General features: G+C 61.3%; 41 protein-coding genes and 1 tRNA gene (1 of these 42 only partly in view). 24 read left to right on the forward strand and 18 right to left on the reverse strand.

Features of this window, described 5'->3' with window-relative positions:
• Positions 1–647: the final stretch of a DEAD/DEAH box helicase gene (locus tag AC1RJW_RS27420; protein WP_493047702.1), read on the forward strand. The gene continues 2,692 nt to the left of window position 1, outside the view; the window shows 647 of its 3,339 coding nt (coding positions 2,693–3,339); its start codon lies off the left edge, out of view; it ends in the stop codon at positions 645–647.
• An 89-nt stretch (positions 648–736) separates the two neighbouring features.
• Here AC1RJW_RS27420 and AC1RJW_RS27425 read toward each other — a convergent pair whose 3' ends face one another.
• On the reverse strand, positions 737–2,155 hold the full coding sequence (locus AC1RJW_RS27425) for a heavy metal sensor histidine kinase (RefSeq protein ID WP_493047703.1): 1,419 nt from the start codon (positions 2,153–2,155) through the stop codon (positions 737–739).
• Entirely contained in the window at positions 2,152–2,862 is a 711-nt protein-coding gene (locus AC1RJW_RS27430) for a heavy metal response regulator transcription factor (protein ID WP_493047704.1), read from the reverse strand. Before AC1RJW_RS27430 ends, AC1RJW_RS27425 begins: the two co-directional genes overlap by 4 nt.
• Before the next feature lie 138 nt (positions 2,863–3,000).
• Between AC1RJW_RS27430 and AC1RJW_RS27435 the strand changes: the two genes are divergently transcribed.
• Both AC1RJW_RS27435 and uraH read left to right on the forward strand, forming a co-directional pair.
• Positions 3,001–3,495, forward strand: coding sequence for a GlcG/HbpS family heme-binding protein (locus AC1RJW_RS27435; protein WP_493047705.1), 495 nt, complete (start codon positions 3,001–3,003; stop codon positions 3,493–3,495).
• A gap of 10 nt (positions 3,496–3,505) precedes the next feature.
• On the forward strand, positions 3,506–3,913 hold the full coding sequence (uraH, locus tag AC1RJW_RS27440) for a hydroxyisourate hydrolase (RefSeq protein WP_070291935.1): 408 nt from the start codon (positions 3,506–3,508) through the stop codon (positions 3,911–3,913).
• A gap of 7 nt (positions 3,914–3,920) precedes the next feature.
• Here uraH and AC1RJW_RS27445 read toward each other — a convergent pair whose 3' ends face one another.
• Positions 3,921–4,619: a glutathione binding-like protein gene (locus AC1RJW_RS27445; RefSeq protein WP_326456790.1), complete on the reverse strand. Its 699-nt coding sequence runs from the start codon at positions 4,617–4,619 to the stop codon at positions 3,921–3,923.
• A gap of 189 nt (positions 4,620–4,808) precedes the next feature.
• Between AC1RJW_RS27445 and AC1RJW_RS27450 the strand changes: the two genes are divergently transcribed.
• Positions 4,809–5,234, forward strand: a complete 426-nt coding sequence (locus tag AC1RJW_RS27450; RefSeq protein WP_493047706.1) for a hypothetical protein — start codon at positions 4,809–4,811, stop codon at positions 5,232–5,234.
• A gap of 1 nt (position 5,235) precedes the next feature.
• Here the strand turns inward: AC1RJW_RS27450 and AC1RJW_RS27455 are convergent, their stop codons facing one another.
• Positions 5,236–6,882: a methyl-accepting chemotaxis protein gene (locus AC1RJW_RS27455; protein ID WP_493047707.1), complete on the reverse strand. Its 1,647-nt coding sequence runs from the start codon at positions 6,880–6,882 to the stop codon at positions 5,236–5,238.
• Between the two features lie 289 nt (positions 6,883–7,171).
• Between AC1RJW_RS27455 and AC1RJW_RS27460 the strand changes: the two genes are divergently transcribed.
• Together AC1RJW_RS27460 and AC1RJW_RS27465 are read left to right on the forward strand one after the other, a co-directional pair.
• The gene (locus tag AC1RJW_RS27460) at positions 7,172–7,600 is read left to right on the forward strand and encodes an EamA family transporter (RefSeq protein ID WP_086139382.1); all 429 of its coding nucleotides are present in this window, start codon (positions 7,172–7,174) and stop codon (positions 7,598–7,600) included.
• 73 nt (positions 7,601–7,673) lie between these two features.
• Positions 7,674–8,039 carry a hypothetical protein gene (locus AC1RJW_RS27465; protein ID WP_034781254.1) on the forward strand — a complete coding sequence of 122 codons (366 nt, stop codon included), beginning with the start codon at positions 7,674–7,676 and terminating at the stop codon, positions 8,037–8,039.
• Here the strand turns inward: AC1RJW_RS27465 and AC1RJW_RS27470 are convergent.
• A complete protein-coding gene (locus AC1RJW_RS27470) occupies positions 8,033–8,470 on the reverse strand; it encodes a hypothetical protein (RefSeq protein WP_493047708.1) in 438 nt (145 codons plus the stop codon). The genes AC1RJW_RS27465 and AC1RJW_RS27470 overlap by 7 nt on opposite strands.
• Positions 8,471–8,662: 192 nt before the next feature.
• Between AC1RJW_RS27470 and AC1RJW_RS27475 the strand changes: the two genes are divergently transcribed.
• Entirely contained in the window at positions 8,663–9,481 is an 819-nt protein-coding gene (locus tag AC1RJW_RS27475; RefSeq protein WP_493047737.1) for an AraC family transcriptional regulator, read from the forward strand.
• Positions 9,482–9,529: 48 nt separating this feature from the next.
• Here the strand turns inward: AC1RJW_RS27475 and folE are convergent, their stop codons facing one another.
• Together folE and nudC are read right to left on the reverse strand one after the other, a co-directional pair.
• On the reverse strand, positions 9,530–10,096 hold the full coding sequence (gene folE, locus AC1RJW_RS27480; RefSeq protein ID WP_034754386.1) for a GTP cyclohydrolase I FolE: 567 nt from the start codon (positions 10,094–10,096) through the stop codon (positions 9,530–9,532).
• A 74-nt stretch (positions 10,097–10,170) separates the two neighbouring features.
• Positions 10,171–11,010 (reverse strand): NAD(+) diphosphatase, encoded by an 840-nt coding sequence (gene nudC, locus AC1RJW_RS27485; protein ID WP_493047709.1) that lies wholly within the window; start codon positions 11,008–11,010, stop codon positions 10,171–10,173.
• Between the two features lie 291 nt (positions 11,011–11,301).
• Between nudC and AC1RJW_RS27490 the strand changes: the two genes are divergently transcribed.
• The 5 genes from AC1RJW_RS27490 to AC1RJW_RS27510 all read left to right on the forward strand — a co-directional run bounded on the left by AC1RJW_RS27490 (position 11,302) and on the right by AC1RJW_RS27510 (position 19,788).
• A complete protein-coding gene (locus AC1RJW_RS27490; protein WP_493047710.1) occupies positions 11,302–13,635 on the forward strand; it encodes a catecholate siderophore receptor Fiu in 2,334 nt (777 codons plus the stop codon).
• A gap of 384 nt (positions 13,636–14,019) precedes the next feature.
• Positions 14,020–15,333, forward strand: a complete 1,314-nt coding sequence (locus AC1RJW_RS27495; protein ID WP_493047711.1) for a dicarboxylate/amino acid:cation symporter — start codon at positions 14,020–14,022, stop codon at positions 15,331–15,333.
• A gap of 108 nt (positions 15,334–15,441) precedes the next feature.
• Positions 15,442–16,434, forward strand: a complete 993-nt coding sequence (locus tag AC1RJW_RS27500) for a porin (protein WP_493047712.1) — start codon at positions 15,442–15,444, stop codon at positions 16,432–16,434.
• Positions 16,435–16,544: 110 nt separating this feature from the next.
• Complete coding sequence (locus AC1RJW_RS27505) at positions 16,545–18,452, forward strand: sensor histidine kinase (RefSeq protein WP_493047714.1); 1,908 nt, start codon at positions 16,545–16,547, stop codon at positions 18,450–18,452.
• Positions 18,445–19,788 carry a sigma-54-dependent transcriptional regulator gene (locus tag AC1RJW_RS27510; protein ID WP_493047715.1) on the forward strand — a complete coding sequence of 448 codons (1,344 nt, stop codon included), beginning with the start codon at positions 18,445–18,447 and terminating at the stop codon, positions 19,786–19,788. Before AC1RJW_RS27505 ends, AC1RJW_RS27510 begins: the two co-directional genes overlap by 8 nt.
• Here the strand turns inward: AC1RJW_RS27510 and AC1RJW_RS27515 are convergent, their stop codons facing one another.
• Positions 19,789–20,526 (reverse strand): metallophosphoesterase family protein, encoded by a 738-nt coding sequence (locus AC1RJW_RS27515; protein ID WP_493047716.1) that lies wholly within the window; start codon positions 20,524–20,526, stop codon positions 19,789–19,791.
• The gene (locus tag AC1RJW_RS27520; protein ID WP_493047717.1) at positions 20,523–21,089 is read right to left on the reverse strand and encodes a GNAT family N-acetyltransferase; all 567 of its coding nucleotides are present in this window, start codon (positions 21,087–21,089) and stop codon (positions 20,523–20,525) included. Before AC1RJW_RS27520 ends, AC1RJW_RS27515 begins: the two co-directional genes overlap by 4 nt.
• A gap of 165 nt (positions 21,090–21,254) precedes the next feature.
• Between AC1RJW_RS27520 and AC1RJW_RS27525 the strand changes: the two genes are divergently transcribed.
• Complete coding sequence (locus tag AC1RJW_RS27525) at positions 21,255–22,103, forward strand: porin family protein (protein ID WP_493047718.1); 849 nt, start codon at positions 21,255–21,257, stop codon at positions 22,101–22,103.
• 6 nt (positions 22,104–22,109) lie between these two features.
• Here AC1RJW_RS27525 and AC1RJW_RS27530 read toward each other — a convergent pair whose 3' ends face one another.
• Positions 22,110–22,616 (reverse strand): hypothetical protein, encoded by a 507-nt coding sequence (locus AC1RJW_RS27530; protein ID WP_493047719.1) that lies wholly within the window; start codon positions 22,614–22,616, stop codon positions 22,110–22,112.
• Positions 22,617–22,872: 256 nt separating this feature from the next.
• Between AC1RJW_RS27530 and AC1RJW_RS27535 the strand changes: the two genes are divergently transcribed.
• Together AC1RJW_RS27535 and AC1RJW_RS27540 are read left to right on the forward strand one after the other, a co-directional pair.
• The gene (locus AC1RJW_RS27535; protein ID WP_493047720.1) at positions 22,873–23,790 is read left to right on the forward strand and encodes an ABC transporter ATP-binding protein; all 918 of its coding nucleotides are present in this window, start codon (positions 22,873–22,875) and stop codon (positions 23,788–23,790) included.
• Positions 23,791–23,799: 9 nt separating this feature from the next.
• Positions 23,800–27,381: an ABC transporter permease/M1 family aminopeptidase gene (locus tag AC1RJW_RS27540; RefSeq protein ID WP_493047722.1), complete on the forward strand. Its 3,582-nt coding sequence runs from the start codon at positions 23,800–23,802 to the stop codon at positions 27,379–27,381.
• Between the two features lie 87 nt (positions 27,382–27,468).
• Here AC1RJW_RS27540 and AC1RJW_RS27545 read toward each other — a convergent pair whose 3' ends face one another.
• Together AC1RJW_RS27545 and AC1RJW_RS27550 are read right to left on the reverse strand one after the other, a co-directional pair.
• Positions 27,469–27,867, reverse strand: coding sequence for a hypothetical protein (locus AC1RJW_RS27545; RefSeq protein ID WP_493047723.1), 399 nt, complete (start codon positions 27,865–27,867; stop codon positions 27,469–27,471).
• Positions 27,868–27,879: 12 nt separating this feature from the next.
• Positions 27,880–28,221, reverse strand: coding sequence for a hypothetical protein (locus tag AC1RJW_RS27550; protein WP_493047724.1), 342 nt, complete (start codon positions 28,219–28,221; stop codon positions 27,880–27,882).
• 43 nt (positions 28,222–28,264) lie between these two features.
• On the opposite strand from AC1RJW_RS27550, the gene AC1RJW_RS27555 reads away from it, so the two are divergent.
• Positions 28,265–28,681 (forward strand): hypothetical protein, encoded by a 417-nt coding sequence (locus AC1RJW_RS27555; RefSeq protein WP_493047725.1) that lies wholly within the window; start codon positions 28,265–28,267, stop codon positions 28,679–28,681.
• Here AC1RJW_RS27555 and AC1RJW_RS27560 read toward each other — a convergent pair.
• Positions 28,678–29,157, reverse strand: coding sequence for a DUF1203 domain-containing protein (locus tag AC1RJW_RS27560; RefSeq protein ID WP_493047726.1), 480 nt, complete (start codon positions 29,155–29,157; stop codon positions 28,678–28,680). The two genes, AC1RJW_RS27555 and AC1RJW_RS27560, sit on opposite strands and share 4 nt — an antisense overlap.
• A gap of 193 nt (positions 29,158–29,350) precedes the next feature.
• Positions 29,351–29,866, reverse strand: a complete 516-nt coding sequence (gene ssb / locus AC1RJW_RS27565) for a single-stranded DNA-binding protein (RefSeq protein ID WP_034754418.1) — start codon at positions 29,864–29,866, stop codon at positions 29,351–29,353.
• Positions 29,867–30,247: 381 nt separating this feature from the next.
• Between ssb and uvrA the strand changes: the two genes are divergently transcribed.
• On the forward strand, positions 30,248–33,097 hold the full coding sequence (gene uvrA, locus AC1RJW_RS27570) for an excinuclease ABC subunit UvrA (protein WP_493047727.1): 2,850 nt from the start codon (positions 30,248–30,250) through the stop codon (positions 33,095–33,097).
• A gap of 103 nt (positions 33,098–33,200) precedes the next feature.
• Positions 33,201–34,379 carry a hypothetical protein gene (locus AC1RJW_RS27575; protein WP_493047728.1) on the forward strand — a complete coding sequence of 393 codons (1,179 nt, stop codon included), beginning with the start codon at positions 33,201–33,203 and terminating at the stop codon, positions 34,377–34,379.
• A gap of 206 nt (positions 34,380–34,585) precedes the next feature.
• Here AC1RJW_RS27575 and AC1RJW_RS27580 read toward each other — a convergent pair whose 3' ends face one another.
• Entirely contained in the window at positions 34,586–36,457 is a 1,872-nt protein-coding gene (locus AC1RJW_RS27580; RefSeq protein ID WP_493047729.1) for a phosphoenolpyruvate carboxykinase (GTP), read from the reverse strand.
• Between the two features lie 328 nt (positions 36,458–36,785).
• Here AC1RJW_RS27580 and AC1RJW_RS27585 point away from each other — a divergent pair, with 328 nt between their 5' ends.
• Positions 36,786–37,799 (forward strand): D-2-hydroxyacid dehydrogenase family protein, encoded by a 1,014-nt coding sequence (locus tag AC1RJW_RS27585; protein ID WP_493047730.1) that lies wholly within the window; start codon positions 36,786–36,788, stop codon positions 37,797–37,799.
• Here AC1RJW_RS27585 and AC1RJW_RS27590 read toward each other — a convergent pair.
• Complete coding sequence (locus AC1RJW_RS27590; protein ID WP_493047731.1) at positions 37,787–38,560, reverse strand: L-asparaginase; 774 nt, start codon at positions 38,558–38,560, stop codon at positions 37,787–37,789. The genes AC1RJW_RS27585 and AC1RJW_RS27590 overlap by 13 nt on opposite strands.
• Before the next feature lie 151 nt (positions 38,561–38,711).
• Between AC1RJW_RS27590 and AC1RJW_RS27595 the strand changes: the two genes are divergently transcribed.
• The 3 genes from AC1RJW_RS27595 to AC1RJW_RS27605 all read left to right on the forward strand — a co-directional run bounded on the left by AC1RJW_RS27595 (position 38,712) and on the right by AC1RJW_RS27605 (position 43,275).
• Positions 38,712–39,197: an asparaginase domain-containing protein gene (locus AC1RJW_RS27595; protein WP_034781194.1), complete on the forward strand. Its 486-nt coding sequence runs from the start codon at positions 38,712–38,714 to the stop codon at positions 39,195–39,197.
• 201 nt (positions 39,198–39,398) lie between these two features.
• Positions 39,399–40,076, forward strand: coding sequence for an FxDxF family PEP-CTERM protein (locus AC1RJW_RS27600; RefSeq protein WP_493047732.1), 678 nt, complete (start codon positions 39,399–39,401; stop codon positions 40,074–40,076).
• Between the two features lie 475 nt (positions 40,077–40,551).
• The gene (locus AC1RJW_RS27605; RefSeq protein ID WP_493047733.1) at positions 40,552–43,275 is read left to right on the forward strand and encodes a TonB-dependent receptor; all 2,724 of its coding nucleotides are present in this window, start codon (positions 40,552–40,554) and stop codon (positions 43,273–43,275) included.
• Between the two features lie 133 nt (positions 43,276–43,408).
• Here AC1RJW_RS27605 and AC1RJW_RS27610 read toward each other — a convergent pair whose 3' ends face one another.
• Together AC1RJW_RS27610 and dinB are read right to left on the reverse strand one after the other, a co-directional pair.
• Positions 43,409–44,305, reverse strand: a complete 897-nt coding sequence (locus AC1RJW_RS27610) for a recombination-associated protein RdgC (RefSeq protein WP_034754435.1) — start codon at positions 44,303–44,305, stop codon at positions 43,409–43,411.
• 116 nt (positions 44,306–44,421) lie between these two features.
• Complete coding sequence (gene dinB / locus AC1RJW_RS27615; RefSeq protein ID WP_493047734.1) at positions 44,422–45,606, reverse strand: DNA polymerase IV; 1,185 nt, start codon at positions 45,604–45,606, stop codon at positions 44,422–44,424.
• 162 nt (positions 45,607–45,768) lie between these two features.
• On the opposite strand from dinB, the gene AC1RJW_RS27620 reads away from it, so the two are divergent.
• A complete protein-coding gene (locus tag AC1RJW_RS27620) occupies positions 45,769–47,919 on the forward strand; it encodes a S9 family peptidase (protein WP_493047735.1) in 2,151 nt (716 codons plus the stop codon).
• A gap of 109 nt (positions 47,920–48,028) precedes the next feature.
• Positions 48,029–48,104 (forward strand) — tRNA-Val (locus AC1RJW_RS27625).

The following is a 48,104-nucleotide window of genomic DNA, read 5'->3' on the forward strand; positions in this document are numbered from 1 at the left end:
GCCCCCTGCGCGTGCACCGCCGCTGCGTGGAACCGATGTTTTCGCTGGCCAACAGCATCGCGTATGAGGACAAGATGGTCTACGGGCTGGCCGAGCGCACGCCGCCGGCCGGCGCGCGGGGCCTGACGCGGGGACCGAGCCGCTGGATCGACGCTCTTGGTCCCGTCAGCTACAAGCAGGTGGTGCCGGTGCAGCTCGATTTCGTGCTGGAAGTGTTATTGAAACTGTATCGCCGCGACGGCAAGCTGCCGGACATGTATGTGATCACGCCGTTCAAGGCCGTGCGCAACGAATTGCGTTCGCGCATCATGGACATGGACTGGGACCGCCGCCTCGGCTACGGCAAGGCGCCGACGGCGCGCGAATTGCGCCAGTGGAGCAGCCAGATGGTGGGCACCGTGCACACCTTCCAGGGCAAGGAACAAAGCGTGGTGATGCTGGTCCTCGGCGCCGACGACAGCACGGTGGGCGCCGCGCAATGGGCGGCGGCCACGCCGAATTTGCTCAACGTGGCCCTCACGCGCGCGCAGCATTATGTGTACATCGTCGGCAATCCGTTGCTGTGGGGCCAGTTGCCGCATTTTGCGCCCGCGTGCGCACAATTGCCGCATACGGGCATGCATGAGTTTTTGGTGGAGATGGGCTGATTGGCAGGCGCAGGTCGGATTAGCGCTTGAGCGCGTAATCCGACAACATTGTTGGCCGCTCTTGTCGGATTACGCGCGGCTACGCCCCGCTAATCCGACCTACGTTGCTGCACCGGGAAAACCAAGGTAAACGTCGTGGCGGCCGCGTCGGACGCCACGCTCGCGCTGCCGCCATGCAATTGCATGATGGCCGTGACGATGGCCAGCCCTAATCCCGTGGAGGCGGCCGAGTCGCTGCGGGCCGGGTCGGCGCGGTAGAAGCGTTCGAACAGGTGGGGCAAGTGGCGCGCGGGGATGGCGGGGCCAAGGTTGCTTACGCTCAATTCCACGCCCTCGTTCGTCGCGTGCGAACGCAACAGAACAGTGCTGCCCGGCGCCGCATGGCGGATGGCGTTCGACAGCAAATTGCCCAGTGCGCGGCGCAGCAGTTGCGGCTCGGCCGTTACCGTGCCGCTGCCGTGGCAGGCCAGCGCCAGCTCGCGCTCTTCAGCCAGGCCTTCAAAGAAATCGGCCAGGCGCAAGAACTCGTCCTGCACGGGCAAGGTCTGCTTGACGATCACCATCTCTTCCTGCTGCGCGCGCGCCAGAAACAGCATGCTGTCGATCATGCGCGACAGCCGCTCCAGCTCCTCCACATTCGACGATACCAGCTGTTCATACTCGGGCGCGCTGCGGGGGCGGGCCAGCATGACCTGGCTTTGTCCCAGCAGATTGGTGACGGGCGTGCGGAATTCATGCGCCAGGTCGGCGGAAAACTGCGACAGCCGCGCGTACCCCTCCTGCAGCCGTGCCAGCATGGCGTTCAGGGCCTGGATCAGGGGCAACAGTTCCGACGGCGCGCCGCGCGCCTCCAGTTGTTGCTCCAGCTTGCCCGGCCGTACCAAAGCCGCATGGGCGGCGATATTGCGCAGCGGCCGCAATCCCCGCAGCAGCATCACGCTGGCCAGCAGCGCCGCCACCAGCGCGCTGATGGCGACGGACACGACAATCTGCCAGCGGTAGGCGGCAAACATGGCCGTGCGGTCGCCGTAGACCCGGGCGACGAAAATATCGGCCATCTGTGCGGGATCGCCGATGCGCGCGCTGGCCGCCACCACCCGGGCCGGATAACCGTCGCGGCTGGTCCAGCTGACGATGGCGGCAGCCGTCACGGGCGCATCGACGGCCACGGGAACAGCATGCACGACGTTCTCGCCGTTCGGATTGACATCGATCAAACGCGTGCCATCGGCCCGCACGATGCGCACCAGGGAATTCTCCTGTCCACTCATGGTGTCGCGGAAATACTGGGGCCGCTCGCGAATGATGTCCAGGGTGCCCGCATTGCCGAGTAATTGCTGAATCTGCCGCAATTTTCCCAGCAATAAAATATCGTCGCGGCGCTCGATTTCCACCACAAATGAACGGTACAGATGCATGCCCAAGCCGGCCGAGACGAGCGCCACGATCAATACAAACACAAGCGTGACGCGCAGGGTCAGCGAGCGGCGGAGTTGCGCCAGCTTCATGCGGCGGCGCCGTTGTCAGGCACCGTGGGCGCGCGCAATTCGCAGACATAGCCCATGCCCCGCAAGGTGTGGATCAGCTTGGGTTCGAACGGATCGTCGAGCTTGCTGCGCAGGCGGCGGATGGCCGCATCGATGACGTTGGTATCGCTCTCGAAATTGATGTCCCACACTTGCGAGGCGATGATGGAGCGCGACAGGACTTCGCCCTGGCGCCGCGCCAATAAATGCAGCAAGCCAAATTCCTTGGCCGTCAGGGTGATGCGCTGGCCTTGCCGGCTGACCTTGCGTTTCATCACATCGATTTCCATGTCGCCGATGCGGATGACGTCATCTTCACGGGGCGGCCCGCGCCGCAGCAGGGTGCGGATGCGCGCCACCAGTTCGGCAAAGGCGAACGGTTTCACCAGGTAATCGTCGGCGCCCAGTTCCAGCCCTTTGACGCGGTCCTGCACCTCGTCGCGCGCCGTCAGAAAAATCACGGGCACATCGGCGCCGCCCTCTTGCAGGCGCAACGCGCGCAGCACTTGCCAGCCATCCATGATGGGCAGCATGACGTCAAGCACGATCAAATCGGGCGCTTCCGTGCTCGCCATGTGCAAGCCGTCGCGGCCATTGCGCGCCAGGCTCACCGTAAAGCCGGACTCGGCCAGGCCGCGCAGCAGATAGTCGCCCGTCTTCGGTTCGTCTTCAATGACCAGGATGCGCATGGCGGCTTTCTATGGGGAATATAAGACCATTCTACGCCTCGCGCCGGGCACCGCGGATGATAAAAATGTCATGCGGCGATCATCTTCTCGTAGGGCAACACTGGCCATACTGGCGCCATTCTTTTCCATGGAGGCCAGATGAAAACCCTGATGTTCGGCAGTACCCTGCTGTGCCTGCTGGCCAATCCCAGCTACGCGCAATTGCGCAAGGTCAATGACCTGTCGCTGGCGGCGGCCAACAAGCTGGCCGATGCGGCCATCGCCGCGTGCCAGGCGCAAGGCCGGCATATCGCCGTGAGCGTGCTCGACCGTGGTGGCAATCTCGTGACCGTGCAGCGCGCCGATGGCGTGGGGCCGCACAACACGGAAGCGAGCCGGCGCAAGGCCTACACGGCCCTGTCGACGAAAAACGATACCCAGGCGCTGGCCCTGGCCGCGCGCGGCAATCCCGACATGGCCAATTTGACGACCGTGCCGGAACTGTTGCTGCTGGGCGGCGGCCTGCCCTTGCTGGCCCAGGGAGAGGTGGCGGGCGCCATCGGCGTCGCCGGCGGCGGTGGCGCCCTGCAAGACCGGGCCTGCGCCCAGGCTGCCCTGGCGGCCATGCCCGAACTCGATCTCCCCTCACCCTGAAAGCAACACGATGACCTATCTGAAAAAAATCACCGCCGCCCTGGCCTTCGCCAGCCTGTCCAGCATGGCGCTGGCCGCCAATCCCTTGAGCGTGCACATCCTCGACCTGCAGAGCGGCCAGCCGACGGCGGGCGTGACGGTCACGCTGGAACAGAAAAAAGGTGACGCTTGGCAACAATTGGGCAGCGCCGTGACGAATGCGCAGGGGCGCATCGCGGCCATGTATCCGGAGAATCAACCCATGCAGGCGGGCGACTACCGCATCGTCTTCAAGACGGGCGAACACTATGCGCGGTTGAAACAGGAAACATTCTTCCCGGAAATCCCCGTGCAATTCCACGTGGAAAAGACCGAGCAGCACTACCACATACCGCTGCTGCTCAGCCCTTTCGGCTTTTCCACGTATCGGGGAAATTGACCGTTGCTCAGCCCAGCGTCTTCGCCGTCTGTCCGAACAGCACGCTTTTCGCGTCGCCGCTGACGGTGGGCTGCACGTTGATCTCGGCCGCGCGCGCATACGCGCGCACGGTGGCGGGACGGGCGGCGATGGCCGCGAACCAGCGCGCCAGGTGCGGGAAGTCTTCCAGCTTCTGGCGCTGGCGCGCGTGCGGCACGATCCACGGGTAGATCGCCATGTCGGCGATGGAATAGCTGTCGCCGGCCACGAATGCGCGGTCCGCCAGGCGCTTGTTCAGCACGCCATACAAGCGGTTGGTTTCGTTGACGTAGCGCGTGATGGCGTAATCGATGGGTTCGGGCGCATATTGCACGAAATGGTGGTTTTGCCCGGCCATGGGGCCAAGGCCGCCCATTTGCCAGAACAGCCACTGCATGACTTCGGCGCGACCGCGCACGTCGGCCGGCAGGAATTGCCCGCTTTTCTCGGCCAGGTATTGCAGAATCGCGCCCGACTCGAACAGGGACAGGGGCGCGCCGCCATCGGCCGGCGCCTGGTCGACGATGGCAGGGATGCGGTTGTTCGGTGCGATGGCGAGAAACTCGGGCTTGAACTGCTCGCCCTTGCCGATATGCACGGGAATGATGTTGTAGGGGATGCCCGCTTCTTCCAGGAACATCGTCACTTTGTGCCCGTTGGGCGTGGTCCAGTAATACAGGTCGATCATCGTGGTCTTTCCAGGTAGATGAGTAGGGGCAGGCGCACTTGGCAGAACTATTGTCGCGCCGCAACTGATATGCATGGATATAATGCCACGTAAGCGGAAAACAAGACGGCGCCCCGGCAGCGCAAGCATGCACCAGCGCCGTCACGCAGGCATCCCGACATTCCAGAGCACAAACAAAGAAAGCCGACCATGCGCAAACTCCTGATCGTCACGCTGTCCGTCCTGCTGTCAGGCTGTGTCCAGGACTTCGCCATCTACATGTTCGATGGGCAAGACCATTCCCTGACCGTGCGCCGCCAGCAGCGTTATTTTTGGCAAGATACCGTGGAAGTGCAGCTGATGGCGACCAACCTGCCGCAATGCCAGCGCCTGCATACGCTGTCGACGGATGCGCCGGCCGACATCAAGGTCGAGCTGTTCGCGGCCGGCGATGGCGTGTGGAATATCCGCATGGGCAAGCAGCTGTGGCAGGCGGAAACGAAGACCTGCAATGAGCTGACGGAAATGGAAAACGACCCGAAAGCCGACCTGGGCCAGCCGGTCGGGCAATTCGTGGTCGTCGATGACAAGCTGGAATTCGAACCGGCGCCGCCAGCAGCGGCGCCAGCCCAGTAAATCAGCGCGCCGCCAGGCTGCGCAGGGGCTTTTTCGCCACGGCGCGTGGCGCGCCAGCCGAGCTTGCCGCCAGGCGCGGCGCCGTTCCCGGCTCCTGCGCCGACAGTTTGAAGCGCGCCACCAGTTGCGCCAGCACGGCCGCCTGGTCCTGCATGCTCGACGCCGCTGCCGCCGCCTCTTCCACCAGCGCCGCATTTTGCTGCGTCACGCTATCCATCTCCGTGATCGCCTGGTTGACGTGGCCGATGCCCGTGCTTTGCTCGTGCGAGGCGGCCGTGATGTCGGCCATGATGTCGGTCACGCGCGAGACGCTGGCCACCACCTGATCCATCGTCGTACCCGCCTGGGCGACCAGGGTGCTGCCGGCCGCGATGCTGTCGACGGAAGCGCCGATCAGTTCCTTGATTTCCTTCGCCGCGCCGGCGGACCGTTGCGCCAGGTTGCGCACTTCGGACGCCACCACGGCAAAGCCGCGGCCCTGCTCGCCCGCACGCGCCGCTTCCACGGCCGCGTTCAGGGCCAGGATATTCGTCTGGAAGGCGATGCCGTCGATGACGCCGATGATGTCGACGATCTTGCGCGACGAAGCGTTGATGGTGTCCATGGTGCCGATCACTTGCGCCACCACGGCGCCGCCCTGGCGGGCTACGGCGGAAGCGGACTGCGCCAGTTCATTCGCCTGCACGGCGTTGCCCGCGTTCTGCGTCACGGTCGAGGTCAATTCCTCCATCGAGGCTGCCGTTTCTTCCAGGGAACTAGCCTGCATTTCCGTGCGCGCCGACAAGTCCATATTGCCGCTGGCAATCTCGCTCGATGCCGTGGCGATCGTCTCGGCACTGTGGCGGATTTCGCTGATCGCGTCGACCAGGTTGGCCTGCATGGTTTTCATCGCGTACAGCACGCTGTGGCGGTCGTTCGCATGCGTGCGCACGTTGCCGCTCAAGTCGTTGTTTGCGATCTTTTCCGCCACGTCGGCCGCATATTCAGGGTCGCCGCCCAGCGCATGGCGCAGGCTGCGGTTGATCGCCACGACGACGGCGGCCAGCAGCGCGCACACCAGCAGCAGCACGCCCAGCGAGGTGATCAGCGACTGGCGGAAGGCCGCGTCGATATCGTCCATGTACACGCCCACCACCAGGGTCCAGGCCCATGGCTTGTAAGCCACCACGCGGCTCATCTTCGGTTCCGGATTCTTCTGGCCGGGACGGGGGAAATAATAGTGGACGAAGCCCTTGCCCGCATCGCTCTTGCCGACGGCAACGATGTCGCGGTACAGATAGGTGCCGTTGGCATCTTTAAAATCCGACATGTTCTTGCCATTGGTTTGCGGCGCGGCGGGATTCATCACGACGACGGCATCGAGGTTGATGATGGACAAATAACCGGTCTCGCCAAAGCGCATACTCTTGATGACGGCGGTAGCCTGCTTTTGCGCTTCTTCCTTCGTCAGGGCGCCGCTGGCGGCCAGGTCGCCGAACATCTTGACGGCGCCCAGGCCCAGGTCGGCGGCATTGCTCAGGTCGGCGCTGCGTTCTTCGATGCGGATATTGCGAATTTCCAGGGCGTTGTAGACAAAAATAACGGTGATGCACAACAGGCTGCAAATCAGGGGAATCCATAACTTCTGCTGGAACGTCAATTTCTTCATGCTGTGTCTCCAACTCTCTATTGTGCGGCGAAGGGGCGTGGCCCGCTTCCAGCTCTGCAGGCCAGGAATGCGGCGGCGACGGTGCTCTGGCGGCACCGTTCAGACGTCTCCAGCATACGCTTGAACGACCGATATTTACAATGCCGGGAAGCAATGAATTTTGCCCGGTGTTGTTAATGCGTTGCGACAATTGATGAGAATTGATGTTGCGTTGCAATAAAAAAGGGGCCAGCGGCCGCCTTTCTTTTGCGCTACAGTCACTGCAGTTCCTTACCGCGCAGGAAGTCCCATGTCGACCACGTTTACCTGGCAAGGCTTTGCCATCCTGTCGGCCGTGTTTGCGGCCCTGACGGCCATCCTGGGCAAGCTGGGCGTGGCCCATCTGAACAGCAACATGGCCACCCTGATACGCACGGGCGTCATCCTGCTGGTCACGGCGGCCATCATCTCGCTGCGCGCGGAGTGGCAGCGCCCCAGCGGCGGCAACTGGGTGGGCTGGACCTGCCTGATCGCCTCGGGCGTGGCCACGGGGCTGTCGTGGCTGTGCTATTTCCGCGCGCTGCAGCTGGGCCCCGTCTCGCTGGTGGCGCCCGTCGACAAGCTCAGCGTGGCACTGGTGATGCTGGCCGGCTGGCTGGTGCTGGGCGAGCCGTTCACCCTGAAAGCGGCGGCCGGCGGCGGCTTGATCGTGCTCGGCTCGCTGATTTTGCTACTCTGAGGCATTCCATGGCACGCGGCGGCGCGCCTGTGTCAGAATGCACACCGCATAGACCGAATCACGAAAGAACAGCATGACCAAGAATGAAGCCATGAAACGCATCAACGACCGCCTGGGCAAACCCACGCTGACGGACAAGAACACGCATTTTGCCAGCGTTGCCAGCTATGGCACGGACGAAGGCTGGTGGCTGAAGATCCCCTTCCTGACGTTCAAGCAGGAATTGCACTTCATCCTCAACAACGAAAAGACGAAAAGCTTCCAGCACCTGAAAATCGGCGCCAACCAGATCCTCAGCCCGGGCATGAAGTTCCGCAGCACGGGCGGCGCCGCCGACGCCTTCATGTCGGCCTCGGCGCCGAAACGCCTGGTCGACTTGCTCGACGGCGGCAGCAAGTACAACTTCACAAAACATTTCGTCAACGATTATCGCTACTGATGCATGGCTGTGCTGCCGTTGCCTGACGGCAGCTGCGGCGGCAGCCACGCCCTGATCAAATGCCGGGCGATGTCGAGCGCGTCGTCGCGGCTGGTGCCGAAATGCAGGGGATAGCCCCAGAACTGGCCGAACATGACGGCAAAGGCCTTGCCGGCCAGACGCTTGGCCGCGCTCGGTTCGACCAGCACCATGCCCTGGATGTACGCGCGCAGGGCAGCCTTGTGCCGCTTCATCCACAGCACGGCGCGCTTGCGCTCTTCCTGCGGATGGTCATGGCCCTCCTCGTCCAGGCCTTCTTCGCTGAGGATGACAAACGCCTGCTGGCGCGCCAGCAGGGATTCGAACTGGGCGAACAAGGCTTCGTCGTGGCGCTCTGCGGCAGGATCGCGGCGCATCCAGACGAGGGGGAAATCGGTGATATCGAGTTGCATGGGGACTCCTTCAAGGGGGTTGCCGTTCCTCCTGGCCTTCATCAGAACTCTGGCGGCGGCGGTTGCCGTTGAAGCGGGGCTGCGGATAGCCATACGATACCGGTGACGGTGCCCGACGTCATTGCATACAATAGCCACAATATTGTTCAATCCAGCCAAAGTATTCCCATGCCCCATCCTCTCTTGCCCAGCATGCTGACGGCCCACCTGGGTCTGGACGACGATGCCTCCATCCTCGATTTCGACGTCGACGGCGTGCTGCGGCCCCTGCTGGCCGTGGGCCTGGCCAGCGTGCCCGAGGATGCGGAGCAGGCGCCGCACCAGCACCGCAAGGGGCAGCTGCTGTACGCCACGCGGGGCGTGATCCATTGCGAAGTAGAAAGTGGAGTGTGGATCGTGCCGCCCCAGTGCGCCGTCTGGATACCGGGCGGCCTGATGCATTCGGCGCAGGGCGTGGGCGAGGCCGAGTGCTACTGCCTGTTTATCGAGCCGGCCACGGCGCCGGCCTTGCCGGCCGTCTGCTGCACCGTGGCCGTCTCGCCCCTGCTGCGCGAACTCATCACCAAGGCGGCCGGTTTTCCCACCCTGATCGCGCTGCAGGGCGCGCAGGAACGCCTGGTGGCCACCCTGCTCGATGAATTGGCGGTCGCGCCCGTGGAAGACTTGCATCTGCCGATGCCGCGCGATGCGCGCCTGCGCCGCCTGGCCGCCCTGCTGCTGGCGCAGCCCGCCGATAAAGGCACCCTGGCCGAGTGGGCCGGCCGCATCGGCATGAGCGAGCGCAGCATGACCCGGCTGTCATTGGCGGAAATGGGCATGAGCGTGGGCCGCTGGCGCCGGCAACTGCACGTCATCCTGGCCTTGCAACGGCTGGCGCAAGGCCACAGCGTGAAAGCGGTGGCGCTGGAACTCGGTTATGAAAACACCAGCGGTTTTGTCACCATGTTCCGCAAGGCGGTAGGCAAGCCGCCGGCCCGCTACCTGGCGGAACAGGAATCGGGACGCGCATGAAAAAAGGCGGCATATGCCGCCTTCGTCCCGCATCGTCGCTTAAAACAATCAGCTTTCGCGCGCCAGGGCCAGGAATTCCGTGCGCAGCGCCAGATTCGGCTGCATCTCGCCCAGCATGGCCGAGGTGATGGTTTCTTCGCCCGGCGTGCGGATGCCGCGGCTTTCCATGCACAGGTGACGGCAGCGCACGACCACGCCCACCGATTTCGGTTCCAGCACTTCCATCAGCGCGTTGGCGATCTGCATCGTCATGCGTTCCTGCACTTGCAGGCGCTTGGAGAAGCAATCGACGAGGCGCGTCAGTTTCGACAGGCCGACGATCTTGCCGTTGGGCACGTAACCGATGGTGGCCTTGCCAAAGAACGGCGCCAGGTGGTGTTCGCAATGGCTGTAGACGGGGATGCCGCGCACGACGATCAGTTCGTTGTACTGTTCCGCGCCATCTTCAAAGGCTTTCAGCAAGTCCACAGGATCCTGGCCATAGCCGGACGTCCAGTGCTTCCACGCCTTGGCCACGCGCGCCGGCGTTTCCAGCAAGCCAGGACGCTGCGGATCTTCACCAAAGCTGCTGATCAGCCGGCGCCAGTCGTTTTCGGAGAATTCTTCTTGAGACATGCTAAACCACCCTAAAATTTTCAATTGCCGCCAGTATATAGAAAATGCGGCAGGCTGCCTGAGCAGCCTCTGGTTTACGGCTGCGCCGGCGGCCGGTGCGCGCCCACCAGCAGCGCCGAGATCGACACGCTCGAACTCGCTTCCGGCCACGCATCGCCGGGGCCGAACCAGCGCGCCTCGGCGATCTCGTTCTCGTCGAGGCGAATCTCGCCATCGAGATAATCGGCCGTAAACGCGATCATCAGCGAATGGGGAAATGGCCAGGACTGGCTCATGAAGTACTGCAGGTTGTGCACGCGCAAGCCCACCTCTTCCATCACTTCGCGGTGCACGGCTTCCTCGATCGATTCGCCCGCCTCCAGGAAACCGGCCAGCGGACTGAAGCGCTGCGACGGCGAATTTTTATGCATGGCCAGCAGCACCTGCTCGCCCTTGCGTATCAGCACCATCATGGCGGGCGAGATGCGCGGGTACGCCAGCATGCCGCAGGCGGCGCACGTAAAACAGCGTTCGCCGCGCGTGCGCTGCATGGGCGTGGCGCAGACGCCGCAATGGCGGTGTGTGCGCGCCCACTCTGCCAGCTGCACGGCGCGGCTGGCCAGGCCCAGGAAGGTATCGTCGACGGCATTGAACAGCGAGCGCATGCCGTGATACGCCAGGGGGCTGTCGGCGGGCAGCAATTCCGCATCCGTCCAGACGGTCTGGCAATAGCGGCCCTGCCACCAGCCCACGGGCTGGGCGCGGCTCAGGTCGATACCGAGCGCGGCCGCCTCGGCGGCCGTGGGCAAGAGCAAATCGGGTGTACGCAACAGCAGGCGTCCGCGGTGAAAGACGAAGGCGAGCGTTTCGGTGGCGGCCGGGGCCGGTTCAGGCGTGTCGATCAGGGGGACGAAGGCATCGGGAGTCTGGAGCATGCTGGAGGTCGCTTGTAAAGGTTGCTCATCATACTCCGGCCGCCGGATGCCTGCGCGCGTAGCAGCGACTGGGCCGCAAGGCAAGCATTCATGCGGCATCACAGTGTTTTTTTTGCGGTACGCTTAATTCGTTGCGTAAACGAGACTGATAACGATTCTCATTTACGAATTAGTGCCCAATAATTACAATGTCTGCCAACCCGTCCATCGCCAGTCACTTGCCCGCGTGCCACCGCACCGCCGCGCAGCGCCAGCCAGGAACCACTACCCTGACCTTATCGAGAGAGCAAGATGGCAATCAAGAGCCGCAAACACGCCCCAACCCGTTTCAACCAGCACATCGGCGCCGCCCTGGCCGTGATGCTGCTGCCCGTCGCCGCCCAGGCGGCCGACCCGGCCGGTCAAAGCGCCCCGGCATCGCAGCAAACCCTGAACGAAATCAAGGTCGTGGGCTCCAAGGAAAATGATTTCAAGGCCGAAAAAGCCTCGTCGCCAAAATACACGGAAGAGCTGGTCAATACGCCGCAAACCATCGTCGTGATCAAGAAGGAATTGATCGAACAGCAAGGCGCGCTGACCCTGACGGACGCGCTGCGCAACACGCCGGGCGTGGGCACCTTCTTCCTCGGCGAAAACGGCAACACGAACACGGGCGACGCCGTCTACATGCGCGGCTTCGATTCGTCCGGCAGCATCTATGTCGATGGCGTGCGCGACGTGGGCTCCATCTCGCGCGACGTCTTCAACATCGAACAGATCGACGTATTGAAGGGCCCGGCGGGCACCGATAGCGGCCGCGGTTCGCCGACCGGCTCGATCAACCTGGTCAGCAAGACGGCCACGATGGAAAACAAATTCAATTCCCTGCTGACGGCGGGCAGCGGCAAGCAGAAACGCGCCACGGCCGACTGGAACCGCGTTCTCGACAGCGACTCGGGCACGGCATTGCGCCTGAACCTGATGACGCAGGACAGCGGCAACCCGGCGCGCGATGAAGTCACCAACAAGCGCTGGGCCTTCGCGCCCACCGTCACCTTCGGCATCGGCAAACCGACGCGCATCACGGCCAGCTACCTGCACGTGGACCAAAACAATGTGCCCGACGGCGGCGTGCCGACCATCGGCTTGCCAGGCTACTCGACGCCGGACACCATCACGAAGACGAACCCGGTCATCCGCACCTTCCTGAATGGCGCCGCCAAGGTCGATCCGAAGAATTTCTACGGTTCCACGTCCGACTACGACAAGGTCAAGGCCGACATGGGCACCTTGCGCATCGACCATGATTTCTCGCCCACCGTGCAAATTCAGAACACCACGCGCTATGGCAAGACCAAGCAGGATTACCTGCTGTCGGCCTTCATGGGCAGCACCGCCAACCTGAAGACGCCGGTCGCCACCGATCCGTCGACCTGGACCCTGGCGCGCTCGCTGCGCACCGTCAAGGACCAGGAAAACACGATTCTGACCAACCAGACCGTGGTCAGCGCGCAATTCGACACGGGCGTGCTGAAGCACTCCCTGGTGGCCGGCGCCGAATTCACCAGCGAAAAGCAGACCAACTACAGCTATGTGCCGGCCAGCCTGGGCACCTTGCCGGACGCCAATCTGTACCACCCGAACCCGCGCGATCCCGTTACCGGCCACAAGCCCGTGCGCAGCGGTGCCTTCACCGAAGGCGAAGTCAACACGCAAAGCCTGTATGTGTTCGACACCGTCAAGTTCGGCGACAAGTGGCTGTTCAACGGCGGCGTGCGTTTCGACCACTTCAACACCACGTATGACGCCGTCACCCTGCAAACGGCCGTGACGGCGCCCGCGGTGCAGCCATTGCCAGTGGGCACGCCAATTCCGACCCATCTGACCCTGAGCGACACCTTGGCCAACGGCAAGATCTCGGCCATGTACAAGCCCACGCCGGACAGCAGCGTGTATGCCTTGCTGGCCACGTCGAAAGCGCCGCCTGGCGTCAACTTCGCCCTGAGCAGCGGCGCCAGCAGCGCGCAAAACCCGAGCTATGACCCGCAGGAAACCCTCACCAAGGAAATCGGCACCAAGTGGGACTTCCTGAAGCAAAAACTGTCGTTCTCGGCCGCCGTCTACCAGACCACCGTCAAGAATGAAGTGGAACAGGATCCTGTGATCCCCACCATTTACTATCAAACCGGCAAGAAACGCGTGGAAGGCCTGGAACTGGGCGTGGTGGGCGAGATCATGCCGAACTGGCTGGTCAGCGCCGGCTATACGCGCATGAATACCAAGGTCGAGTCGGGCAAGGTCGTCACGGCCAGCGGCGTGAATAACCTCAGCTACACGCCAAAACAGGCGTTCACCAGCTGGACCTCGTACACCCTGCCCTTCGGCCTGAAGATCGGCGGCGGCGCACGTTACGTGGGTGAAATGCTGCGCGGCACCGATGGCGCCGTCGGCACGCCGGCCCGCGTGGATGCCTACTGGGTCTTCGACGCCATGGCAACGTACACCGTCAACAAGAACCTGGACTTGCAGCTGAACGCCTACAACCTGGCCGACAAGACCTATGTGGCGGCCATCAACAAGTCCGGCTTCCGCTACACGCCAGGCCAGCCCCGTTCGTTCAGCTTGACGGCGAATATCAAGTTCTAACGTCAAGAGAACACACATTGCGCCACATCAAGCCCCTCTTCGGAGGGGCTTTTTTATTGTCCTGATAATCTTGCCTTTTTGGCGTACCGCCACCCTGCCGCGACTAGCGTATGAAAAGTCATACAGCGATGCGCTTGCGCGTCCAATATTTCGCGCAAAGGTGCAAAGTTGCAACATCTAAGCAACAAAAAAGCCTCCTCAAATCAACAACTTAAGAAGTTAGGTCCCAAATTCCCATTTCAGGCATATCCTTTGCTATGTACAGGTTTTGCTGCAAATAATCGCTGGCACGCAAGGGCTTGTTTTTGAGAAATATTGACTCCAAGCTTGAGTTGCTCGCTATCAATAATCCGCTCACAGCGGCGTTTCACCGGAGGAGTCAAAATGAAAAAGAAACGGCCATTAACCCTGTACATCCTGATTGCCATGATCCTCGGCATTGCTGTAGGTTATGGATGCAACACCGCCTTCCCTGATGCCAAGCTCAGCGCTCAAATCGCTGGCAATATTTCCATCGTTACCGACGTCTTCCTGCGCCTGATCAAGATGATCATTGCGCTGCTGGTGTTCTCCACCCTGACGGTCGGCATCGCCCACATGGGCGACGGCAAGACGGCGGGCCGCATCGGCCTGAAAGCCATGTGCTGGTTCGTCGTCGCCTCGCTGGTGTCGCTGGCGCTGGGCATGGTGCTGTCGAACCTGATGCAGCTGGGAACCAACCTGGGCTTGCCATTGCCGGACGTACACGCTTCAACGAATTTGAAAACGGCCGCCTTCACCTTGAAAGATTTCTTCACGCACCTGGTGCCGAAGTCGCCGATCGAGGCCATGGCCAACAATGAAATCCTGCAAGTGCTGGTGTTCTCGATCTTCTTCGGCGGCGCACTGGCCGGCCTGGGCGAGTCGGGCAAGACCCTGACGGCCGTCGTCGACCAGCTGGCGCAAGTCATGCTGCGCATCACCGGCACCATCATGAACCTGGCCCCGCTGGCCGTGTTCGCCGCGATGGCCTCCGTCATCACCACGCACGGCCTGGGCGTGCTGGTCACGTTTGCCAAGTTCATGGGCGGCTTCTACCTGGGCCTGATGTGCCTGTGGGCCCTGCTGATCGGCGCCGGCTTCGTCGTCATCGGCCCGCGCATCTTCAAGCTCGTCGGCCTGATCCGCGAACCCTTCCTGCTGGCATTCTCGACGGCCAGCTCGGAAGCGGCCTATCCAAAACTGCTGACGGCGCTCGACCAGTTCGGCGTGGACCGCAAGATTTCCAGCTTCGTGTTGCCGATGGGCTACTCCTTCAACCTGGACGGCTCGATGATGTACTGCACCTTCGCCGTACTGTTCATCGCGCAAGCCTACGGTATCGACCTGTCGATCGGCACGCAGATCACCATGCTGCTGCTGCTGATGCTGACCTCGAAAGGCATGGCCGGCGTGCCGCGCGCCTCGCTGGTGGTGATTGCCGCGACCCTGAACCAGTTCAATATTCCGGAAGCGGGCCTGCTGCTGCTGATGGGCGTCGACCAATTCCTCGACATGGGCCGCTCGGCCACCAACGCGGTCGGCAATGCCGTCGCCACGGCCGTCGTCGCCAAGTGGGAAGGCGGCCTGGCCACCGAGGAAGAAGCGGCCGCGGCCAACGCGGCCAACCAGAACACGGAAAGCCATTGGGGCGAAGCGGATCACGCTAGCAAAGCCTGATAGCGCCATGGCCCGCCACAAGCGGGCCATTTATTTGTTGTCCATGTTGAGTAACAAGCAGTCAGGTAGTGCGATCAGTAGTCATTCCAACTTATTAGAGAGATTTTCATGAAAAAAGTCCTGTTTACCCTGCTGACCCTCGGCGCAGCCTCCACCGGCGCCATGGCCCAATCGAGCGTGACCGTCTACGGCGTGGCTGACGCCGGCCTGGTGTTCGACAAGGATGCGGCCGGAGACCGCCTGAACCGCGTCGCTTCCGGCGTCGCCTCGGGCTCGCGCATCGGCTTCAAAGGCAAGGAAGACCTGGGCGGCGGCCTGGCCGCTACCTTCGTGCTGGAAAGCGGCTTCAATATCGACACCGGCACCTCGGGCCAGGGCGGCCTGCTGTTCGGCCGCCAGGCGTATGTCGGCCTGACCGGCAGCGCCGGCGCCGTCACCCTGGGCCGCCAGTACTCGCCGTACTACCTGGCCCTGCGCGACGTGGCCGATCCGTTTGTCATCGGCCTGGCCGGCACGGCATCGAACCTGATGGTGACGAATATCCGCGTCGATAACATGGTGCAATACACCACGCCGACCTGGAGCAAACTGTCGGCCGACCTGGCGTACGGCTTCGGCGAAGTGGCCGGCGACAATGCGAAAAACCGCAGCATGGGCGGCGCCGTGCATTACATCGATGGCCCGCTGAACGTGACCCTGACGCACCACCGCAAGGAAAATGCGCTGGCGACCCAGCAAACGCGCAACACCCTGCTGGCCACGCGCTATGACTTTGGCGTCGTACAAGGCAACTTCGGCTACGCCGACAACCGCGCCCTGGACAACAGCAAGAGCAACGACATCCTGGTCGGCTTCAGCGCCCCGTTCGGCGCCACCAAGCTGGTCGCCTCGTACATCCGCCACAACGACAAGAGCAACCTGAACCGTGATGCCCAGCAGTGGGCCATCGGCGCGTTCTACGCCCTGTCCAAGCGCAGCGACCTGTACACCGGCTATGGCCACATCAGCAACAAGAACGGCGCCACCTTCGTCGTCGGCAATGCCACCGACAATGGCACCGGCAACAGCGGTTTCAACCTCGGTATGCGTCACACGTTCTAATCACGGCTCACGCTAGCGCAGGCCGCCGGATGCATGTCCGGCGGCTTTTTTTATGTTGAGACACATCAAGATGCGATACTGTGGGTTCTTGCAAGTTGGCAGCTGATTTTATGAATAGCAGTAACAAACCCACCCTTTCCTGGCGCCAGCGCCTGTCGCAGCGGTCGGGCCGCGAAACGCTGGCCTGGGGCGTGGTGCTGGCCGCCTGCCTGGCCACCGTCTGGCTCGTGTATTTCTGGACGGAACGCATCGCCATCGGCAAGCTGCAGGCGAGCGGCGCGCAGCGCCTCGAGGTGTATGTGAGCAGCCTGGAAAATGCACTGGAGAAATACGACTTCCTGCCCAAGACCCTGGAGCTGAACCGCGACGTGATCCGCCTGCTGCAGCACCCGGAAGACCCGGTGCTGGTCGACACGGTCAACCATTATCTCGAGCAGATGAATGCCCAGGCGAAATCCTCGACGATTTTCATCAGCAACCTCGACGGCAACACGCGGGCCGCCAGCAACTGGCAGCAGTCCGACAGCTTTATTGGCGACAACATCTCGTTCCGCCCCTACGCCCAGGATGCCTTGCGCGGCACGCCGGGCCGCTTTTATGGCGTGGGCACGACGCGGCTGGAGCCCGGTTACTTCTTTGCCCACGGCATCTACCAGAATGGCCACATGCTGGGCCTGGCAACGGTGAAGGTGAACCTGGAAAACCTGGAAAAACGCTGGGTGCAGGGCGCCGACAAGGTCATGCTGGCCGATGAGCATGGCGTGATCTTCCTCAGTTCCATGGCGGACTGGAAATACAAGACCCTGGCGCCCCTGTCGCCCGCCATCGTCGAAGAACTCAACCGCACGCGCCAGTATTATTCGAAGCAGCTGGAAGCCATTCCTTTTGTTTCCGACCGCCAGCTGGGCAACGGCGCGCGCGTGATCAGCGTGCGCGAGCAGGAACACGCCGACACGCCGCCGAAGACCAGCTCGAGCGTCATGACGCAGATCAAGCTCAAGTCGCCGCAAGGCTGGACCTTCATTTACCTGTCCGACCTGGCCCAGGCCAAGGCCAGCGCGCGCGCGGCGGCCGCCTTCTCGTGCGTGCTGCTGGGCTTTTTCATGCTGCTGTTCTTTTACCTGCGCCAGCGCCGCGCGGCCGTGGCGCAAAAACTGCGCGCCCGCGAAGACCTGCAGCATGCCTACGACAACCTGGAGGCCATGGTCGAGGAACGCACCTCGGAACTCAATGCCATGACGCAAAGCCTGAGCCAGGAAATCGAGGTGCGCAGCAAGGCCGAGCAAAAGCTGCACATCACCCAGAATGAACTGTTCCAGGCTGGCAAGATGGCCGTGCTGGGACAGATGTCGGCCAGCATCACGCATGAACTGAACCAGCCGCTGACGGCGCTGCGCACCATGTCCGACAATGCCGTCATCCTGCTCGAGCGGGGCCGGCTCGACGACGCGCGGCGCAACCTGGCGAAGATCTCGCAAATTGCGGCCAGGATGGGGACCATTACGGGCCAATTGAAGATTTTTGCGCGCAAGTCGACGACCAGCCTGACCTCCGTCTCGATTCCCACGGCGATCAGCAACGCCCTCTTCCTCGTCGAGCGCCGCCTGCAGGTGGAAAATGTGCGTTTCACCCTGCAACTGCCGCCCGAGGACATCTTTGCCATGTGCGAAAGCAACCGCCTCGAGCAGGTGCTGGTCAACCTGTACGCGAACGCGCTCGACGCCATGAATGGCAGCGACGTGCGCAGCCTGCGCGTGGCCGTCGAATGCACGCCCGGGCGCGTGCTGATCCACGTGGCCGACACGGGGCCGGGCCTGTCGACGGAAGTGTATGAACACCTGTTTGAACCGTTCTTCACGACCAAACCGCAAGGCCTGGGCCTGGGACTGGGACTGGCCATTTCCGAACAGATCACGCGCCAGTTCGGCGGCGTGCTGCGCGCCGAGAACGCCCCCGGCGGCGGCGCCATCTTCACCATCGAACTACAGATTGCAACGCAGGAGGAAAAACATGTTTGACGGCTTGAAGGTCTTGCTGGTCGAGGACGACCCCACCGTACGCGAGGGCAGCGAGCAGGCACTGCAGCTGGCCGGCCTGGACGTGCTGGCCTTCCACTCGGCCGAGCTGGCCTATAAACTGCTGACGCCCGATTTCCCCGGCATCGTCGTGAGCGACGTGCGCCTGCCCGGCATGAGCGGCCTGGAATTGCTGCAAGCGGTCAAGACGCTCGACGCCAACCTGCCCGTGATCCTCGTCACGGGCCACGGCGACATCACCATGGCCGTGCACGCCATGCGCACGGGCGCCTACGATTTCATCGAAAAACCGTATTCATCCGACCAGCTGGTCGACGTCATCCTGCGCGCGCTGGAAACCCGGCGCCTGACCCTGGAAGTGCACAGCCTGCGCCGCCAGCTCGAGGACGGCGGCGGCATCGAAGCACGTTTATTGGGCAATTCCGTGGCGATGCGCGACATACGGCGCCTGATACTCGACGTTGCCGACGAACCGGCCGACGTGCTGATCTATGGCGATACGGGCACGGGCAAGGAAATGGTGGCCCGCTGCCTGCACGACTTCAGCCACCGCCGCAAGCACAACTTTGTCGCCGTCAACTGCGGTGCGATTCCCGAAAGCATATTCGAAAGCGAAGTCTTCGGCCACGAACCGGGCGCGTTCACGGGCGCGGCCAAGCGGCAGGTGGGCAAGATCGAGCACGCGGACCAGGGCACGTTCTTCCTCGACGAAATCGAAAGCCTGCCCCTGTCCCTGCAAGTGAAATTGCTGCGCGTGCTGCAGGAACGCTATATCGAGCGCCTGGGTTCGAACGTGCCCACGCCCGTCGACGTGCGCGTCATCGCGGCGGCCAAGCTGGACCTGGAAGACTTGTCGCAGCAGCAGAAATTCCGCAGCGACCTGTACTACCGCCTGAATCTGATCGTGCTGCACCTGCCGCCGCTGCGCGAACGGCGCGAAGACATTCCCATCCTGTTCGAGCACTTCGTGCTGGCCGCCGCCGCCCGCTACAACCGCGCCGCGCCCGTCGTTTCCAGCGCGCAGATGCGCAACCTGATGGCCCATTCCTGGCCCGGCAATGTGCGCGAATTGCGCAATATCGCCGACCGCTTCGTGCTCGGCATCGCCGGCGGCGCCTCGAGCCTGCTGGCGAGCGGCCAGGCCAGCCCGCTGTCGCTGGCGGAGCAAGTGAACGGTTTCGAACGCGCCCTGATCGAACAGGAACTGCGCGCATATTCGGGCAACGTCAGCGAAGTAAGCACGGTATTGGGTTTGCCGAAGCAGACCCTGTATCACAAGATGCAGAAGTACAACCTGGTGGCGGAAGAGTTCCGCTAATCAGCCGACCCGGCCCGTGCGCAAGGGCGTGACCCAGTCGGGCCGGCCGTTGGCCAGCGCCAGCCGGGCCGCCTGCTCCCAGTCATATTCCACGGCGTGCCACTGCGCCGTCCAGGCGCCATCCGTCCCCTGTTCGGCGATGGCATAGCGCGCGTGCGGCGTGCCGTTTTCCATCACATGCGGATAACCGTGGTCGTCGTCGTAGGCTTGCAAGCCCACGCTGCCCGGATTGACGATCAGCCGTCCATCGGCCAGACGCACCTGGCGCGGCATGTGCGTGTGGCCGCACAGGATCAGGGCCGCGTCGGCCGCGCCGGCGCGTTCGGCCACCTCCTGCGGCGTGGCGGCGCGGCTGCCTTGCGGCGTGACGCTGTCGAGAAAATACACGAGATCGCTTGTCGGCGTGCCATGCACGAGCAGCACGTCTTTGCGCAAGCGCAAGGTGGCGGGCAGCGCCGCGATCCAGTCCAGTTGCTCCGGTAACAGTTGCGCGCGCGCAAAAGCGTCGGACACGCCCATGCGGGCCGGGTCGCCGAACAACTGGCGCTCGTGGTTGCCGCGGATGGTGGGCAAGCCGAGCCCCATCAGGCGCGCCGCCGTGGCACGCGGCTGCAGATGGCCCGAGACGATATCGCCCAGGTTGACGGTCACGTCCACGTCACGCCGGGCGATGTCGGCCAGCACGGCCTCGAGCGCATCGAGGTTGCCGTGGATATCGGAAATGGCGGCGATTCTCATATTCCCTCCTGTGCGCACCATTCTGCGCGCGTCAGACGATACAGGCAATGCGTGCGCAATGCGTGTCCTGGCGGCAGGGCCGGATGCTCGAAGGTGGCGGCATCGCGGCGCATGCCCAGGCGCGCCATCAGGGCGCTCGAGCGCACGTTGGGCAAGGCCGTGAACGAGACGATCTCCGGCAGTTGCAAACGCCCGAAACCGGCCTGCAGGGCGGCGCGCGCCGCTTCCTGCGCGTAACCTTGTCCCCAGTAATCGAACGCCAGGCGCCAGCCGATTTCCACGCATGGCGAGCACGGCAATTGCGCGTCGGGACTATGCAGCCCCGTCATGCCAATGAAGGCATTGTTTTCACGCAAGGTTACCGCCCATAAACCCCAGCCCCGCCCGGCGATCAGGCTGCTGCAGCGCCGCGCCATGGCGTCGCTGGCGTCGCGCGACAGGGCCGCCGGGAAATATGCCATCACGCGGGGATCGGCATTCAGCGCCGCGAATGGTGGCAAGTCGCTGTCGCGCCATTGGCGCAGCAGCAAACGCGGTGTCGCCAGCTCGATGATTGCTTGCATCGTTTTCTTCTTCTCTAACCAGGTCTTACATACGGTAGGACAAATCCGACGGTAATTTGCGCCGTGCGGCTACGTAATCCAAAAGTAACAATTGCTACCATTTCCTCATTGCACTGTTGCCCAAAACGTCGCGACAGTTTTCACTTTATTTTGAGGAGTTAGCCCATGTCTGTCATGTCCGTGTCCGCCCGCCTGTCCCCGCCACGCCCGCACCACCTCGCCTTGCGCGGCGCCATGATGCTGGGCGTGCTGGGCATTGCCACGGCGGCGGCCACGGCGCGGGCCGAGCCATCGCCCGCGCTGGACCGTGTCAGCATCTCGGTGGGCGCATTTTCCGCCGATCCGCGCATCAATATCGGCGCCGACACGCAGTTTGGCCGCATCGACGCGCCCGAATCGAAGCAAAGCCATACGACCATCCCGCGCATCAAGGCGGACTTGCTGATCGGCGACCGCCATGGCCTGGCATTCGACTACTACCGCTACGACAAATCCTACACGCCAAGCCTGACGGGCGAGACCATCATCAATGGCCAGCCCGTCACGGGCACGGCGACGGCGAATGCCGATCTGAAGCTGGACCTGGCCAAGCTGGCCTATAAATGGTGGCTGGGCAGCGGCAACGACACCTTCGGCATCGGCCTGGGCGCCGCCTACTACCACGCCAGCCTGAACGGCACGGCCACTGGCATCGTCAATGGCGAAACGGCCACGGCACGCGACTCCATCGGCGAACACGCGTTTGCGCCGCTGCTGGAAGTGGGCTGGCGCCACGCCTTCACGCCGGACTTGCGCATGTATGCGGAAGCGTCGGGCATCAAGAAAAATGGCGGGCGCATCAACGGTCACATCTACGGCGGCAATGTCGGCGTGGAATGGTTTCCGTTCAAAAATATCGGTTTCGTGGCCGATTACGGCATCTCGAAAATCAAGCTGCACCGCGACAGCGAACGCGATGCCGACCTGAACATCCGCCTGACGGGACCGTCGGCATATGTGAAAGTACGCTTCTAAACGGGCTCAGGCTGCCGGTTTCAGCAAATAGAGCTGAAACTGCGGCAAGTCCGGAGCGTCGTACGCCTCGACCCTGGCAAACGGCAGGCGCGCAAACGCCTGCCGCCAGAACGCATTCGCATGCGCATCGGCGCGGAACATCGCCACCAGCCACGTCTGCGCACTATCGAGCAGCACGCGCCGCACCACTTCCAGCGCCAGCCCCCGGCGCCGGTATTTCTGCAAGATGAAAAAGTCGCTGAACTCCTGGACCGGCAGCGCGCCCGCCATGCCGGGTTCCGTGACGAAAAAGCCCGCCAGCGCGCCATCGACCTCGATCCAGACGGCTGCATGTCCGGGCGCATGCACGTACTCGGCCAGCCCGGCATCGCACACATCGTAGCGGCCGTCGGCCAGCACGTCTTCGCCGCTCCAGGCCGTATTCTCGTAGCAGTACAGCTGGAACAGCCGCGCCAGCGCCCCTTCTTCGTCGGGCGCAACGGCGCGCAATGTCATGTTCGGTGCAACTGGCATGGTCCCCTCTTTCCGACGCCTGGCGTCGCTGAAAATGGCGAGTGTAGCACCACGTCACTCATCCCTCTCTCCTGCATTCCAACCCCGCATTTCCACCCCTGGTCGCAAAAACATTAATTTTCTTCCAATTGGTTATATATTATTGTTTTTGAGTAACATCCGCCATCGCGGCTGAAAAACAAGGGTGATCCCCTTCCACAGACCGGCAGACACGTATCTGCCGGCTTTCATACCCAAGCTCTGGAGAGTGCTGCACATGCTATCGATCAAACAGCTGAACAAAACGTATGCCAATGGCGTCAAGGCCATCAACAATGTCAGCCTGGACATTCCCAACGGGATGTTCGGCTTGCTGGGACCGAATGGCGCGGGCAAGTCCTCGCTGATGCGCACCATCGCCACCTTGCAGGATCCCGATAGCGGCAGCATCCACTTCGATGGCGCCGATGTGCTCAAGGACAAGGCCGGCTTGCGCCGCCAGCTCGGCTATTTGCCGCAGGATTTCGGCGTGTATCCGAAGGTCAGCGCGGAAACCCTGCTCAACCACTTTGCCGTCTTGAAAGGCTTGACGGAAAAGGGACCGCGCAAGGAAGCAGTGGAAGCCTTGTTGCAGCAAACCAATCTGTGGGAAGCGCGCAAGCGCAACCTGGGCACGTATTCGGGCGGCATGCGCCAGCGCTTCGGCATCGCCCAGGCGCTGCTGGGCGCGCCGCGCCTGGTGATCGTCGACGAGCCGACGGCCGGCCTGGACCCGGACGAGCGCAACCGCTTCCTGAACCTGCTGGCGAAGATCGGCGAGCAGGTGGTGGTGATCCTGTCGACGCACATCGTCGACGACGTGACGGACCTGTGCCCGCGCATGGCCATGATCGTCAAGGGCCAGGTGCTGGTGCAGGGCGAGCCGCAGGCGGCCATCGACACCTTGCACGGCAAGGTCTGGCGCCGCAGCGTCAGCATGGACGAGCTGGCGCAATACCAGCAAACCTTGAACGTGCTGTCGACGCGCCTGGTGGGCGGCAAGCCACAGATCAATGTGTTTGCCGACAGCCAGCCTGACAGCGGCTTCGCGCAGATCGCCGCGGACCTGGAAGACGTGTATTTCTTGCACGTGCGCAACGCTGCCCGCAGCGGCGCTGCCGCTCCCGCCGCCGCGCCGGCCGCCGTCGCAGCGTAAGGGGCCGCCATGTGGAAGGAATTTTTCAAGTTTGACCTCGGCTACCAGCTGAAACAGCCGCTGCTGTGGATATTTGCCGTCATCCTGGCCCTGATGGCCTTTGGCGCCAGCAGCAGCGATTCGATCCAGATCGGCGGCGCCATCGGCAACATCAACCGCAATGCACCCACCGTGGTGGCGCAGCTGCTGACGATGTTCAGCCTGCTGTCGATGTTGCTCATCACCATCTTCATCGCGGGCGCCGTGCTGCGCGACAGCGAAGTGGGCATGGCCGACATGCTGTTCGCCACGCCCATGCGCAAGTGGGATTACCTGTTCGGCCGCTTCGCCGCCGGCTTCGTCGCCTGCCTGGTGATCTTTGCCGCCATTGCCCTGGCGCTCATGCTCGGTCCCCTCATGCCCTGGGTCGACCCGCAGCGCGTGGGCGCGTTCTCGCTGCATGCGTATGCGTGGAGCTTCGCCGTGATGGTGATTCCGAACCTGCTCTTCATCGGTGCCCTGCTGATGCTGCTGGCGGCCACGACGCGCTCGATGCTGCTCGTCTACGTGGGCGTGCTGGGCTTTTTCGTGCTGTGGGGCATGGCTGGCGCCTTTACGCGCGACATCAACAACGAATGGATCGCCGTCCTGCTCGACCCCTTCGGCATGCGCGCCCTGGGCCGCATGACGCGCTACTTCACGTCCGCCGAAGCGAACGCGGGCCTGCCGCCGTTCTCCGGCTTCCTGCTGGCCAACCGCCTGCTGTGGCTGGGTATCACGGCCGTGCTGTTCGCCGCCACCGTGCTCCTGTTCAAGCCGCAGCGCACGGGCACGGGCAAGCGCCTGTTCGGCAAGCACAAGGCCGAGCCCGCCGCACCGGCCATGGCGGCGCCGCTGCACCTGCCGCGCACCCTTCCCACCTTTACCCCGGCGACAGCCTGGCGCCAGTGGTGGCAAATCCTGCGCTTCGACGCCGCCGGCGTGTTCAAGAGCGTGCCCTTCCTCGTCATGCTGCTGTTCGCCGTGATCAATCTGATTACTACCGCCAATGTCGGCAAGAACATGTATGGCACGGCTGTGTATCCGATGACACATTTGCTGTTGCAGCAGATCAACAACAGCTTCAGCTTCATGCTGGTCATCATCGTCACCTTTTATGCGGGTGAACTGATCTTCAAGGAACGGCAAGCCAGGATCGCCGATGTCAGCGACGCCATGCCCGTGCCCGGCTGGGTACCGCTGCTGGCCAAGTGCACGGCCCTGGTCGGCGTCATCGCCGGCTACCTGCTGGTGGGCGTCCTCGCGGCCATCGGTTTCCAGCTCTACAAGGGCGGCGCGCCCGTGGAACTGGGGCTGTACCTGAAAGGCAGCTTGCTCGGTTCCCTCTTCTTCGTGCTGATGGGCTTGTGCGCCCTCACCCTGCAAGTGTTGTCCAACAACAAGTTCATCGGCTACCTGCTGGTGATCCTGCTGATGGTGGCGCAAATGGTGCTGGGCATGCTGCACCTGGAACACAATCTGTACGCCTTCGGCGGCACGCCGGCCATCAAGTATTCGGACATGAATGGCTATGGCCACTTCCTGACGGGCTGGGCCTGGTTTGCCGTGTACTGGAGCCTGTTTACCGTGGCGCTCGTCATGCTGGCCCGCGCATTCTGGGTGCGCGGCCTGTCCGCCGGCTGGCGTGCGCGCCTGCACCTGGCCCGCCAGCGCCTGCAGGGTGGTGCAGGTATTGCGCTGGCCGTGGTCCTGCTGTGCTGGGCAGGCACGGGCGGCTGGATCTTCTACAACACGAATATGCTGAACCAGTACGAGACGGCGGACGTCAGCATGGACAAGCAGGCCCGCTACGAGAAATTGTACAAACAATACAAGGACTTGCCGCAGCTGAAGATCACCGACATCCAGGCCGACGTGGATATTTATCCAGAGCAACGTAAAGTCTTGATCAAGGGCCACTACGTGCTGCAAAACAAGACCACGCAAGCACTCGACACCCTGCGCATCCAGCTTAACCCTGACCTGGAAACGCAGTGGTTGAACTTGCCGGCGCACAAGACCGTGCTCGATGACAAGGAACTCGGCTTCAGCATCCTCAAGCTGGCCCAGCCCCTGGCGCCGGGCGCCACCTTGCCGCTCGATTTCACGGTGGCCGTCACGCATGAGGGCTTTACCAACAGCGGCACGCCGGACCAGGTCAACCTGAACGGCAGCTTCTTCAACAACCAGGCCTTTTTCCCCCACTTCGGCTATGCCAAGGAAATGGAGTTGACGGACCGCAATGAGCGCCGCAAGCGGGGCCTGGGCGAACCGCAGCGCATGGCCAAGCTGGAAGACAGCTCCGCGTACGGCAATACGGTGCTGGGCGGCGATGCCGACTGGATCCATTTCGACACGACGGTGTCCACCAGCGGCGAACAGATCGCCCTGGCGCCCGGCTATCTGCAAGACAGCTGGGAAAAGGATGGCCGCCGCTATTACCGCTACAAGATGGACCAGCCGATGCTGCCCTTCTTCGCCTACCTGTCGGCACGCTGGGAAGTCAAGAAAGGCGACTGGCGCGGCTTGCCGATCGAAGTGTATTTCGATAAGAAGCATGGCTACAATACGCAGCGCATGATTACCTCCGTGCAAAAATCGCTCGACTATTACACCACCCAGTTCACGCCCTACCAGCACAAGCAGGTGCGCATCCTGGAATTCCCCGGCTACCAGAGCTTCGCGCAGTCGTTTGCCAATACGATTCCGTATTCGGAAGGCATCGGCTTCATCGCCGACCTGCGCGACAAGGATGACATCGACTACGTGTTCTACGTCACGGCGCATGAAATGGCGCACCAGTGGTGGGGCCACCAGGTGATCGGCGCCAACGTGCAGGGCGCCAGCATGCTGATGGAATCGCTGGCGCAATACTCGGCCCTGATGGTGATGGAAAAGGAATACGGGCGCGACAAGATGCGCCGTTTCCTGCGCTATGAACTGGACCGCTACCTGAGCGGACGCGGCGGCGAAGCCATCGAGGAATTGCCGCTGGCGCGCGTAGAAGGACAGCAATACATCCACTACAACAAGGGCAGCCTCGTGTTCTACCGCCTGCGTGACGAGCTCGGCGAAGAAGCCTTGAACCGTGCCCTGAAGCGCTATCTGCAGGACAAGGGCTACCAGCAGGCGCCGTTCACCACCTCGCGCGAACTGCTGGCGTACATCCGCGCCGAAGCGCCGCAGGACAAGCAGGCGCTGATCACGGATCTGTTCGAGAAAATCGTCTTCTACGACAACCGCGTGACGCAAGCGACGGCCGTGCAGCGCAAGGACGGCCAGTGGGACGTCACCCTGCAGCTGCACCTGGCCAAGCTGGAGTCCGACGGCAAGGGCAAGGAAAGCCCGCGCGCCTACGACGAACCGGTGGAAATCGCCATCTTCGCGCGCGCGCCCGGCGCCAAGGAAAAAGACGAAAAAATCCTGTTCGCGGACAAGCGCGTGCTGTCGGGCAGCGAGCCCGTGGTGACGATTACGGTAAAAGAAAAACCGTTTGAAGTGGGCGTCGATCCCTACAACAAGATGATCGACCGGGTCCCGCGCGACAACCGCAAGGAAGTCAGTGTGCACTAACACTGCAATGCAACCTTGATGCAACGCAAACAGGCCGCGCTATCACCGATAGCGCGGCCTGTTTGTTACGGTGGATGGGAGACTTTTTCAGGCCAGCAAATAAATCTGCCGCAGCGCACATCCCACCTGTACCAGACAGAACACCATGGCAAGGAGCAATAGCCCCAGATGGAGTTTTAAAAAGAAATCCAATTTTTCCCGGCTGGCCGCAGGCGGTACAGCGACCGTTTTAAAACACAGGCCTTTTCCGGCCAGTAGCAACAAGATGATGCTCACTGGAAAAGATTGCAGAAAAATACGTCCAGGATACAAAGTCCATGCCAGTCCCGTCAGGATGGAAATCAATGCAAGTACATCGCACAAGAGAAATAGATATTTTCTTTTTTGAAAATGCGCCAGCGATGCCAGCAGCCAGCCCTTTTCCTTCCCGAATAGGCGTTCCAGAACCAGCCATTGTGAACCTGAGGAATCGACAGCTATATGCATTACAAAGTTTTTTCAATTGAGCCACATGACATTATCTGCGTGGCAATGGCCGTAGTATGCCCAGATCAGATTTGTATTCATCCCATGCGTGAATTGCATGCAATGAAGTTCCCCCTGAAAAATTTGCTCAAAGAAACATTGCAAACAATATACCATCGCATAAACAATCGCCAAAATAACTTTATTGGTGACATGAACAATTACAAAACGATTATTCTTCTTATGCGACAACATCATGACCATATCCGGATTTTGTTTTATCAAAACTGAGGCATGCAGAGCAGCGCCATCGGCACCATGAGATGGCACTGCGGTACAGGCAATACGCGAAGCCTGGCGTAAGATGGACGGCATCGCCGCCGACTGGCGTCAATCCACGTTCAAGAGGGAAGTCCCTATGCCGCGTCATCACCTGCCCATCCGCGCCAGCCTGCTGCTGGCGGCACTCGTTTTCACCACGCCCGCCTGGAGCGCCGATCCTGTCCACAAGGAAACAGTCGAATTGACTGCCGGCAAAACCGCGCACAGCGTAAAAGGCAAGATCAAGGGCTATGCCACGGCCGAATACACGCTCACGGGCAAGGCCGGCCAGACCCTCAGCGTCAAGCTGAAGACCAATCAAGCGTCGAATTACTTCAACATCCGCCAGCCAGGCCAGGATGAAGCCCTGTTCATCGGTTCAAACAGCGGCAACAGTTACCAGGCGAAACTGCCGGCCGATGGCGAGTACACGGTGCAGGTGTATTGGATGCGCAATGCGGCGCGCCGGAATGCGGTGGCCAGCTACAGTCTGGAGATGGGCTTGCGCGATTAGGCAAGGGAGTCCGCGCGGTCGATGCGGGCCGCATAACAGCCCCGCTTGGCATTGTGGACGTGGATATAACTGACGTCCGCATGGTCAAATAGCTGTGCAATGACGGCTTCCACGGCGGTGCCGTCCACCACCTCCGCGTCGAGCATCATGCCGTCGGCGCCATAGGCACGCAGCGACAACAAACGCCGCCGCATCGATGCCGGCACCTGATTGACGGCATCGTACGCTTGCGTGGCGCCCTCGCGGACAAAAATGGCGTGGCAAGCCCGGTAAGGCGTCATGGCGGGCTGGCACACATGGTTCAACAGCAGCACGGTCTCGCCCAGCGCGGCGTCCTCCAGCGTTATACGGTCAGGAAAGCCCGGGTGCTGGTCGACCACGTAGCGCCGCATGCCGAGTGCCGCCAGCTCGGCATCGGACAAGGAAAAGAAGGGCAGAAAAGGCTCGGGCGACAGCCCCGTAATGCGAAAATCCATGCTGTTCTCCGGTGTCATCAACACCACCATCAGACCAGCATCGGGACGGCGCCGCCATCCGCTTCTTGCGCTGGAATGTGCACATGCGCCCCGCATCGCCAGCGACAGCCCCTGTGCATAAAAAAAGCCTGCTTCACGGATGAAGCAGGCTTTTTATCGACAGTGTCTGACGCCAGGCGTCAGAACGGCGTGCTTAGAATGGAATATCGTCATCCATATCCGAGAAGTTCGGTGCTGGCTTCGGTGCCGGACGTGGCGCCGGTGCCGGAGCTGGACGCGGGGCTGGCGCCTGGCGCGGAGCCGGGGCGTCGTAACCGCCGCCACCGCCACCGCCGTAGCTGTCATCGCCACCGCCGGCGTCGCCGCCCATGCCGGAACGGCCGCCCAGCATTTGCATCTGTTCCGCGATGATGTCGGTTGCGTACTTCTCGACGCCGTCCTTGTCCGTGTATTTACGGGTTTGCAGACGGCCTTCGACGTAGACGGACGAGCCTTTTTTCAGGTATTGGCCGACGATTTCCGCCAGGCGGCCGAAGAACGAGATACGGTGCCACTCTGTCAATTCTTTTTGTTCGCCCGTGTTGCGGTCCTTCGATTTGTACGAAGTGGCCACGGCGATGTTGGCGATCGCGTCGCCGCTAGGCATGTAGCGGATTTCCGGGTCACGGCCCAGATTGCCGACGATGATGACTTTGTTGACTGATGCCATGAATAACTCCTGATGAACTGCAGCGGGAGCCGGTGTCCCGCGCGGTAGTTTAGTGTACTAAACGAGGATTATAAGCGACCACGCGGCGCAAAGCACCCGCTTTCTGGCGGACGCCTCCTCCCGTGCGGCAGCACGTTTTTTTCACGGCAAGGGAAAACAAGAAACTTGAATACTGGTATTATATACAGTGTTTAAACGTCAGTACGCATCTGTATCAAACTTTGTCGGGGCACGTTCGCGGGGTGGCGCAATCCGCCCGTGACTGCCTCAGGCATGCAGAGCAAAACCCGGCTATAGTAACAGGTTGACCCGTTGTGGCTCCTCATCCGCACCCAGGCACAATGCGCCGGCCGCACCACTCACTGAAAGCAAGGCAATCACATGGAACAGATCCGCATTCGCGGCGCTCGCACGCATAACCTCAAGAATATCAATCTCGATTTGCCGCGCAATAAGCTGATCGTGATTACCGGCCTGTCCGGCTCCGGCAAGTCCTCGCTGGCCTTCGACACCCTGTACGCGGAAGGCCAGCGCCGCTATGTCGAGTCGCTGTCGGCCTATGCGCGCCAGTTCCTGCAATTGATGGAAAAGCCGGACGTCGACCTGATCGAGGGGCTATCCCCCGCCATCTCCATCGAACAGAAGGCAACATCGCACAACCCGCGCTCGACCGTGGGCACCGTGACGGAAATCCACGATTATCTGCGCCTGCTGTACGCGCGCGTGGGCACGCCGTACTGCCCCGACCATCCGGAAAACGCGCTGGCCGCCCAGTCCGTATCGCAAATGGTCGATGCCGTGCTGGCCATGCCGGAAGACACCAAGCTGATGATACTCGCGCCCGTCGTCGCCAACCGCAAGGGCGAGCACGTGGACCTGTTCGAGCAGATGCAGGCGCAGGGCTTCGTGCGCTTCCGCGTGCAGAGCGGCACGCATGCGGCGAAGATCTATGAAGTCGATGACCTCCCGAAATTAAAGAAAACGGAAAAACACACGATCGACGTCGTCATCGACCGGGTCAAGGTGAACCAGGAGATCAAGCAGCGCCTGGCGGAAAGTTTCGAAACAGCCCTGCGCTTGGCCGACGGCCGCGCCATCGCCTACGAAATGGATACCGCCCAAGAACACGTGTACTCCAACAAGTTCGCCTGCAATGTGTGTGGCTATTCCCTGCAGGAACTGGAACCGCGTCTGTTCTCGTTCAACAACCCGATGGGCGCCTGCCCCGAATGCGACGGCCTGGGACACATTGAATTCTTTGACCCGAAACGCATCGTCGCGTTCCCCAATCTGTCGCTGGCGTCGGGCGCCGTCAAGGGCTGGGACCGCCGCAACCAGTTTTACTTCCAGATGCTGTCGAACCTGGCCGCCTTTTACGAATTCGACCTGGACATGCCGTTCGAGCAGCTGGACCTGAATTCCCAGCAAGCCGTGCTGTACGGTTCCGGCAAGCAAGTGATTCCGTTTAGCTATGTCAACGAACGGGGCCGTACCGTCATCAAGGAACACACGTTCGAAGGCGTGGTCAACAATCTGCAGCGCCGCTACCGCGAAACGGATTCGATGGCCGTCAAGGAAGAACTGGCCAAGTTCATCAATGAAAAATGCTGCCCGTCCTGCGATGGCGCGCGCCTGCGCGTGGAAGCGCGCTTCGTCAAGGTCGGCACGGGCAAGCAGCAGCGCGCCATCTATGAGGTGGCGGGCAAACCGCTGCGCGAGACGCTGGAATTCTTTGAAAAGCTGAAATTGACGGGCGCCAAGAAAGAGATCGCCGACCGCGTGGTCAAGGAAATCATTTCCCGTCTGAAATTCCTCAACAACGTGGGCCTCGATTACCTGTCCCTGGACCGCAGCGCCGATACGCTCTCCGGCGGCGAAGCACAACGTATCCGTTTGGCATCGCAAATCGGCTCCGGTTTGACGGGCGTCATGTATGTGCTCGATGAACCGTCGATCGGCTTGCATCAGCGCGATAATGACCGCCTGATCGAAACTTTGAAGCATTTGCGCGACATCGGCAACAGCGTGCTGGTGGTCGAGCATGATGAAGACGCGATCCGCACGGCTGACTACATCGTCGACATGGGCATCGGCGCGGGCGTGCACGGCGGCGAGATCATCGCCGAAGGCACCCTGCAAGACATCCTGAAAAACAAGAAGTCGCTGACGGCGCAGTACCTGAACGGCAAGCTGAAGATCGCCGTGCCGGCCAAGCGCCATGCCAGCAATCCGGAAAAGCAGCTGGTGATTACTGGCGCAACGGGCAACAACCTCAAAAAGGTCTCGCTGAGCTTGCCGGTGGGCCTGATGACGTGCGTGACGGGCGTGTCCGGTTCGGGCAAGTCATCGCTGGTCAACGATACCCTGTATCCGGCCCTGTCGCGCCATCTGTACGGTTCGCAGACGGAACCGGCGCCGCACGAATCGATCAGCGGCCTGGAACATTTCGACAAGGTCATTTCCGTCGACCAGGCGCCGATCGGCCGCACGCCGCGCTCGAATCCCGCCACGTACACGGGCTTGTTTACGCCGATCCGCGACCTGTTCTCCACCGTGCCGACGGCCAAGGAGCGCGGCTACAGCGCGGGCCGCTTCTCGTTCAACGTGAAGGGCGGACGCTGCGAAGCGTGTCAGGGTGATGGCGTGATCAAGGTCGAGATGCATTTCCTGCCCGACGTCTACGTGCCGTGCGACGTGTGCCATGGCAAGCGCTACAACCGCGAAACGCTGGAAGTGCACTACAAGGGCAAGAACATCACGGAAGTGCTGGGCATGACGGTGGAAGAGGCGCATGAATTCTTCAAGCCCGTGCCCTTGATCGCGCGCAAGCTGCAGACCCTGCTCGACGTGGGCCTCGGCTACATCAAGCTGGGCCAGAGCGCCACCACCTTGTCCGGCGGCGAAGCGCAGCGCGTGAAATTGTCGCTGGAGCTGTCCAAGCGCGACACGGGCCGCACCCTGTACATCCTCGACGAACCGACGACGGGCTTGCATTTCCACGATATCGACTTGCTGCTGAAAGTCATCCACCGCCTGCGCGACCAGGGCAACACCCTCGTCATCATCGAGCATAACCTGGACGTCATCAAGACGGCCGACTGGATCGTCGACTTGGGACCGGAAGGCGGCGCCGGCGGCGGGCAAATCATTGCCACCGGCACGCCGGAAGACGTGGCCGTCAATCCGGCCAGCGTGACAGGCAAATACCTGGGGCCGCTGCTGAAGCAATAAGCGGCGTCTCCCTCTCAATCCCCCGGCCAATGGTCTTGTCCGGGGGATTTTTCTATGGGAAACTATCTTGCTCGGCAATCAAGCCGCTTCGTCAAGAGAGACCATGCAAACCAGACCATCGCGATTCAGCTGGACCCGCTGCATGGCACTGGCGTGCTTGCTGCTGCCGGGCAGTGTACTGGCCTGTTCCTGCATGGGAGATGAGCCAGGAAAATTCCTGCATGCAACACCTGCGACCAGCGCAGGCCCCGCGACCATCAGCCTGCCGGCCAATGCGCGCGGTGTCCTGTTTCTGCCTGAAACTTATCCGGATTACGTGCTCAGGGATGAAGGAAGGTATAGCATTGTCAGGCAACCAATCGCCCTGTCCACAAAGAATTTTCGTATTCAGGAGCATGGTTTGGGTCGAAAACTGACACCGGTCGTGGTACGGCTACGCGTGGAAAAGCAAATGGGGCAACCACTGCAAGGCTATTATCTGGCGAGCCCGGAAATGCAGCAATGCACCGGCCAGAAAAACGCTTCCCTGCCGATATGCCGCAGCTTGAACGCCGTGGATTCGGACTGGAGCGAACCGAAGCAACAACAAACTGGCGACCAGATCAAGCGCTTCGCCATGCAGCAGGGCTTGCGCGACATCAGCGAAGAAGTCGATGCAGCCTACGGCTTGTATCGGATCGAGGCCCGCGAGGGCTTCAAGCCTGGTAAACAATATGATATTGAATACCACGATGGCGCACAGCACCTGAAACTTGCATTGCGCATGGAATCCCTACCGTTGAGTCTGAACCAGCCCGCCCCGTTTGCGATCCATCCACAGGGGCCACCGGGACGTGAAATCCTGCCCGTGGCGAGCAACGACGGCAGCTGCGGCAGGCGGATCAAGGTAGCTACCCAGCCATTGCGCCTGGCACTGCCGCCGTCCTACGAGCGGCATGCCTCATTGCTGCTATATTTCATGCAGCAAAAATTACAGCAGGCAGATCAACAACACATGGCGGCGGCAGCACAATTTACTCCATTTCATTATTGGCCGGCGCTGTGCACCAGTATTGCCTACGGTGGCAGCTTTCATGGCGAAGGACGCGAACTGGCAATCGGTGATTGCCAGTCGCCCGCGCCACGCCAGGTGAAAGCGTATGCCGGCGTGCTGGAAGTGGAAGACCGCCTGCATGAAACGACGCTACTGCCGCTATCCTTTCCGGCAGCAAAACCTGGCCAATGCCCGAAAATGAACGATGACGCCAACCTGCGCTATTTCGTGCCGGCCATGTCTCGCTGAACCGACAAGCCACAAAAAAAACGGCGCGGATTGCTCATGCAATCCGCGCCGTTTCTCTTTTTGCTAGCACGCCAGTCATTGCCGGCGTGTCATTTATAGCACGCCAGTCTATGCCGGCGTGTTTCTCCCCCACTACAACTCTCAACACCTGACAAGCTATTGCGCGGCGCGCTACGCTTGTCAGGCGCCGTCGTACGTTAACTTATTTACGCACTCAGCCGCTTTTCCAGCGCAGCCTTGTGATCCGCCAATTCTTGCGGCAGATGATACGCGAGTTTTTCAAACAACTCCGTATGCAATTTCAATTCTTCCACCCACGCGGCCTTGTCGATCGAGGTGATGGTGTCGAACTGTTCTTGCGTGAATGGCAAGCCATCCCAGTTCAGGTCGCCATACTGCGGCGTCGTGCCGAACAGGTTTTCCACGCCGCCCGACTTGCCTTCGATGCGCTCCAGCATCCATTTCAGCACGCGCATGTTGTCGCCGAAGCCAGGCCAGACGAACTTGCCCGCCTCGTCCGTGCGGAACCAGTTGACGCAGTAGATCTTCGGCAGGGCCGCCGCGTTGACTTTGCCCACCTTGACGCCCATGTCCAGCCAGTGCTGGAAGTAATCACTCATGTTATAGCCGATAAACGGCAACATGGCAAACGGATCGCGGCGCACGACGCCCATCTGGCCCACGGCCGCAGCCGTCGTTTCGGAACCCATGGTGGCAGCCATGTACACGCCTTCGACCCAGTTGCGCGCTTCGGTGACGAGCGGCACGGTGGTCGAGCGGCGGCCGCCGAAGATGAAGGCCGAAATCGGCACGCCGGCCGGATCGTCCCAGGCCGCATCGATCACTGGGTTTTGCGTTGCAGCAACAGTGAAGCGCGCATTCGGATGCGCCGCCTTGGTGCCGGACGCCGGCGTCCAGTCCTTGCCCTGCCAGTCGATCAGGTGGCTTGGCGCTTCCTTGGTCAAGCCTTCCCACCAGACATCGCCATCGTCCGTCAGCGCCACGTTGGTGAAAATCGTGTTGTCGCGCATGGAGGCCATGCAGTTGTAATTGGTTTTTTCGTTCGTGCCCGGTGCCACGCCAAAATAACCGGCTTCCGGGTTGATGGCGTACAAACGGCCATCGGCGCCCGGCTTGATCCAGGCGATATCGTCGCCGATGGTGGTGACTTTCCAGCCGTTAAAACTTGCTGGCGGGATCAGCATGGCGAAGTTGGTCTTGCCGCACGCCGACGGAAACGCTGCCGCGACGTAATGCTTCTTGCCTTCCGGCGACTCCACGCCGAGGATCAGCATGTGTTCGGCCAGCCAGCCCGGGTTGTTGTCGGACGCTTGCGCTTCCTGGTAGCCCATGTTCGAGGCGATGCGCAGGGCGAAACATTTCTTGCCCAGCAAGGCGTTGCCGCCGTAGCCGGAACCGAAAGACCAGATTTCGCGCGTTTCCGGGAAATGCACGATGTATTTGGTGCTGTTGCACGGCCATTTCACGTCAGCCTGGCCGGCAGCCAGCGGGGCGCCCACGCTGTGCACGCACGGCACGAACTCGCCATCGGTGCCCAGCACGTCGTACACGGCACGGCCCATGCGGGTCATGATCTTCATGTTGACGGCGACATACGGCGAATCGGACAGTTCCACGCCGATGTGCGCGATCGGCGAGCCCAGCGGACCCATCGAGAATGGCACGACGTACATGGTGCGGCCGCGCATGCAGCCATCGAACAGGCCGTTCAGGGTGTGGCGCATTTCGCCAGGTTCGGTCCAGTTGTTCGTCGGGCCGGCCGCTTCTTTCGTTGCCGAGCAGATATACGTGCGGTCCTCGACGCGGGCCACGTCGCTCGGGTCGGAGCAGGCCAGATAGGAATTCGGGCGCTTTTCGGCGTTGAGTTTTTTCATGGTGCCGCTGGCAACCATTTCAGCGCACAGGCGCTCGTACTCTTCTTGCGAGCCATCGCACCAGTAGATGCGGTCTGGCTTGGTCAGCGCGGCAATGTCGGCTACCCAGTTGATCAGTTTCTGTTGTTTAATATAAGCTGGGACGTTGAGTGCGGCGACGCCACCCATGACGGGCTGATTCATATTACCTCCAATACCAATAAAAGAAATTCTGGTCGTTCCGGCAAGACAGGCAGCATCGTTGAGAAGTGGCTGCGGCTCACTGCGGGCGGCGTGTTCACGCGGGCAGGGCTCTGGTGTCGTTTACCTGGATCATGCACCCAGGCGGCAGGAACAGTTTGCGCTATAACTATAATCAGGAAGCTTCAAAAGTGCCGGCGATTGTACACCCGTGTCACGGCTATTCTCGCAAAAATGTAGGAGAATAGCTTGACTAATGTAGTAGGCTATTCAGCATTTCCCGTATCCTGTTATTTCCCTACCAAATCCTTACTAAAATCGGCCATCCACCATGAAAATTGCCATACTCGATGATTACCAGGATGCCGTGCGCGGCCTCGATTGCTTTCAATTGCTCGATGGCCACGAGGTCAAAGTGTTCAGCAACACGGCACGGGGACTGGGCCAGCTGGCGATCCGCCTGGCGCCGTTCGACGCGCTGGTGCTGATCCGCGAACGCAGCAGTTTCAACCGGGCCTTGCTGTCGAAACTGCCGAACCTGAAACTGATTTCACAAACGGGCAAGGTCAGCGGACACATCGACGTGCCGGCCGCCACCGAGCTGGGCATCGCCATCGCGGAAGGCATCGGCTCGCCCACGGCGCCGGCCGAGCTGACGTGGGCGCTGATCATGGCCGCGCAGCGCAAGATCGTGCCGTACGCGCAACATTTACAGGAAGGGCTGTGGCAGACGTCGTCGATCGAGCCGGCGCGCAACACGCTCGGCACGGTATTGAAAGGGCGCACCCTGGCGATCTGGGGCTACGGCAAGATCGGGCAATTGATCGCCGGCTATGGCCGCGCCTTCGGCATGACCATCCTCGTGTGGGGCAGCGAAGCGAGCCGCGCGGCGGCCGTGGCGGCCGGCGACACGGCGGCGGTCTCGCGCGAGGCGTTCTTTGAACAGGCCGACGTGCTGAGCCTGCATTTGCGCCTGTCCGACAAGACACGCGGCCTGGTCACAGCCGAAGACCTGGCGCGCATGAAACCGACGTCCCTGTTCGTCAACACCAGCCGCGCCGAACTGGTGGCCGAGGGCGCGCTGGAAGCGGCGCTGCCCCAGGGACGCCCGGGCGCCGCCGCGCTGGACGTGTTTACGGACGAGCCGCTGCCGCCCGGCTCGCCATTGCTGCTGCTGCCGAACGTACTGGCCACGCCACACCTGGGCTACGTCGAGCGTGACAGTTATGAACTGTATTTCCGCTACGCCTTGCAAAACATCGTTGATTTTGCGCAGGGTCAATGCACGCGCCTGCTCAATCCGGAAGTGCTGGCGCATGCGCGGCAAGTCCCTCAGGAGCGCTGAAAACCCTTGAGGAGGTCCGGCTCGCCCGTGATGCGGATGGCGGGCGCGGGCAGCACGTGCCGGCCGCGCCACAGGCCGGCCCAGCCGGGCGGCCAGGCGATATCCGCACCGGCATACGGCGCCACGCCGGCGCGCACGGCCACCACCGGCACGGGCGGCATGTCTTGCAAAGGCTCGCCTGCCGTGCGCTGCATGTCCAGGCTGTACATGTAATCGGGTAATAAAGTGTCGCAGACGCGGCCGAACCAGTCGCTATGGTCGTCGTCGCGGCCCAGCGCCTGTGCCAGGCCTTGCGGATCGAAACGGGCCAGAGCATCGATCAGCTCGCCAGTGGAAGCGCCGGGAGAGTCTCCCCAGCCCATCACGGGGTTGACGTTGTAATCGGCGCCCGAGCCATACCAGCCTTCGCGCCAAGGCCGCTGCATCCAGTCGCGCGGCCCCGTAAACAAATGCCAGCGCCAGTGCAGGCCGGACGGCTTGGGCCAGGAATACAGATACAGTTTTTGATAGCCGGCCTGGTGCAGCTCGCGCACCATGGCCATCAGGCGCGCGTGCGGCATGCGGTCCGGCGGCGCGCGGCGAAACAGGATCGCTTCGCCATCGGCGAACTGCACGTCGTCGGTCGACAGGTTCAGGTCCAGGGTCCGCGCTTCGCTGCCGAAACGGGCGGCGATCCAGCCCGTCAGCAAATTGACGGACGTGATCACCCCGTAGCCGCGGTGGCGGTGAAAAATGACGGTGCCGGGAGCGAGCGCTTTCATACGGAGTCGGGCCGGTAGGCGAACAAAGAAACAAGTGTACTCACAGATGGCTGAATTTTCCAGGTGCGATCCGCACCGGCCCGCCATTCACGCAAGGGACACAATCCACGCTATCATGCGCGTCATTCTCCACTGACATCGTGACCACATCATGACTTTGCGCATACTCGCCACCGGCGGCACTTTCGACAAACACTACAACGAATTGAACGGTACCCTGGGCTTTTCCGACAGTCATTTGCCGGCAGCGATTGCCCGCGCGCGCATGACGGCGCCCGTGGCGCTGGAGCAATTGCCGCTGCTGGACTCGCTCGACATGCAGGATGCAGACCGCCAGCGCGTGCTGGCCTCGTGCCGCGCGGCACAGGAAAAAGCCATCGTCATCATCCACGGCACCGACACCATGCGCGAAACGGCGCAAGTGCTGGGCGCGGCGAACCTGCAGCAAACGGTGATTCTCACGGGCGCCATGATTCCCTACGAAATCGACAATTCCGATGCCCTGTTCAACCTGGGCTTTGCCTGCGGCGTGGCGCAAACCTTGCCGGCCGGCGTGTACGTGGCCATGAATGGCCAGATCTTCGCCTGGGACAATGTGCAAAAGAACCGCGCCGCCGGGGTATTCCAGCCGCTGTGATGCTATTGCGCTGCGGCAACGTCGCAGCGCAACAACAGAAAGCACGTGCAACATTTCCAGAAAAATAAAGAATCACGCCATTAATTCCCATGCGGAAATAAAGAAAGCAAAAAAACAATATAATTGTTCATAATTGCAATTTTTTCCTGGCGTTCGATGCTATATTCGGGTCATCGACTAACCCCATCTGGAAAACCCATCATGATCAAGCGCAAATCGGCTGCACAACTGCTCCAACTGGGCGCCTTGGCCGCCGCGTTTGCGCTGAGCGGCGCCGCCCACGCGACGACCAACCTCACCAATGAATATACGGTAACGGCATCGGCCACGGCCGCAGGCGCGAACACGTGGACCTTCGATTACAGCGTCTTGAACAATAACCAGGGTATCGGCGGCCAGACGGGCCTGGACGGATTCACGATTTTCGTTCCCGTCTCCGCCACGCTGGTCGGCTCCACCGCCCCTGCGCCATTGAACGGCGCTCCCGGTTTCTGGTCGCAGGGCGCCAGCGCTCAGCTCGACCTATACGGTGACGGCTCGCAAAACCTGGTGGCGCCCTCGGGCTACGCGGCCTACACCTGGTGGGGTCAAAATACGCCGTCCGTGTACACCCCTGGCTCGACCGCCAACTTCAGCATTACCCTGAGCAATGTTGCCGTCGGCACCAACACGGTCGGCATCAGCACCTATTTCGGCTATGGCGCCGCGACCGCACAATCTGCCAGCAACCAGTATGGCAATTACTCTACCTTTACCGGTACTTTCGCTTCGCCGGTGGCCGCAGTGCCTGAACCGGAAACATACGCCATGCTGCTGGCCGGCCTCGGTCTGGTCGGCTTCATGGCACGCCGCAGAAAAGCAGGCAAGCACAGCGCCTGATTTCCACTCTGCAGCACCTCGACAAGCCCGCTTTCAGCGGGCTTTTTTTACATTTTTTTGCTTTGCATAAATTCTGCAAAACACGAGTTTTCCTCGAATTATTATAGGTAAAACATCGAATTGCCAATATAATAATTTTATGTTGTAAAAAAACGCCATTATTCATTTTTTAAAACATTGATATTTAAAAATATAAAACTGCAATTTAACAAATAAATCAAATATTCTTCAGCATCTACAATTTCTTGCCAAATCCGACACGGTTGATATGCATTTTTCCTTGCTGAGACGACATAATGTTTGCCTCGACAAGTCAAAAGTGCATTTATAACAATATTGCGCTAAGTAGTCTTCCACCTCCCACCGACGTGGTTCCGCCTACCGTACACGCCTCCGCTGGCCCTCTATCCGATGGCCTGAGCGGTGCTCGTGTACTGCTTGTCGTTATTAAAACTACTACGGAGTAATTGTTACAATGGCATTTAAAGAAAAAATTGGCGTACGCAGCGTACGCCTGGCCCTGACCGTACTGGCAGGCAGCGTCTTGTTCTCCGGCCAATCCATGGCGGACGAAGCAATTCAAAAAGTTGAAATTACCGGTTCGAGCATCAAGCGTATCGCTGTCGAAGGCGCCCTGCCTGTGCAGCGCCTGTCGCAAGAAGCGATCGCCAAATCGGGCGCCACCTCGGTAGCGGACCTGATCCAGGCCCTGCCAGCCATGCAAGGCTTCACCATCGGCGCAGTCGCTGCCGGTTCCGACTCGGGCGGCAATACCAGTGCATCGCTGCACGGTATCGGTGAAACCTACACCCTGGTGCTGTTGAACGGCCGCCGCATCGCGCCACAAGGTTCCGGCACCACGGTCAACCTGAATGCCATTCCAATGAGCGCCGTTGAGCGCGTCGAAATCCTGACCGACGGCGCTTCGGCCCTGTACGGTTCGGACGCCATTGCCGGCGTACTGAACTTCATCCTGAAGAAAAACCAGCAAGGCGCCACCCTGGAAGCCACCTATGGCGGTCCGGAAGACAAGGGCGGCAACGCCTGGAACACCAGCGTCACCTACGGTTTCGGCGATCTGGACGAAGACCGTTTCAACGTGCTGCTGTCGTACCGCCACGACGAGCAGTCGAAACTGCGCGCCACCGACCGCACGTTCGCCGCTAGCTCGTATGTGCCATTCAGCCGCAACGGCAATAACTACATCTGGGACCGCACCAGCACCTCGGCTTCGCCAGCAGGCGCCACGGTTGCCTACAAGAGCGGTGCGCCATCGACCGCGTTTTCGCCTTACCTGGCTAAAAATGGCAATTGCCCTGAAGGTTTCGACGTCACCACCGCCAATGCACGCGCTTGCGGCTTCGACACTGGCTCCACCGTAGAAGTCGTGCCGCAATCGAAACGCGACAGCCTGTTCTCCAAAGCGACGTACAAGCTGAACGACAACCTGAACGCATTCGCCGAACTGGCCTACTCGCGCTACGACCTGACGGCGCGTATCGCCGCCAATCCGATCCCGATCGCAATCGCCAAGGACAGCGCGCTGTACAACACCTATGTGTCGCCCTACCTGACGCCAGCGCAACGCGCCGACGTCAAATCCGTGACGGCCAACTACCGCAGCAGCGACTTCGGCCTGCGCGCCAGCAACACCATCACCGAAACCAAACACATGGTCGTCGGTGTGGAAGGCGAACTGGGCGCGTGGAACTTCGAAAGCGGCCTGACCTGGTCGCAAAACTCGATCGACGAGCGCTACACGGGCGGCTACCAGAAAAACCAGGCGTTCAAGAATATTTTGGCCAATCCGGAGTTCGATCCGTTTGCAGCGACGCAAAAGCCATCCGTGCAAGCACAGGTCGCTGGCGCGCAATTCGTCGGCTCCGTGCGTACTGCATCGACCACGATGCGCGGCGTCGACACGCACGGTTCGCGTGAATTGTTCAGCCTGCCAGGCGGCAAAGCCAGCCTGGGTATCGGTGGCGACTACCGCACCTATACCTATGAGCAATCGCCAGGCGCCACCGGCGACGACATCTACAGCTTCAACACCAAGCCTGCCTACGACATGAGCCGCGACACCTACGGCGCGTTCGTCGAGTTGCTGGCACCGCTGACCAAGTCGTTCGAAATGACCGTCGGTGGCCGTCACGATACCGTCAAGGCGATCGATGACAAGCTGAACAACAAAACTGTCGGCAAAAAAGACAGCGCCAATACCTACAAGGTATCGGCACGCTGGCAGCCGGTACAGACCGTGCTGATCCGCGGTTCCTACGGCACGGGCTTCAAGGCGCCAAGCATGCTGGAAATTGCTCAGCCACTGGTCAACGCCGGCTTTACCGCCAAGAAATTTGACTGCCCATACCCAGGTAACGCACTGTGCCGCGCGGAAGCAACGCAATACAATGCCGTATCGCAAGGCAACCCGGATCTGCAATCGGAAAAATCGAAGCAGTTCACCCTGGGCTTCCGTGTCGAGCCTAGCGCGGCCTTCTCGTTCGGCGCCGATCTGTGGGATGTGAAACTGCGCAATGCTGTGTCGGAAGTTTCCGAAGAGCAGGCATTTGCCGATCCGATCAAGTATGCATCGAGCTTCGGAACCTATACCGAACCATCGACCGGCATCACCTACTACTCGTTCAAGAAACTGTCGGTCAACATCGGCAAGAAGGAATACCGTGGTATCGACTGGGATCTGTCGGCCAACCACAAGTTTGACTTCGGCAAGCTGACCGCCCAATTGAGCGGTACGCACATGTTGCACGCCAACTACACCAAGGCAGGTAGCGACAATATCTACACCAGCAACATGAACTTCTTCGGCGACACCAACGAAGTCACGTTCCGCAACCTGATGAAGTTGACGACGACCCTGGACACGGGCCGCCTGAGCAACACGGTCACGGTCAACTACCGTAACGGCTACACCGACGCAGCCGCTACCGTGTACAACCTCGCTACTCAGAAAGAAGAGAAAAACTTCCGCCTGCAAGTACCGTCGTACACCACGTTCGACTGGCAAGCACGTTTCGCCTTTGACAAGCAAACCACGATCCGCGCAGGTATCAAAAACCTGTTCGACCGTGCACCGCCGCTGTCGCTGCGCGCGTCGTCGGGCCACCAGGTCGGCTTCGACCCACGCTACGCCGATCCAATGATGCGTTCGTTCTACATCACCGGCAACTACAAGTTCTAATTTGACGTTGTGAATTAGCTTGTCTGGAAAGCGCCTTGCACTTCACCGTGCAAGGCGCTTTTTTATGCGCCCACATATTGCACAGACGAAAAAAAGGAGCCGAAGCTCCTTTTCCATACCGATATAACTGCTTTTATGCAGTCGCTTCGCCGCCCAAAGCTTCGACCACGTCGGCCATCAGCTTGGAGAGCTCGCCCGTCATCAGCATCACGTCGCCGTCGAAACGCTCTTCGTCGTTCTTCGTGCTCGATTCCGTTTCCTTGATCACGTCCAGCGGCTTGACGCTCTTGATCGCCAGCGACTCCGTCAGCACGAACGAGATCTTGTCGTTCCACGTCATGGCCAGGCGCGTGCACTGCTTGCCGGCCGCGATGTGGCGGCGCACGTCGTCCGCTTCCAGGGTGTGGCGCACGTAGCGCACGGTGGCCTTGCTCTCGCCCGTGGCGCGCAATTCCGTGTCCATGTCGACCGTGAAGCCGGCCGGCGCGTCGTCGGCCTGCAGCCATTCCGTCATCACCGCTACGGGTGAGCGCTGCACGCGCAGGCTTTCCAGCGGCAGTTTATCGACGGCTTTCAACAGCAGCTTGATGACTTCATCGGCCTTCGCCGGGCTGGCGGCATCGACCACCAGCCAGCCGTTGACGGGGTCGATCCACGTCCAGACGTTGCTGCGGATGCTGAAGGCGCGCGGCAGCAGCTCGTCGGCCACGCGTTCCTTCAATTCTTTCATGGCCTTTTTACCAGGCGCAAAGCCTTGCGCTTCTTCCATCTCGGCAGCGCGGGCCTTGGCCACCTGGTTGATGACGGTCGCTGGCAGCAATTTCTTTTCCGTGCCCAGCAGGATCAGCATTTGCTTGTTGACCACGTGGACCAGGCCGCCGTTCGGGCGTGGCGTATCCCAGCCCTGGCGCATCAGATCCATGCTGGTCGCCGGCGTAAATTTGTTCGAGGACAAGGCCTCTTCCAGTTGTTCTGGCGTATAGGCCCATGGTGCGGGCAGGCGGTAAATCTGAAGATTCTTGAACCACATAGTTTTTGTCTTCCGTTTGTTTCAGTAGTGCCAGGGGAACGCCATTCTACACTTTCGACGTGAAAATGCCGTCAAAAGCGCCGTCTGGCGCGGTATGTATCTTGTAGGAAACGCCGCTACAGGGCGGGAAACAGCTCCGCCTGGGCCGGCGCCTGCCGCGTCACGACGGCCGGATCGGACAAGGTCGAGATGCGCACGCCCAGCAGGCGGATTTTCTTTTCAAATGGCACGCGCCGCAAACAGTCGCGGCTGGCGCGCAGGATGGCGGCGGCGTCCGCCGTGGCGCTGGGCAGGGTGACGTCGCGCGTGACGGTGCTGAAATCCTCGAAGCGCAGCTTGATGCCCACCGTGCGCCCCGCCAGCGACTGCTTGTCGAGGTCGCCCGCCACGCGCGTGCACAGGCTTTCCAGTTTTTCCGACAGGGTGGCGCGGTCGCGCACCACCTGCAAGTCGCGCTCGAACGTCGTTTCGCGGCTGACGGACTTGGTTTCCCGGCTCGTCTGCACGGGGCGCTCGTCGATGCCCAGCGCCGCCTGCCGCAGCCAGCCCGTGTACAGGTCACCGAACTGCGTGCGCAGCATGGCCATGTCGGCCCGCGCCAGTTCGCCGATGCTCATAATGCCCAAGGCTTCCAGCTTGGCCGTCGCCTTCGGGCCGATGCCATTGATCTTTTTCGCCGGCAAGGGCCACACGCGCGTTTCAATATCCTCGGGCGACAAAATGGTCAGCCCGTCGGGTTTTTCCAGGTCGGAACAGATTTTCGCCAGCAATTTGTTGGGCGCCAGGCCGATCGAGCACGACAGGCCCGTCGCCTCGAACACGGCCGCCTTCAGGCGCGCCGCCATGGCCGGCGCCTGCTCGCCATGTTCCGTCAGGTCGACATAGATTTCATCGATGCCCACGTTCTGGATGATGGGGCACAACTGGGCCACGGCTTGCTTGAAGCGGGCCGAATAGTCGCGGTAAGCCTCGAAATCGGCGGGCAGCAGGATGCTGTCGGGCGCCAGTTTTGCCGCCTTCATGATGCCCATGGCGGAAAACACGCCAAACTTGCGCGCCGCATACGTCGAGGTGGTGACGACGCCGCGCCCCACATAGTCGCGCATGCGCGCAAATTGCCGCGTGCCATCTTCCTGCAGCAGGGGCTGCTGCAGCCGGCCGCCGCCGATGACGACGGCTTCGCCGCGCAATTCCGGATATTTCAGCAATTCCACGGACGCGAAGAAGGCGTCCATGTCCAGGTGGGCTATCCAGCGGCGGGCGGCGGGCGGCTCGGGAAGTGGGGAGGCAGATGTGGTCAAGGGCACCTCGCGGCGGAATGCAGTTAAATACTGTTGTTATATACAGTATCGCTGGAAATGCCCGTGGATGCAAGCGCCGCGCCGTGTTGACTGAAATCATGATTGGCTTTTCTATTTAGCAAGAATAGAATTGCTGCACAACAACGAACCGAAGGAGTTGCCTTGTCCACCGCACATCACGCCTTGCGCCGCATTGCCGCCTGCTCATCCATCCTGCCGGCCCTGCTGCTGTCCACGCTGGCGCCATCCGCGCTGGCCGCCGACGCCACCGCCCCCATCGCCGCCAAGACGGCCTGGCAGGAAACGCGCCACGGCACCGTCGTCACGGACGACTACCGCTGGCTGCAAAAGAAGACCGATCCTGCCGTGATCGACTACCTGAACGCGGAAAACGCCTACACGGCCGCCGTCACGGCGCCGATCCAGCCGCTGGCCGACAAGGTGTATGCGGAAGTCAAGGGACGCATGCAGGAAGTGGACCTGTCCGTGCCTGCGCGCCAGGGCAACTTTTACTATTACACGCGCGTAGAAGCGGGCAAGCAATATCCGATTCACTGCCGCCGCCCCGTCGGCGCCAGCGGCGCCTACGATGCGCAGGCGTTTGAAGAAGTCTTGCTGGACCAGAATCAATTGGCCGAAGGCCACAAATTCTTTGCCGTGCGCGCGTTCGCCATCAGCCCGAATGAACAATTGCTGGCCTACACCACCGACACGACGGGTTTCCGCCAGTACGAGCTGCATGTCAAGGATTTGAAGACAGGCAAGTTGCTCACAGACAGCATGCCGCGCGTGACGTCCGTGGCCTGGGCGGCGGACAATGCCACCCTGATGCTGGCGCAGGAAGACGCCACCACCAAGCGCTCGGACCGCGTGTTCCGCCTGGCCCTGGGCGGCGCGCCGCAACAGGTCTACCACGAGCCGGTGGAACAGTTCGCCATCCACGTGGACCGCACGCACGACAGGCAGTTCTTCGTGCTCACCTCGGGCAGCACGGATACGACCGAAGTGCTGCTGTTGCCAACGAGCAAGCCGCAAGGCAGTTTCCAGAGCGTGCTGAAACGCGAAAAAGGCCACCGCTACGGCATCGAGCACCGCGACGGCCAGCTGTACATTCTCACCAACAAGGATGCGAAGAATTTCCGCGTCGTCAGCGCGCCCCTGTCTGCGCCGCAGCCGAAGAACTGGAAGCCCGTCGTGCCGCACAACAAGGATGCCGTGATCCAGTCCATCGACGTCTTCCAGGGCTATCTGGTGGTGATGGAAAAGGCGCGTGCCCTGAACCGCGCGCGCATCTTTGATTTTGCGCAAAAGAACTGGAAGACGGTGCAGTTCGACGACCCCGTCTACCTGGCCACAGCCGCCGGCACGCCGGAGTTTTCGGCCACGCAATTTCGCATGTCGTACCAGTCGCCTGTCACGCCGCCCACCATCATCGATGTCAGCATGAAGGATGGCCAGCGCACGGTGCTGAAGCAGCAGGAAATCGTCGGCGGCTTTGACGGCAGCCGCTACACCACGCAGCGCCTGTGGGTGAAAGCGCGCGATGGCGTGCAAGTGCCGCTGTGGGTCGTCTACAAGAAGGGCGTCAAGCTCGACGGTTCCGCGCCGCTGCTGCTGTACTCGTATGGTTCGTATGGCATCTCGACGGAAGCCACTTTTTCCATCAGCCGCATCAGCCTGCTGGAGCGGGGCGTCATCTATGCGCAAGCGCATATTCGCGGCGGCACCGACATGGGCGAAGCGTGGCATGAAGACGGCATGCTGATGAAGAAGAAAAACACCTTCCATGACTTCATCGACAGCGCCGACTACCTGGTGCGCGAAAAATGGACGAGCCCGAACCGCCTGATCATCCAGGGCGGCAGCGCCGGCGGCTTGCTGATGGGCGCCGTCGTCAACATGCGTCCCGACCTGTTCCACGCCGTGCACGCGGCCGTCCCGTTTGTCGACGTGATGAACACCATGATGGACGCCAGCCTGCCCCTGACGACGGGAGAGTACCTGGAATGGGGCGACCCGAACCAGAAGGCGGCCTACGACTACATGCTCAGCTACTCGCCTTACGACAACATTGCACGCAAGAATTATCCCGCCATGCTGGTGACGACGGGCCTGAACGACAGCCAGGTCATGTACTGGGAACCGGCAAAATATGTGGCGAAGCTGCGCGCGTACAAGACGGACAGCAATCCATTGCTGCTGAAAACGAATATGGGCGCCGGCCACGGCGGCGCTTCGGGCCGCTATAACGCCATTGCCGAAAACGCCTTCAATATGGCGTGGATGCTGTCGCAATGGGGAATTGACAGCTAAACGGTAAAAAATTGGAAAAAGCGCTTGCAGAAGGATTTTAGCCGTCCTATAATAGCGCCTCTTCCAGACGTGGTGACAAACGTCGGGATGGTTTTCTGAGACAAGCAACGGGTGCTTAGCTCAGTTGGTAGAGCGGCGCCCTTACAAGGCGTAGGTCGGGAGTTCGAGCCTCTCAGCACCCACCA

It is taken from the genome of Janthinobacterium sp. GW822-FHT07A03 (assembly GCF_058798815.1).

Excerpts from the sequence above, each read along its gene's own strand:
- AC1RJW_RS27585 (WP_493047730.1), top strand. The coding sequence starts at position 36,786 with ATGAAAATTGCCATACTCGATGATTACCAGGATGCCGTGCGCGGCCTC.
- AC1RJW_RS27460 (WP_086139382.1), top strand. The coding sequence starts at position 7,172 with ATGTCGACCACGTTTACCTGGCAAGGCTTTGCCATCCTGTCGGCCGTG.
- AC1RJW_RS27470 (WP_493047708.1), bottom strand. The coding sequence starts at position 8,470 with ATGCAACTCGATATCACCGATTTCCCCCTCGTCTGGATGCGCCGCGAT.
- AC1RJW_RS27430 (WP_493047704.1), bottom strand. The coding sequence starts at position 2,862 with ATGCGCATCCTGGTCATTGAAGACGAACCGAAGACGGGCGACTATCTG.
- AC1RJW_RS27445 (WP_326456790.1), bottom strand. The coding sequence starts at position 4,619 with ATGATCGACCTGTATTACTGGACCACGCCCAACGGGCACAAAGTGACG.
- AC1RJW_RS27535 (WP_493047720.1), top strand. The coding sequence starts at position 22,873 with ATGCTATCGATCAAACAGCTGAACAAAACGTATGCCAATGGCGTCAAG.
- AC1RJW_RS27580 (WP_493047729.1), bottom strand. The coding sequence starts at position 36,457 with ATGAATCAGCCCGTCATGGGTGGCGTCGCCGCACTCAACGTCCCAGCT.
- AC1RJW_RS27520 (WP_493047717.1), bottom strand. The coding sequence starts at position 21,089 with ATGCAAGCAATCATCGAGCTGGCGACACCGCGTTTGCTGCTGCGCCAA.
- AC1RJW_RS27610 (WP_034754435.1), bottom strand. The coding sequence starts at position 44,305 with ATGTGGTTCAAGAATCTTCAGATTTACCGCCTGCCCGCACCATGGGCC.
- AC1RJW_RS27515 (WP_493047716.1), bottom strand. The coding sequence starts at position 20,526 with ATGAGAATCGCCGCCATTTCCGATATCCACGGCAACCTCGATGCGCTC.
- AC1RJW_RS27505 (WP_493047714.1), top strand. The coding sequence starts at position 16,545 with ATGAATAGCAGTAACAAACCCACCCTTTCCTGGCGCCAGCGCCTGTCG.
- nudC (WP_493047709.1), bottom strand. The coding sequence starts at position 11,010 with ATGCTCCAGACTCCCGATGCCTTCGTCCCCCTGATCGACACGCCTGAA.
- AC1RJW_RS27560 (WP_493047726.1), bottom strand. The coding sequence starts at position 29,157 with ATGGATTTTCGCATTACGGGGCTGTCGCCCGAGCCTTTTCTGCCCTTC.
- AC1RJW_RS27525 (WP_493047718.1), top strand. The coding sequence starts at position 21,255 with ATGTCTGTCATGTCCGTGTCCGCCCGCCTGTCCCCGCCACGCCCGCAC.
- AC1RJW_RS27595 (WP_034781194.1), top strand. The coding sequence starts at position 38,712 with ATGACTTTGCGCATACTCGCCACCGGCGGCACTTTCGACAAACACTAC.
- AC1RJW_RS27590 (WP_493047731.1), bottom strand. The coding sequence starts at position 38,560 with ATGAAAGCGCTCGCTCCCGGCACCGTCATTTTTCACCGCCACCGCGGC.
- AC1RJW_RS27530 (WP_493047719.1), bottom strand. The coding sequence starts at position 22,616 with ATGCCAGTTGCACCGAACATGACATTGCGCGCCGTTGCGCCCGACGAA.
- folE (WP_034754386.1), bottom strand. The coding sequence starts at position 10,096 with ATGTCTCAAGAAGAATTCTCCGAAAACGACTGGCGCCGGCTGATCAGC.
- AC1RJW_RS27555 (WP_493047725.1), top strand. The coding sequence starts at position 28,265 with ATGCCGCGTCATCACCTGCCCATCCGCGCCAGCCTGCTGCTGGCGGCA.
- AC1RJW_RS27465 (WP_034781254.1), top strand. The coding sequence starts at position 7,674 with ATGACCAAGAATGAAGCCATGAAACGCATCAACGACCGCCTGGGCAAA.
- AC1RJW_RS27455 (WP_493047707.1), bottom strand. The coding sequence starts at position 6,882 with ATGAAGAAATTGACGTTCCAGCAGAAGTTATGGATTCCCCTGATTTGC.
- AC1RJW_RS27475 (WP_493047737.1), top strand. The coding sequence starts at position 8,663 with ATGCTGACGGCCCACCTGGGTCTGGACGACGATGCCTCCATCCTCGAT.
- AC1RJW_RS27540 (WP_493047722.1), top strand. The coding sequence starts at position 23,800 with ATGTGGAAGGAATTTTTCAAGTTTGACCTCGGCTACCAGCTGAAACAG.
- AC1RJW_RS27605 (WP_493047733.1), top strand. The coding sequence starts at position 40,552 with ATGGCATTTAAAGAAAAAATTGGCGTACGCAGCGTACGCCTGGCCCTG.
- AC1RJW_RS27450 (WP_493047706.1), top strand. The coding sequence starts at position 4,809 with ATGCGCAAACTCCTGATCGTCACGCTGTCCGTCCTGCTGTCAGGCTGT.
- uraH (WP_070291935.1), top strand. The coding sequence starts at position 3,506 with ATGACCTATCTGAAAAAAATCACCGCCGCCCTGGCCTTCGCCAGCCTG.
- AC1RJW_RS27495 (WP_493047711.1), top strand. The coding sequence starts at position 14,020 with ATGAAAAAGAAACGGCCATTAACCCTGTACATCCTGATTGCCATGATC.
- uvrA (WP_493047727.1), top strand. The coding sequence starts at position 30,248 with ATGGAACAGATCCGCATTCGCGGCGCTCGCACGCATAACCTCAAGAAT.
- AC1RJW_RS27425 (WP_493047703.1), bottom strand. The coding sequence starts at position 2,155 with ATGAAGCTGGCGCAACTCCGCCGCTCGCTGACCCTGCGCGTCACGCTT.
- AC1RJW_RS27510 (WP_493047715.1), top strand. The coding sequence starts at position 18,445 with ATGTTTGACGGCTTGAAGGTCTTGCTGGTCGAGGACGACCCCACCGTA.
- AC1RJW_RS27600 (WP_493047732.1), top strand. The coding sequence starts at position 39,399 with ATGATCAAGCGCAAATCGGCTGCACAACTGCTCCAACTGGGCGCCTTG.
- AC1RJW_RS27500 (WP_493047712.1), top strand. The coding sequence starts at position 15,442 with ATGAAAAAAGTCCTGTTTACCCTGCTGACCCTCGGCGCAGCCTCCACC.
- AC1RJW_RS27575 (WP_493047728.1), top strand. The coding sequence starts at position 33,201 with ATGCAAACCAGACCATCGCGATTCAGCTGGACCCGCTGCATGGCACTG.
- AC1RJW_RS27550 (WP_493047724.1), bottom strand. The coding sequence starts at position 28,221 with ATGCCGTCCATCTTACGCCAGGCTTCGCGTATTGCCTGTACCGCAGTG.
- AC1RJW_RS27490 (WP_493047710.1), top strand. The coding sequence starts at position 11,302 with ATGGCAATCAAGAGCCGCAAACACGCCCCAACCCGTTTCAACCAGCAC.
- AC1RJW_RS27545 (WP_493047723.1), bottom strand. The coding sequence starts at position 27,867 with ATGCATATAGCTGTCGATTCCTCAGGTTCACAATGGCTGGTTCTGGAA.
- ssb (WP_034754418.1), bottom strand. The coding sequence starts at position 29,866 with ATGGCATCAGTCAACAAAGTCATCATCGTCGGCAATCTGGGCCGTGAC.
- AC1RJW_RS27435 (WP_493047705.1), top strand. The coding sequence starts at position 3,001 with ATGAAAACCCTGATGTTCGGCAGTACCCTGCTGTGCCTGCTGGCCAAT.